Annotated in this window: 38 protein-coding genes and 2 pseudogenes (1 of these 40 only partly in view); 22 read left to right on the forward strand and 18 right to left on the reverse strand. The window is 42.5% G+C overall.

All coding sequences use genetic code 11. The annotated features are described in order from the left end of the window. Positions 1-1522: the 5' portion of a DUF4980 domain-containing protein gene (locus BSCG_RS24480; RefSeq protein WP_008774815.1), read on the reverse strand. It extends 359 nt beyond the left edge of the window; 1522 of the gene's 1881 nt are visible here — the first part of the coding sequence; its start codon is at positions 1520-1522; the stop codon falls past the left edge of the window. A 222-nt stretch (positions 1523-1744) separates the two neighbouring features. Between BSCG_RS24480 and BSCG_RS24475 the strand changes: the two are divergent. Next, positions 1745-2767 (forward strand): annotated as a pseudogene (locus BSCG_RS24475) (helix-turn-helix transcriptional regulator). Here BSCG_RS24475 and BSCG_RS24470 read toward each other — a convergent pair. Further along, positions 2759-3604: a patatin family protein gene (locus BSCG_RS24470; RefSeq protein WP_008774817.1), complete on the reverse strand. Its 846-nt coding sequence runs from the start codon at positions 3602-3604 to the stop codon at positions 2759-2761. The pseudogene BSCG_RS24475 and the gene BSCG_RS24470 sit on opposite strands and share 9 nt — an antisense overlap. Further along, positions 3585-5807, reverse strand: coding sequence for a cation:proton antiporter (locus tag BSCG_RS24465; RefSeq protein ID WP_004311747.1), 2223 nt, complete (start codon positions 5805-5807; stop codon positions 3585-3587). The genes BSCG_RS24470 and BSCG_RS24465 overlap by 20 nt, the downstream gene beginning before the upstream one ends. Before the next feature lie 184 nt (positions 5808-5991). Between BSCG_RS24465 and BSCG_RS24460 the strand changes: the two genes are divergently transcribed. Further along, a complete protein-coding gene (locus BSCG_RS24460) occupies positions 5992-6519 on the forward strand; it encodes a hypothetical protein (protein WP_004307123.1) in 528 nt (175 codons plus the stop codon). Between the two features lie 105 nt (positions 6520-6624). On the opposite strand, the gene BSCG_RS24455 is transcribed toward BSCG_RS24460, so the two are convergent. Beyond that, positions 6625-6954, reverse strand: coding sequence for a DUF4907 domain-containing protein (locus BSCG_RS24455; RefSeq protein ID WP_004321609.1), 330 nt, complete (start codon positions 6952-6954; stop codon positions 6625-6627). Then, a complete protein-coding gene (locus BSCG_RS24450; RefSeq protein WP_004301004.1) occupies positions 6935-7993 on the reverse strand; it encodes a Kelch repeat-containing protein in 1059 nt (352 codons plus the stop codon). The genes BSCG_RS24455 and BSCG_RS24450 overlap by 20 nt, the downstream gene beginning before the upstream one ends. 192 nt (positions 7994-8185) lie before the next feature. Here BSCG_RS24450 and BSCG_RS24445 point away from each other — a divergent pair, with 192 nt between their 5' ends. From BSCG_RS24445 to BSCG_RS24435, 3 genes are all read left to right on the forward strand, one after another. Beyond that, positions 8186-9511 (forward strand): DUF4270 family protein, encoded by a 1326-nt coding sequence (locus BSCG_RS24445; protein ID WP_004327062.1) that lies wholly within the window; start codon positions 8186-8188, stop codon positions 9509-9511. Continuing rightward, on the forward strand, positions 9508-10713 hold the full coding sequence (locus BSCG_RS24440) for a hypothetical protein (protein ID WP_004307127.1): 1206 nt from the start codon (positions 9508-9510) through the stop codon (positions 10711-10713). Before BSCG_RS24445 ends, BSCG_RS24440 begins: the two co-directional genes overlap by 4 nt. A 134-nt stretch (positions 10714-10847) precedes the next feature. Further along, entirely contained in the window at positions 10848-12032 is a 1185-nt protein-coding gene (locus BSCG_RS24435) for an aminopeptidase C (protein ID WP_004301007.1), read from the forward strand. 4 nt (positions 12033-12036) lie between these two features. Here BSCG_RS24435 and BSCG_RS24430 read toward each other — a convergent pair whose 3' ends face one another. The 4 genes and pseudogenes from BSCG_RS24430 to BSCG_RS24415 form a co-directional block, all read right to left on the reverse strand. Further along, positions 12037-12765 (reverse strand): LytR/AlgR family response regulator transcription factor, encoded by a 729-nt coding sequence (locus tag BSCG_RS24430; RefSeq protein WP_004311752.1) that lies wholly within the window; start codon positions 12763-12765, stop codon positions 12037-12039. Next, positions 12762-13976 carry a sensor histidine kinase gene (locus tag BSCG_RS24425; RefSeq protein ID WP_004311753.1) on the reverse strand — a complete coding sequence of 405 codons (1215 nt, stop codon included), beginning with the start codon at positions 13974-13976 and terminating at the stop codon, positions 12762-12764. The genes BSCG_RS24430 and BSCG_RS24425 overlap by 4 nt, the downstream gene beginning before the upstream one ends. A gap of 98 nt (positions 13977-14074) precedes the next feature. Further along, on the reverse strand, positions 14075-16069 hold the full coding sequence (locus BSCG_RS24420) for a carbohydrate-binding domain-containing protein (RefSeq protein ID WP_032849283.1): 1995 nt from the start codon (positions 16067-16069) through the stop codon (positions 14075-14077). 168 nt (positions 16070-16237) lie between these two features. Beyond that, a pseudogene (locus BSCG_RS24415) lies at positions 16238-16567 on the reverse strand (VTC domain-containing protein); the annotation flags it as partial. Between the two features lie 1054 nt (positions 16568-17621). Between BSCG_RS24415 and BSCG_RS24405 the strand changes: the two are divergent. From BSCG_RS24405 to BSCG_RS24345, 13 genes are all read left to right on the forward strand, one after another. Continuing rightward, a complete protein-coding gene (locus BSCG_RS24405) occupies positions 17622-18824 on the forward strand; it encodes a DUF4925 domain-containing protein (RefSeq protein ID WP_004311756.1) in 1203 nt (400 codons plus the stop codon). Between the two features lie 30 nt (positions 18825-18854). Further along, positions 18855-20168: a DUF4925 domain-containing protein gene (locus BSCG_RS24400; RefSeq protein WP_004311757.1), complete on the forward strand. Its 1314-nt coding sequence runs from the start codon at positions 18855-18857 to the stop codon at positions 20166-20168. Positions 20169-20179: 11 nt separating this feature from the next. Further along, positions 20180-23026: a TonB-dependent receptor gene (locus tag BSCG_RS24395; protein WP_004311758.1), complete on the forward strand. Its 2847-nt coding sequence runs from the start codon at positions 20180-20182 to the stop codon at positions 23024-23026. A gap of 136 nt (positions 23027-23162) precedes the next feature. Beyond that, a complete protein-coding gene (locus BSCG_RS24390) occupies positions 23163-23843 on the forward strand; it encodes a hypothetical protein (protein WP_004311759.1) in 681 nt (226 codons plus the stop codon). Between the two features lie 39 nt (positions 23844-23882). Then, positions 23883-25757, forward strand: coding sequence for an alpha-L-fucosidase (locus tag BSCG_RS24385; RefSeq protein ID WP_004311760.1), 1875 nt, complete (start codon positions 23883-23885; stop codon positions 25755-25757). Between the two features lie 8 nt (positions 25758-25765). After that, positions 25766-26296, forward strand: a complete 531-nt coding sequence (locus tag BSCG_RS24380; protein WP_004301027.1) for a GNAT family N-acetyltransferase — start codon at positions 25766-25768, stop codon at positions 26294-26296. 262 nt (positions 26297-26558) lie between these two features. Beyond that, a complete protein-coding gene (locus tag BSCG_RS24375; RefSeq protein WP_004301028.1) occupies positions 26559-27431 on the forward strand; it encodes an electron transfer flavoprotein subunit beta/FixA family protein in 873 nt (290 codons plus the stop codon). Between the two features lie 2 nt (positions 27432-27433). Then, the gene (locus BSCG_RS24370; protein WP_004301029.1) at positions 27434-28453 is read left to right on the forward strand and encodes an electron transfer flavoprotein subunit alpha/FixB family protein; all 1020 of its coding nucleotides are present in this window, start codon (positions 27434-27436) and stop codon (positions 28451-28453) included. Between the two features lie 6 nt (positions 28454-28459). Next, positions 28460-30166: an acyl-CoA dehydrogenase family protein gene (locus tag BSCG_RS24365; protein WP_004301030.1), complete on the forward strand. Its 1707-nt coding sequence runs from the start codon at positions 28460-28462 to the stop codon at positions 30164-30166. 153 nt (positions 30167-30319) lie between these two features. After that, the gene (locus BSCG_RS24360; protein ID WP_008774824.1) at positions 30320-32074 is read left to right on the forward strand and encodes a rhomboid family intramembrane serine protease; all 1755 of its coding nucleotides are present in this window, start codon (positions 30320-30322) and stop codon (positions 32072-32074) included. Between the two features lie 7 nt (positions 32075-32081). Then, positions 32082-32501: a hypothetical protein gene (locus tag BSCG_RS24355; RefSeq protein WP_004301032.1), complete on the forward strand. Its 420-nt coding sequence runs from the start codon at positions 32082-32084 to the stop codon at positions 32499-32501. 38 nt (positions 32502-32539) lie between these two features. Then, entirely contained in the window at positions 32540-37600 is a 5061-nt protein-coding gene (locus tag BSCG_RS24350; protein WP_008774825.1) for a DUF4132 domain-containing protein, read from the forward strand. 7 nt (positions 37601-37607) lie between these two features. Beyond that, positions 37608-38081, forward strand: a complete 474-nt coding sequence (locus tag BSCG_RS24345; protein ID WP_004307141.1) for a GAF domain-containing protein — start codon at positions 37608-37610, stop codon at positions 38079-38081. A 109-nt stretch (positions 38082-38190) separates the two neighbouring features. Here BSCG_RS24345 and BSCG_RS24340 read toward each other — a convergent pair whose 3' ends face one another. From BSCG_RS24340 to BSCG_RS24315, 6 genes are all read right to left on the reverse strand, one after another. Continuing rightward, complete coding sequence (locus tag BSCG_RS24340) at positions 38191-38505, reverse strand: chaperone modulator CbpM (protein WP_004307142.1); 315 nt, start codon at positions 38503-38505, stop codon at positions 38191-38193. Between the two features lie 14 nt (positions 38506-38519). Then, positions 38520-39485, reverse strand: coding sequence for a DnaJ C-terminal domain-containing protein (locus BSCG_RS24335; RefSeq protein ID WP_004301036.1), 966 nt, complete (start codon positions 39483-39485; stop codon positions 38520-38522). 94 nt (positions 39486-39579) lie between these two features. Beyond that, a complete protein-coding gene (locus tag BSCG_RS24330) occupies positions 39580-41283 on the reverse strand; it encodes a phosphoethanolamine transferase (RefSeq protein ID WP_008644785.1) in 1704 nt (567 codons plus the stop codon). Beyond that, complete coding sequence (locus BSCG_RS24325) at positions 41270-42469, reverse strand: BamA/TamA family outer membrane protein (protein ID WP_004301038.1); 1200 nt, start codon at positions 42467-42469, stop codon at positions 41270-41272. Before BSCG_RS24325 ends, BSCG_RS24330 begins: the two co-directional genes overlap by 14 nt. Before the next feature lie 89 nt (positions 42470-42558). Further along, complete coding sequence (locus BSCG_RS24320; RefSeq protein WP_004311766.1) at positions 42559-43572, reverse strand: threonine aldolase family protein; 1014 nt, start codon at positions 43570-43572, stop codon at positions 42559-42561. 172 nt (positions 43573-43744) lie between these two features. After that, the gene (locus tag BSCG_RS24315; RefSeq protein ID WP_004301053.1) at positions 43745-43963 is read right to left on the reverse strand and encodes a winged helix-turn-helix domain-containing protein; all 219 of its coding nucleotides are present in this window, start codon (positions 43961-43963) and stop codon (positions 43745-43747) included. A 236-nt stretch (positions 43964-44199) separates the two neighbouring features. Between BSCG_RS24315 and BSCG_RS24310 the strand changes: the two genes are divergently transcribed. The 4 genes from BSCG_RS24310 (at position 44200) to BSCG_RS24295 (ending at position 48454) form a co-directional block, all read left to right on the forward strand. Then, positions 44200-45939, forward strand: coding sequence for a thiamine pyrophosphate-dependent enzyme (locus BSCG_RS24310; RefSeq protein WP_032843878.1), 1740 nt, complete (start codon positions 44200-44202; stop codon positions 45937-45939). 155 nt (positions 45940-46094) lie between these two features. Then, a complete protein-coding gene (locus tag BSCG_RS24305; RefSeq protein WP_008774827.1) occupies positions 46095-47012 on the forward strand; it encodes a DUF2157 domain-containing protein in 918 nt (305 codons plus the stop codon). After that, positions 46996-47970, forward strand: a complete 975-nt coding sequence (locus BSCG_RS24300) for a DUF4401 domain-containing protein (protein ID WP_008774828.1) — start codon at positions 46996-46998, stop codon at positions 47968-47970. The genes BSCG_RS24305 and BSCG_RS24300 overlap by 17 nt, the downstream gene beginning before the upstream one ends. After that, a complete protein-coding gene (locus tag BSCG_RS24295; protein WP_004307158.1) occupies positions 47957-48454 on the forward strand; it encodes a GDYXXLXY domain-containing protein in 498 nt (165 codons plus the stop codon). Before BSCG_RS24300 ends, BSCG_RS24295 begins: the two co-directional genes overlap by 14 nt. 365 nt (positions 48455-48819) lie before the next feature. Here the strand turns inward: BSCG_RS24295 and BSCG_RS24290 are convergent, their stop codons facing one another. From BSCG_RS24290 to BSCG_RS24280, 3 genes are all read right to left on the reverse strand, one after another. Then, complete coding sequence (locus tag BSCG_RS24290; protein ID WP_008774829.1) at positions 48820-51714, reverse strand: hypothetical protein; 2895 nt, start codon at positions 51712-51714, stop codon at positions 48820-48822. A gap of 376 nt (positions 51715-52090) precedes the next feature. After that, positions 52091-53029, reverse strand: a complete 939-nt coding sequence (locus BSCG_RS24285) for a tyrosine-type recombinase/integrase (RefSeq protein ID WP_004311770.1) — start codon at positions 53027-53029, stop codon at positions 52091-52093. Between the two features lie 379 nt (positions 53030-53408). Beyond that, positions 53409-56048 (reverse strand): hypothetical protein, encoded by a 2640-nt coding sequence (locus tag BSCG_RS24280; RefSeq protein WP_032849284.1) that lies wholly within the window; start codon positions 56046-56048, stop codon positions 53409-53411. Between the last annotated feature and the right edge of the window lie 83 nt (positions 56049-56131).

A 56131-nucleotide genomic window follows, 5' to 3' on the forward strand; every position in this document is an offset into this window, starting at 1 on the left:
CTACCTTTTCACCTTTATCATTAAAAAGACTGAAGCCCATAATCTCCGCTTTGCCGGTAGTAATCTCCAATGCTAATTCATAAGCTCCGTTATTATCAGTCAGTAAAGAATCAATATGATAATCATTGGATACGGTGAAAGAAGGAATCTCCTTGTTTTCTTTCCGCAAAGTTTTCGTCTCTGCCACCGGAGCCGCCGAAAGATAAAGCTCACCGTCTTGTGTATAAAGTCCCAACTCACGCGGTAAAGCATTGGCACTACGGAATTGCTTTGTCGGAACAATATTGCAATATTGCCAGTTACTCATCCAAGGTATGGCAACCGTCCGATCACTTGTGTTCGAAAAACAGACCGTAGCATAATGATCCTTTCCCCAATCCAGCCATTTCGTGACATTTGGCTGATTGTCACAAATAAATTTCGTTCCGTCAAAGTTTCCTGTAAAGTACTGGGTTGCACTCCCTCCGAAATAGCATCCCGGATTCACGTTTACTATCAACGCCCATTTCTTACGATTTATGTCTCCATCTATCGGAAGTTCCACCATATCCGGACATTCAAACTGACAAGGTTGCACTCCGTACCCTTCTCCGAAACTGCTCATATAATTCCAGTCTTTCAGATTCTTAGAGTCATAAAAACGCATTTCCTTATCGGCAGAAACAATCATAACCCACTTATCTTCCGGTTCATACCGGAAAACTTTCGGATCGCGGAAATCTTTCAAACCGTCAGAAGGACAAAGGATGGGATTCTTCTCGTATTTAGTAAATGTCCGTCCGTTATCTTTGCTAAAAGCAAGACATTGGATCTGCCCGTTTTTGTCACTAGCAGAAGTATAAAAAGCCAGAATACTCCCCGCTCCATAGCCAGCCACATTCTCCTTATCAACAACAGAACTGCCGGAAAAGATATGTCCCAATGTATCACGGGCAATAGCCGGAGGCAAGTGTTCCCAATGCACAAGATCTCTGCTGACGGAATGTCCCCAATGCATATTTCCCCATTTGGAACCGTAAGGGTTGTATTGAAAGTACAAATGATATTCTCCATCTTTATAGACCAACCCGTTGGCATCATTCATCCAACCATACAGAGGAGTATGGTGATAAACTGGACGAAACTTATCTGTATTGGCTGTATCAAATGTATCAGATAGTTTGATTTCTTTCCAGCAAAGTGCATCCTTTGATTTATTACGCACACGTACGGTAGCAGTCTTTGCTCCGGCAGGTAAGGCAAGCGGAACAAAATAGTCCACTTTTGTCTGTGCCAGACGAATATCCATATCGGTATCTGTAGCCTCTCCTGTATCCAGAAGAACCTGACTTTCCATTGCTTCCTCTTCTATAGGAAGCAATATATAATTAGCCGGATAGGTGATGTGAATGACAGTCAGGCTATCACCTTTCTGTTCCAAAGTCAACTTGCTTTTAGTTGTATGGCAATAAGTCAGTCCGTAAGAAACTGCTAATGCAAGTGCCGCACCTTTACATAGTTTTATCCAAGGGGTTGTTTTCATGGCAACAAAGTATTCCTGATTTACACAAGCTTTTAATCAAAATAGATGAAGGCAAAGATAGGGGGTATATTCACCTTCGTCTATAAACTTTGTTTCAAAGGGTATCAATTTTGATACATCACTTCATATTCTTTCGTTCATTGCATGAATAAAGACGGATTGCCTTTTTGTTTTCCTGAATTTATTTTTCTACTTTTGAAGCAAATCTTTATTCTTCTACTTATGCCAGCAAATAGAAATGCTCTAATCCGTTATAAAACGATTGACAACTGTCTGCGTAATCCGTATCGACGCTGGACATTGGAAGACTTGGTAGACGCCTGTTCAGATGCTCTTTATGAATATGAAGGCATTGATAAAGGGATAAGCAAACGGACGGCACAAATGGACATACAGATGATGCGTAGCGAGAAGTTAGGCTATAATGCTCCGATTGTGGTGTACGAGAATAAATACTATAAATATGAAGATCCGGAATACAGTATCACACAAACCCCACTGAACGAACAAGACCTGAAAATGATGTCGGAAGCAGTGGAAGTGCTGCGACAATTTAAAGGTTTCTCCTATTTCACGGAAATGAGCGAGATTATCAATCGCCTGGAAGACCATGTTGCTTCTGCCCGGATGAAAACCACTCCTGTCATTGACTTTGAAAAGAATGAATCGTTGAAAGGACTGGATTATCTGGACACCATCTATCATGCGATTGTCAACGAGCACCCGATACAACTCAAATATCGTTCGTTCAAAGCACGTTCGGCAAACAGCTTTATTTTCTATCCTTATCTATTAAAAGAATATCGCAACCGATGATTCGTTTATGGGGTCAGAGGAAACGGACGAATATTGCAGAATTTAGCTTTGGACAGAATACAATCATTGGAAGTTCTGCCACAAGAACACTATATCAAAAATACATTCTTCGATCCGAATACGTTCTTCGACGACCTGGTAGGTGTCACCAAAAACTCCGGAAGCGTAGCAGAGAAAGTTGGCTTCAAAGTAGCGGCAGCCGAAGCACCTTACATCATAACCAAGCCTATACATCGCAGTCAACAACTGGTGGAAAGGCTACCTGACGGAAGCGTCATACTGGAAATTGAAGTCGTAATCAACCACGAGTTAGAACGGGTATTCTTCGGATATGTCGACGGAATAGAAATTCTTTATCCTAAAACATTGGTAGAATTAATGAGTCGGAAATTGGAAAAGGCTGCCAAGCAATATACTAAGTCAAAGTGAAAATAAAGCTTTCGCACATTCGTACCCTTCCTGATAAAACTCTGTCAGCTTTTGCACATCTTTTTCTATACGGTCTACAGCTACAGGTTTCAAAGGACGGATAACGACAATCTTCCCTTCATCTTCCATACGTTCCACCATTTCCAGCTGTTCATTATAAACAGCGCACCGGCAACTTAACGCTTCACGCAACTTCGGATATTTCCGGTATACAAACGAAGGGATACGAATGTCTTTCGAATCTTTCCGATATCCCCGGTTACGGGTAAGTACCACGACATTTCTCTTACAGCCATCCGCAATAGCTCTTTGCAGAGGGATGGAATCTACAATTCCTCCATCGAGCATAGGAACCTCGTCTACATAAGTGATAGGACACACAAAAGGGAGACTGCTGGATGCACGAACAATATCGATCACCCTGCTACTGTCTTTTTTCTCTTCGAAATAATTGGCTTCTCCCGTAATGCAATTAGTAGTCACCATCACGAAACGTTCCGGTGAAGCAAAATATGTTTCATAATCATAAGGAAGAATGTGTTCGGGAAATTCTTTGAACAATAGATCGAAATCCAAAATATTACGCTTTTTGAGCAAATGTTTCAGACCGATATAGTTGTACTTCTCCAACAGGTCAATATTGCTGTATTTGGCACGTCCCCGTTGCCGCGATGCATACGACAATCCGTTGCACGCACCGGCAGACACTCCTATCGTATAGGGAAACCGGATATCATGATCCATAAAGTAATCAAGTACACCGCAGGTAAATACTCCACGCATTCCCCCGCCTTCCAACACTAATCCCGTAGATTCGTCAATTTTCAAGTCCTTCATTTTTATCTCCCGCATTCTTATTCCGGCGGATCACCAGCAGAGATGACAATTCTCGTATCACAGCCTCATCCTCGGATAATTTCGTATAAGAAAGATGACTCATTATCAATAGTCCGTCTTTCTCTTTAGTCACTAAATCTTCAACTCCTTCAAACCATACTATAATCATTTGTCCCGGATAACGTGCCTGCAAATCATCAATACATCCGCGAAACTCCTCATCGTCCGTATCAAAGAGGAAAAGACGTATCGAATGCCCGTTCTGCAACATCTTCTCCAGATACGAAAAAAGAAATGCATCAATCATTCCACCAAGTACGAAACTAACCATTGCGCCTTCCCGATACTGACGATTGACAAATACAGCTACCGGACACTTCACCTGCTCCATAATATCATCAATCTTATCCCGGAAAAGCGTTAACCACAAAATAGCCCCCGGAGTCCCCGGCATATCCGTACGGTAATGGCTCCCGGCTCCCAAAAGCAGCATATCAGGATGTTCTTTACGGACAAAATGAATGATTTCCTGTACAAGTTTGTCCGTCACCCGATAATGGTTATCCACCTGAATATTCAATTTCACTGCCTGTTGATTGAGCAAAGCAAAACTCTCGCTGGCATAATGCTCGGCATTCAACGGATTCAAATCCGTGCCTACCGTATAGTGTGCCGCAATCAAATGATTTTTCCTCAACTGCTTCCCAAATAACAAACTATAAATGGAAAGCAATACACGCCCGGATTCCGGACGTCCGAAACAAAATATCAATTTATGCTTCAAAGATAACTTTTCTTCGCGACGTACGAAAATATGTTCCACCAAATGAAGCAAAGGAGTAGTCATAAAGGTCGTAACTAACGCCATAATGACCAAAATTACGAATATAGACGGGGGAAGAACTCCCATTTCATAACCGATATTCAAAGCGACAAGCTCCATCAATCCCCGTGTATTCATCAATGTCCCTATCGTCAAACTATCCTTCCACGATTCACCCACCAGACGGGCAGCGATGGCACACCCACCCAGTTTGCCGGCAACAGCAACCGTCACCAACAGCAGACATACCATCCACAACTCCGGACTGTTTATCAAACCGATTTCCGTACGTAACCCGGTGAAAGCAAAGAATAAAGGTAAAAAGAAGACTAAAGATATATCTTCCACTTTTTCCATCATCACCTTCCGGAAACCCAAATTGGACGGCATCACCACCCCTGCCATAAAAGCTCCGAACAGGGCATGAATACCGATAATCTCCGTCAGACAGGAGGAAATAATAAGAATGAGCAGAATAAATGCTACAAATGTTTTATTAATAACTTCCCGATTGGCATATACCTCTCCTACCTTCTTCAAAAACGGACGAACGACCAAAAACATGACTGCAATATACACAACTGCCAGTCCAACTGAATATAGTGCACTGGCAAAACTTCCCGCTTTGGAGATAGCGATAACTACTGCCAACAGACACCAGGCCGTCACATCGTCATTGGCCGCGGAAGCAATAGTCAGCGTGCCTAAAGGAGTCTTAGTCATATTCCGTTCCTGAATGATACGCGCCAATACCGGAAAGGCGGTGATACTCATAGAAATACCTATAAACAGAGCAAATGGAAGGAATGGAGTCTGGTCGGCGGCATATTCTTCATACACCCAGTAAGAAGACAAAATACCCAGAAAGAAAGGAACCAAAATTCCGGCATGACTAATCACCAGCGTTTCATTGATCTTATTTTTCAGCACACTGAAATCCAGCTCCATACCGATGACAAACATGAAAAGTATCAGTCCCACCTGACTCAATAATTCAAGATTGGTAAGCGAGTGAGCCGGAAAAAGAAAATGAAAAGCATCCGGAAAGAAAAAGCCGAGCACGGAAGGTCCCAACACGATACCGGCAACAATCTCACCAATCACTCCCGGTTGCCCGATCAGGCTAAATAAATAGCCAAAAAGACGCACCATCACCAATACAGCTATAATCTGAATCAATAAGGTAGAGAGCGGATGATGAATATTGTCCTGTATAAACTGAAGAAATAGGCTGAAAGGGTCTCCCTGTGCCACGTTATGCGCATTTATCGCATAGTGCGAAAACCGGTCACCCTCTTCAATAGCGACATAAATCAACCCTCCAAACAGGAGCAACATCAATACATAAATGACATAATTCTTCCGGGCCCTATTCCGCATAAACTCTATTTTTACGATTTGTGCATATTTATTATAAAAACAAACGAAAAAGGCAGATAGTTTGGCAAAAAGAATAAATTCTCAAACAAAATCTTGTTTTTTTGCTTTAATCTATGTAACTTTAGGCTAACTTAATTGTTTAAGGAGGAAAAAAATTAAAAAGTCCTGCCCGCAGGCAAGCACCATGAGAATACAGTTTGAGATTAAAGAAAATTTGCCGGAAATTATCGAAGAGATCTTACACTCTGATAAGTGGCAAACTTCCGTGAAGGAAGAACTTAGCGGTCGGACGACCGTTGTGATCCGTGACCAAGCGTATGGTTCAGAAGCTACCATTGAAATTTATGCTACATCTATTGAAATCAAAACTGCCTGGTCTAAGTACTCCTATCGTATATTTGTAGCCAACGATATCGTATGGTGCGAATATAACGGTGCCTATCGTGGTCTGTTGGAACAAGTGCTCCTACCTACTATCACTCCTAAAGAAAACCTGCTCAATTCTGACGTAACTGAAAGTTCGCTTTATGGAAATGAGCATAAGAAATTGAGGGAGTATGCAGAAGATAATTTGAAACTGAAACAATTCCGCCGGGAAAACTTCAATGAGCAGAAGAATGGAACCGCACCATTCGATCATCCCAAGCGGGTGTATGATGAGTTTATCAAAGAAGATTATGTAGTTGCACCCAAAGAAGAAGAGAAGAAATAATCTGTACTTAATGCTTTAGTTTGTGCCATCGTATTGGCACAACAGTGCCACCATGTTGACACTATCGTGCCAATGAGGTGGCATGACTGTGCCAACATGGTGGCATTAATACACTACTCCCAAGTTATCCAGGTCAGCCTTTGATATGGCAAATTCATTTCCGGCTTTAATTCGTTCCAGCACTAAATTTCCGATACATTGGGCATCTTGCACCGATTGAAAAGGCCTTTTCCCGGATACAACCGGGATAAAAGGCTGAACGATTATCAAACGCTCTCTCTCATAAATCTTATAACCGTATCCACTACCTTCAATCTGGGTTACTTCCAGCCGATATATGTTTATCGAATGCATATACCCATATATGATTCCCACTAAAAGCAGCAAGACAAAGCAACTAATACCTATTATTTTTTTATTTCTCTTCATATTCATAAGGCTTCAACTCCCAAGTATCATCGTAATAATAAGTAGAAGCTCCTCCCGTAGCTATAATTCCCCGTTTTCCAGTAGAAAAGCATACGGCTTTCGAGCGTGTACTTCCTTCGAAATCTGTCAAATCTTCCCCATCCCAGAGGTCTGTCAGAGGGTCGTAAATCCAATAATTGGAACGATAACTACCACCAGCAGTCTGCCCCGCAGCAATGTATCCTTTACCGTCGATCACGAAAGCACAAGCATAAGAACGGACGATAGAAGTGTAATCGTCGTCATAATCATCATCACTCTTATCGTAAAGTTCACGCAATTCTTTCCAAGTACCCGTTGCCGGATTAAAACACCAGAAATCCGTCACATCCGAACCGTTATTTTCACCGCCGCAGATATAAGCTATATCATCTATGACGAAGGCCATACCGCCCATTCTCTTCTGTCCGCCAAATCCACTCATGGCTGTCCATTCTCCTTTATCTCCCACCGACGGGTCGAACTTCCAGAAATCCTTTTGATAATTATCGTTGTAACCTGTACCCAGATACCCATACTGACCAATGCCGAAAGAAAGCGCATAATACCGTTTACCATAGATATTAGTCCCATCAGTTCCATCCGGAATAGAAGCCATCTCCTTCCAGGAATTCGTGGCAGGATCATACTGCCAGCAATCATTCAGATAATCCTTTTTTGTCGCATCGTAACCAGTAGCAATATATCCTTTGGTACCTACTGCAAAACCTGTAGCTGCATTCCGGGCTGGAGCTGCATCGGGCATTGATGTACACTGTGTCCACGAATTAGCCTCAATGTCATACGCCCAACAATCTTTCAAACGGTCTTTGGTACTCCCCCGGTATCCGGTGCAGAGGTACCCTACGTTACCAATCGTAAAACCAGCTGCGTCCGTACGCGCCACACCATCAAAATCAGAACGGCGATACCACACACCTGCCGTATATTCAGTATCATCCGTACATGCCGCCAATGAAAGCAGCACCACCATCATGCAAAGTAATTTATTCATTTTCGTATTCATAAATATGTCGTTGATTACAACCGCAAATGTAGGCGGCAACGGGCACGCATAAAAAAACTATCGACAAATACAGACATTCTATCTACCAACAAAATTCAGGTCGACAAATACAGAGATTTAGTCGATAGTTTTTTGGAGGACTATTTAAAACCTCTTCTTTTGCCGCTACAAAACCAATTTCATTTTTACTACATGAAGTCAATCATACTACTTTTTTCATTCTTTATATCTCTTTCTTTTTTCGCTTGTGTAGACGATTCATCGTCCATAGGAGCGAAATGGGTACAAAGTTCATTTCTCAACGAACAGATGGACACTTGTACGGTATTACTTAGTACAGTATTAAGCGACTCCATAGCCACTTCGGGAGATACGGTTTGCCAGATAGGATACCGTGACGACAACTTATGGGGGAAAATTACCGCCTCTTTTTACGCAGAGTATGAAGTACCTTCCTATTCTTTTGATGAAAACATCCAATATGAGTTCGACTCGATCACCATACGCCTGTATTCTTCGGGCAATTACCTGGGAGATACACTAAAAACCCAACGCATTCATCTGCATGAACTGACAAAGAATATAGAACTGGACGATAGAGGGTACCTATACAACACTACTACTGCCTATTACAACGAAACTCCACTGGCATCTTTCGACTTTCGTCCTACTCCGGGCTCACCGAGCGAAGAACTGGAAATACGATTGCCGGATGCATGGGGAGAAGAATGGTTCAACTTGATGCTGAATGATGGCCGATGGGTACAATCTCAGGATTTCTTCCATGATTATTTCAAGGGAATTGCTTTTATACCCGATGCAAATGACGCTTGTATCAGCGGATTTCAAGTCAACGACTCCAGTATGTGCATCACGGTCTACTATCACCAGATTACGGAAACACTGAACGAAAAAACACTGGTTTTCAATACAAGCAGCACACTGACTTACAACAAAATAGAACAAGACCGCTCAAACATCCCGATAGCCAACCTGCAAAGTGGGGACGGCAATGAATACTCTTCCGGAAAAAGCGAGCATCAGGTCTACCTGCAGGGAATGACAGGTATGTATGTCACCATCGACTTCCCACATTTAAATAATCTCTGCGAAAAAGGAGAGCTTGTGACTATCGAGAGCGCAACGTTACAGTTATATCCGGTAAAAGGAACTTATGACGGCATGTACCCGTTGCCCAAAAGCCTGGCTCTCTACACCGCCAACAATGAAAATGTGACGCAAAGTGTAATCACCGACCTCACCGGGAGTTCCGTACAAAGCGGAAATCTAGTAGTCGACGAGATGTCTTATGAGGAGACTTATTACTCTTTTGACATCACCTCTTTCCTGCAAACAAACCTGGGAACTACCGGATATGATCGTCAGAAACTACAATTATTTCTTCCGGACAACTTGTTCTATACCACACTTCAAGGCGTTATTTTCGGCGACGGAGAACATACCGCCAATAAAAAGAATACCAAACTTATCATACTTTACAAAACTTATCAACAATGAAAAAGATTTTGTTTTGCCTTCTGGCATTCTATACTCCTGTCTCTATAGTTATTGCACAAAATACAACGAACTCCCCTACTTCCATGTTCGGACTGGGAGAACTTTCTACCGGGGAAGGCGGGCAATATGCCGGACTGGGCGGCACAGGCATTGCATTGCGAGGAAATAATTTCCTTAACAATGCCAATCCGGCTTCACTCACAGAGTTGACCGAACAACGCTTCCAGATCGATGCCGGTATCATGGGAGCATACCAGATTTATTCACAACGAGGAGCAAGTAACCGTTCCGTCACCGGAAATCTGAATAACCTAAGTATCGGCTGCCGGATTATGCCACGCTGGTATGGAGCAATTTTCATGGCTCCCGTCAGCAGTGTGGGATATGCCATCACGCTGGATGAAGAAGTGGCAGGCACCAATGGAGGTACTATCTCTTCTCTCTTTCAGGGTGAAGGAGGACTTTCCAAGATGGGTATCAGCACGGCTTACCTTTTCGGAAAAAGATTTTCTGTCGGCACCAATCTTTCTTATGTGACGGGGACCATCACACAAACGGAGACGCAAGGTACTGCCACAGAAGAAACCAGCTCCTACAAACATACTTTTTATGCGGATTTCGGTGTACAGTATAAATGGGCTATAGACCGCGAACGTTCTTTCGTTGCCGGTGCCGTATATGGTTACTCGCAGGATTTTAAGCAGGATAATAACTTATACGTTAGTAGCAGTTCGGGAGGAGATGATATTGAAAAAAGCCTGAAACGCTATCGCCAATGTCTTCCTCAATTCTTTGGGCTCGGAGCTTCCTACAACACTCTACGTTGGATGGCAACCATCGACTACAAATATGTGGACTGGAGCCGGATGCAATCTTCCCAATCCAATGTCAGTTTTGAGAATCAACACCGGTTATCAGTCGGTGGAAGATATACATTGGGCAATGTCTATCGTAATCCGGTCAGCATCCTATTGGGAACAGGTATTAATAATTCCTATATCGTCATTCAAAAGAAAAAGGCAACCGAATATTACGTCAGTACCGGACTTAACTTCGGATTGCGCAATAACAACGTCCTTTCTATCGGATTGAAATATAAAGGCCAGATGAAAATTCCTAACGGCATGCAAAAAGAAAACAGCCTTTCCCTGTTCCTGAATATTACTTTCTCCGAGCGAACTTACCGCGCCAAGATACAATAAAATGTCATTAAACGGAAGTCATTAAGATAGCTGTCCATTTGAAAAAAGAGAAAACTTTGTGAAACTCTGTGTTACTCTGTGGTGAAACTTTCCTATATTTGTAGCCAAAACAATTTAATATTAATTTCATAGGAATGAAAAAGACAATCCTTATTGCTGCTTTAGGCCTGTTCAGCCTAAGTGTTATGGCACAAGATGCAAAACCTGAAGAAGGTTTTGTTTTCACGACAGTGAAAGAAAATCCGATAACTTCTATCAAGAACCAAAATCGTTCGAGTACTTGCTGGAGTTTCTCAACTCTCGGATTTGTTGAATCAGAACTACTTCGTTTAGGTAAAGGTGAATACGACCTGTCTGAAATGTTTGTTGTACACAAAACGATGCAGGATCGCGGAGTAAACTATGTACGTTATCACGGTGACAGTTCTTTCTCTCCGGGTGGAAGTTTTTATGATGTAATGTATTGCATCAAGAATTATGGTATCGTTCCGCAAGAAGTGATGCCGGGTATTATGTATGGTGATACGCTGCCGGTACATAATGAGCTGGATGCTGTTGCTTCCGGTTATATCAATGCGATTGCAAAAGGTAAATTAAGCAAACTGACTCCGGTATGGAAAAACGGACTAAGTGCCATTTATGACACTTACCTAGGAGCATGTCCGGAGAAGTTCACCTACAAAGGCAAAGAATATACTCCGAAGACTTTTGCCGAATCACTGGGATTGAACTATAACGACTATGTATCACTGACTTCTTATACACACCATCCGTTCTATTCTCAATTCGCCATCGAAATTCAGGATAACTGGCGTAATGGTCTGTCTTACAACCTGCCTATCGAAGAACTGATGGCTGTTATGGACAATGCTGTAAAGAAAGGCTATACCTTTGCATGGGGTAGCGATGTCAGCGAACAAGGATTCTCACGTGACGGTATCGCCGTAATGCCAGATGCAGCCAAAGAATCTGAACTGTCCGGTTCAGACATGGCCCGTTGGACAGGATTGACTGCCGCCGACAAACGCAGAGAACTATTCACCAAACCTTTCCCTGAAAAGGATATTACCCAGGAAATGCGTCAAGTTGCTTTTGACAACTGGGAAACAACAGACGACCACGGAATGGTAATCTACGGCATCGCTAAAGACCAGAACGGAAAAGAATACTTCATGGTGAAAAACTCTTGGGGTAAATCAGGCAAATATGATGGTATCTGGTATGCTTCCAAAGCATTCGTTGCCTACAAGACAATGAATATCCTGGTGCATAAAGATGCACTTCCTAAAGAAATTGCCAAAAAACTGGGAATTAAATAATTATTTAAGAAAGGCTTAATTTCCCAATGTATTCCGTAAATTTCTCCTTATAATTATCACCGACAGGAATATAAGTATTCTTATCAAAGATAATGCGAAGACGGGAAACTTCGGTAATCTTGCGAAGATTGACAATATAAGAACGGTGGACCCGCATGAAATGCGTGGGAAGCCGTTCTTCCATTTTCTGGAGGCTGGCAAGCGTTATTACAGGCTTGTCCTCTCCTTCCACAAAGATACGCACATACTCACTCATCCCCTCAATATAGCGGATATTCTTCACATCGATGCGAACCACTCTGTAATCGCTCTTCACGAATAATGAATCTCCTTTTATCTGCGAAGCATTTCCTATTTCACCCTGTTGTTCCAACAAACGATATTCAAATTGCCTGCGGGCTTTATCCGCCGCTTTCAATAAATCCTGGAACTCAAACGGTTTCAGCAGATAATCTACGGCATCCAGTTTGAAACCCTCTACCGCATATTCAGAATAAGCAGTAGTGAAAATCACCAACGGACGGTTCACCAAAGAACGTATGAAATCCAATCCGTTCAAATCGGGCATATTAATATCCACAAAGATCAAATCAACCTCCTCTTCGGACAATATCTTCATTGCCTCGAACGCATCCTGGCATGACTTTACCAAAGACAAAAAAGGTATCTGGGATATATAATCCGACAACTGCGTCAATGCTAACGGCTCATCATCTATTGCTATACATTTCATTCTAATAAAGGTATAATAAGTAAGACATCAAATTTATGTTCCTCTTCGGTAATGGAAAGCGTATAATCATTGCCAAATAAAAGCCTCAACCGCTTACGGATATTCTCGAGTCCGATGCCATGATGCTGTTCGTCAGCCGAACCATTATTGCTGTTGGAACAACGGAATGAAAGCCGGTTGCCCTCATCCAACTGTATCAAGACATGAATAAAAGACTCGCTCCGATAACTGACTCCATGCTTAAAAGCATTTTCCACAAAAGAGACAAAAAGCAAAGGAGGAATCTGCACTTCGGGCACTTCGGCCGGAAAATCCATCTGAATAGATACTTTGTTGGTATAGCGCAAACTCATCAGGGCAATGTAATTTTTAAGAAACTGAACCTCACGTGAAAGCAAAATCGTTTTATTACTCGCTTCATAAAGCACATAACGCATCAGTTTAGAGAGTTCCACAATCGTACTTTTCGCTTTCCCCGTATCAATATCCACCAACGCATGAATATTATTGAGCGTATTCATGAAGAAATGAGGATTAATCTGATATTTCAAATACTGCAGTTCCGACTGCAAACGTTGATGTTCCAGTTCCTTCAGCATTTCTTCATCACGGAAAGATTTAAAGAAAAGTTTGATGGCGATATTGAACCCTACCATCAAAAAGGCAATGATGAAATGAATAAGATAGCGGAGCACAAAAGGAGGATAAGGAAAAGGAGTCGGTTTTGGAAATCTTCCGGGACCATTTGGATCTCCCATTCCCCTAGGACGTTGTTCGGGATTGGATTCATGCCAATGCACATCCCCTTCCTCCCTCGCCTTTTCTCTCGTCTTAATAATCTGGTCCCTCCGGTTCTCCTTCATACGGAGAGGCAACTCTCCTCGCTTGAAATCTTTGGGGAAATGATTGGCAGAAGGAAACGGAGAAAGCCAACAAATCATTCCTATTACAAAAATCAACGAAACAGTATATTGCCAGTACCTTTTCTTAAAAAGAAAATAGGGAACCAGCCCATAATTATTCAACAGGAAAAGCACGAAAAAAGGAAGGATACTCAACCATGATTCGCGGATCACCATACGGGTTTCCTCCCGTTCAAGTCCTCCACTCATGGCAAAGTATCCGCCTATCAGCGGAAGAAGAAATATTACGATCCAGATAGCTCCGTAAATACTCTGCTCCAGCACGTGTTGTTTACGCAGTCTTTTCATGCCTCATTGCTTCTGATTATCGAAACAAAGATAAAACCGAACCTGTTTTATCACAAATAGAATCGACCAAAGAACGGATTTCGACGGTAAACTGCTGTTTACCATCCCCATCCACCAGGTCCATGTCCACCGCCTCCACCACCGGGCTGGCCACCGCCGGAAGTGCTGCCGACTTGTGTCACCATCGAACTGGCAGTAAATGTTGCCGTCTGTGTGCCACCGGAATAAGTGGCTCCCGAATATAACCCGAAGAACTCGGAATCACCGGAAACCGTTCCTCCTTTTGAGATAGTATAACTACCGCCCGAGGTCAGATTCGGACTACTGAATAATACCGTCATTTGAGAATAAGCACGGGGAATCTGATAGGTCAGTACGCTGGTTCCGTCGGCCGACTGGATATTCAGTATTTCTCCGTTACTTCCCGAACCGCCATAGATCACAGTGCGTTGCGTACATACACTTGATGTAGGTGTACTTGTTCCTCCTCCAATACCCAGAACAATCCCCCCGGTAATCTTAAAGGTATTCTGATCGCAATCGAATCCGTCTTCGGGAGAAGTAGTACCCGACGATACGATCACTCCCCCCGTAATGGTCAACGTACCATTAGAGTCAATGCCGTCATTTCCGGAACTATAACAATAAATATTGCCACCATTAAGAACAATGCTGTTACTTGCATTCATACAGTCATCGTAACAAAGCGCGGCAACTGTACCCTCATTGACAGTCAACACACTTTTACTCTCGATACCCTCACTACCTTCCCCACCGGTAGCCTTCACAAGCACCGTTCCTCCATTGATTGTCAACGCACCGTTCGCTTTGATTCCTTTTGCCGACGAGTCGAGCTTGCCATACACACACTGCGTACCGGTAGTTATCACTTTCACCGTGCCGTCATTGATGGTAATCGAACCGTCACAGTTGATACCTTTACCGGCTCCACCTGTACTCTGTATGGCGATCTCCCCTCCTGTAATCAGGATATTTCCGTCACATTTAATTCCTGCACACGAACTCAAATCATTGTCTTCATAAAGTGCGGTTTGAGAAGTGAATGCAGTCAGCTTTCCTCCGGAGATGGTCAGGTTACCATCACAGGATATTCCTTTGGAGGCTGCTCCCGCCACTTGTGCCTGAATAGCACCGCCACTGATTACCACATCCAGACAAGATTTCAACCCATGCGCTTTATTGTCCGTTGTAGAGAGTTTGGCAAATCCTCCGGTCATCGTAATTCCTCCCTCTTCACACTGAATAGCATCGCCGTCAGAAGATATATTCAGTATTCCGCCGCCGATAATCACAGATTCATTAGTATGGATTCCGTCTTTTTTGGCCGAAGCTACCGTAATATTACACCCGCTACGGAAACGCACATAATCATCGCTTGTGATGGCATGTTTATAATTTCCGGTAACTGTGAGTGAACCGCCTCCACTGAAAATGAGTTGCCCCTCACTGAACAGACAGGCTTTCATATCCTCTCCATCAGTAGTTGCCGTATAAGAAGACCCATCTGTCAACACATTCGTTGTTTCATCCGCGCATACCACAAACACACGTTTGGAAGACTGGATATTAATGGCAGCACCTACCGGATTGAGTATAGACACCCCTGCCAGTGATAATTTGAATTTCTTTTCGCTATATACCTTGAACGAGCCATTCGTAGTAGTCCCGCTCAACACATATTCTACTCCGCTGACTGTAGAATTAACCACGACATGCGCCCCATTGGAAGACACTTCCACTCCTGAAACACCATTGCTTACCGCAGCAGTCGTTCCATTATAGATAATCGTCACCACAGAGGCGAATTGGGAGTTCTCTATAAAATCATCATCGGAAGTAACCGTTTCCGACATGCTTCCATACGCCGTTTTATCACTTTCATCAAAAGCGATTGTAAATCCCAATAAATCTTCCGATCCCTCGGGAATCGTCGGGTTGGGCTGACTGCTTCCTCCACCTCCCGAACCTCCGACCAATATTCCTTCCTGATCGCCGAAATCGAATGATTCCGTCGTACAGTTCACCAACAACAGCAATAAAAGCGGTATCCAAAACAACACAATCCTTTTCATAATTTCTTGTTTTATCTATTAAAACTTAAATGAATATCCTGCAGACGCTTTCAGCCAACGAAACATCTTATAGGAAACACCTGCCGAACCCGACCAGCATTCCACCGTCTGCAATCCGTCCCTTGTACGAAATTCACCTTCCAGAGAAGCATCGAAACCGGAGAATATCTTTTTCTTCACTTCCAAAAAAGTCAGACCGGAAGAGACATATGTCCTTACACGGATCTTCTCACGGATCACTCTTCCGTTTTGATGAGCCAGATACATGGCGTAATCGGGAGTGTCGAGATAGGTAGTGTGATAAGCTATATTTCGCTCCCCCTGCACCTCTTGCACACGATAACAATTACTCGCCCGTTGTAATACGTCCATCAGGGCAGAGAGCGAAACGATATACTTCGTGTCCGTACGGTTCATCAAACGGATGGTACTCATCTCTTCCAAAGAAATGGAGGAGAAAGCGGAAAGTGCGGTGGTTACATTACATGCCTCGTTCATATTCATAAGGGATTAGAGTAGCAAGTGTTACAATACTGTAACAAATGTATGACAGAGAAGCAGAAAAAGGAAAAAAAATCAATGAACGGGGGATTCTTATCGGTGAATCGACTGTATTACAGCAATAAACTGTTCTGTTCTATTCTTAAGATTCTATTATTCAACAGTGGCTATGAATCGAATCAAATAGAAAATAAAATGCATAATCTAGTGCAAGAATATGCATATCACGCCCCTTATTATGCATAAATAAAGGGTAAACAGACCGTTTTTCATTGTATGAAAACGTCCGTTCTTTAAATGCAAGGTATCCTTGGTCGGTGAGGAACGCCTCCTTGCTCACCGACCAAGCTACCGTTCATCGGTGAGGAAGGAGGCGTTGATTGAAATAAGAGTCGTTTCCAAGCTATGTCACTTCTAACTTCGTTAATTTTCAATATAACAAATAGCTATAACATCAGAAAAAAAATATTGATTTATTTCGAATCTGGTAGCAAACAAATACAAACAGCAAGGATTTACTATCAAATCACTGTCTTTTGGGAGAATCCAAAAAGACATTTAAGCTCCTATTTATTTGCTATCCTCATATAGGTTCTAATTAAAGCAAAGAAAATGTATAAAACATCCTATTTTTATGTATAACCCTATTTTAAGCAAACATAGATTTATTTCTTGTAATATTCCAGCGGATTCCTCTTCACTTTTTTACGGAAGTATTTATTGAAAGTTGTAAAGATGAATATTACATTCTAAACTTTCCGCAAGAGTCAGAAATAGAGAAGAAAAAAAATGAACGGTTTCTCACCTGTGAAAAATAGGAGGAAAACCATTTGCTTTTTTAGAGACCTCTTCATTCTCTTTTTACAGCCATTCTTAAAAGAAGAACAATCGATATTAAAAATAGAACACATTTATTTTTTCATTTTAGGTACTTTTACCGCATACGATTAAAAATAGAACATTAAAATAAAAAAACAGACCTTGACAATAAAGAATTGTTAGTCGAACTTTGCAAAGTTTTATTAAATACGCAATAAAAACAAAAAGCAAAATGAGAAACTTACGAAAACTATCTTATGTCGCTTGCGCAGTATTTTTCTTTACATCATGCGAAGAAACTTACAATGACAAGCTATTTTGGCCAGGAGAAATTAGTCAGGAATATGGCTCGTATATTAAACCATATACGCTAGACCTAACCTACAGCGGAGAGAAATTAATTGGAAAAACTGTCAGCTTCAAGACAGAAGATAGCGAAACGGGAACACTGACGCTGAATAATATAATCCCGGGAGAAAAGGAAACTCCTATCAGTCGCATCCAACTTTATGAGAATGAAAAGAAAGGATATTATACTTTCAGCGGGACCAATATCACAATGGGAGGAGCTACGGTGAAATATGAAGGAATAATAACTCCGAAAAACATGCAACTATCACTGAACGTAACAATGGCTTATGCCAACTCCATTGCAAACACATATACATTTCCTGCATACTCCCACACAACAGATGGAGAAAGTATCATCCGTAATAGCGGAGCCAGCTACGTGAATATTACTACAAAAGCAGGAGGAGAATCTCTCCAGCCGGTGATTTTACAAATACAGCAAATGGCAACTAATATATTAGATGTGATTTTTCCTTATGTATTGAAGGATATTACATTTGAGAAAAATGGAATTGTCACTGCCAGCTATACTACGAGCCCTGTAGACATGAATGAAATTATGGAAGTTGCCAATTCGGGCAAAACTGACGCTGAATTCAAAAGTCTGATCAACAAACGCACTTATGAGTCATCTCCCAAAGGATTGGCCTACTGGAATCAAACAGGCAACAAAGCATTTGTCGTACAACTAAATATCCCTGCCATTGTGTCTCTCATAGCACAAAACAACGGAAAGCAAATTGACTATCAGCTTATCGCAGGAATCAGTGAAGCACTTCTAAAATCTGACCCGGCACGTTTAAAATTAACGTTAAGTGCCATCAATATGATTTTAAACAATGAAATAATCACCTATATTCTTCAATTGGATGATGATACTTTTGCAACTCTGCTCACATGGATGAAAGACGGAATACCAATGGGCATCAACTCAACAAAAGAACATACTTATATCTATTTCAACAAAGAAACTCTCATGCCGTTCATCAGCATCATCGGTAGTTTGCTGGAAACAAATTTAATTGAAGTTGCAGCCCTTTTCGATAAAATGGAAATCGGTATTGACCTCACAGCTAAGAAATAATTCATTTTAATTATCTAATATAAAAAAACAATGAAAAAAATATCTATCCTATTAATAAGCTGCCTTGCCGTAGCGTCTGCATTTTTAACTTCTTGTGATAATGATCACTACGGACCAGAGCCTATAGATGTAACAGCCAATTATTCAAATAAACTATCAAACCCCAATCCGAATCTAATTCTTACCTATAATGGTGAAACAATGATCGGAAAATCAGTAGACTTTAGCACTGTAACAGGAGAAACCGCTATTATTAACTTATATGATATTTTACCAGGAGAAAAAGAAGTAAAAATTATGTCTATCCCCCTTTCTGGAGATGGGCAAGGATATTCTTTTTCAGGAAATAGTATGGGAAATGAGACTTTAAGCTCTTTTAGATACGAAGGACGCGTAATAAAAGGACAGTTAACATTAAATATATCCAATATCAAAATGGGCAATGCAGAATTATGGGCAAATACTTATAAACTACCCACAGTTATTAATGGCATCAAAACGATTGTAGTTGGAGACATGTGGGGAGAAGAATATACATGGCAAGATGTTGACGGACAAGTACTAAATGCATCATGCTATTTTTATGCAGACATAGAAGCTTCAGAAAGTGGAGCCACAACTCAAACATGGGGTAGTGCCATTCAAAACATATTAAGTTATATTTTGCCACAAGTTCTACAAGAAATTACTTTAGGAGCGGACGGGAATGTAACGGCTTCTTATTCAAATGAACCATTGACAGGAGTAGACATGGATATCATTTTTGGATTTCTAGAAAATCCATTAACACAGGATATGATTACTCCTAACATTGTTAACCGTAATTATATTCCATCTCCAAAAGGATTTGCTAATTGGTTCCAAAAAGACGGTAAGTTAATATTAAAATTAAACTTAGCTAATATTATTGCCTCAATATCCAGCGGCAATCAATATATGGATGTCAATATAACCAATGCTATCATTGAAGCTATATCCCAAATGGATGCTATGAAAGTGAAAGAATTGCTAACCACGCTCAATCAAAGTCTAAAAAATGAAACACTTGGATTCCTGCTCAATGTCAATGACACTTCTTTCAAAGCTATTTTCAATTGGTTAACTACCGGAATCCCGATGCAAGTTATTTCAAAAGATGGACATACTTTTATTTACTTAGACAAAGAAGGTTTTACTCCCATAGCCAAATTACTACCAGATCTTAGTCCGCTAATAGTCAGTCTGCTTCCAGAAGATATGCAATCACTGGGAGGAATCATCTCTATATTTTTGAACGGTATATCAGACGCTTTTCTATCACCTGAAAAAATAGAATTTGGTTTGGAAATTGTTCCAAATAAATAAAACAAAAAACAATGAAGAAATTATATATCCTAACAATCCTGTTATGCCTTACCGGTTTCGGAAGCATCTTTGCCCAAACCCTGAAAGGACATATATATGATGCCAAGACCAATGAGCCATTGGTCGGAGCCACCGTCACCTACAAACTTCATGGTAATCAGGGAGTAGTATCTAACATTAACGGAGAATATGAAATCAAACTTCCCGAAGGTGGAGTTGACCTTGTATTCAGCTATGTTGGCTATGATGATGTCTTGATGCCCATCGTTATCAACAAGCGTGAAGTAGTCACCAAAGACGTTTACATGAAAGAAAGCACCAAGCTGCTGGAAGAAGTCGTAGTCAGTGCCGGACGCTTTGAACAGAAGTTGAGTGATGTCACTGTCTCCATGGACGTTGTTAAATCCGGAGATATTGCCCGTCAGGCACCCACGGATATTTCTTCCACTCTCCGCACACTTCCCGGTGTAGACATTGTAGACAAACAACCTTCTATGCGCGGAGGTAGCGGATGGACTTACGGAGTAGGTGCACGCAGCCAAATTCTTGTGGACGGAATGAGCACACTGAATCCGAAAACAGGAGAAATCAACTGGAACACTGTTCCTTTAGAGAACGTAGAACAGGTGGAAGTGATTAAAGGAGCATCTTCCGTACTATATGGCTCATCAGCTTTGAATGGTATTATCAATATCCGTACCGCACGTCCGGGACTGACACCGAAAACACGATTCAGCGCCTATATCGGTGTATATGGTGATGCGGAAAACGACGAATACCAATGGAGCGACAAGAGTTTCTGGAAAGATGATAAATATTCTGTTAAACCGATCCTGCGCGGAAGTCTTCTTAGCGGTATACGGAATCCTATTTACGAAGGATTCGACCTCTCCCATTCCCGCCGTATCGGTAATTTCGATGTCAGCGGAGGAATCAATCTTTTCACTGATGAAGGATACCGCCAACAGGGATACAACAAACGTTTCCGTATGGGAGGGAGCCTCACTTATCATCAGCCCGATATGGGAATGAAACTGTTGAACTATGGTTTCAATGTCGATTTCCTTTCCAATCAATACGGCGACTTCTTCATCTGGCGTTCACCAACGGAAGTGTACAAACCGTCTCCTTTCACCAACATGGGACGTGAAGAGAATAATTTCCATATCGATCCGTTCATCAACTATGTGAATCCGGAAAACGGTACGTCACATAAGATTAAAGGACGTTTCTATTACAGCGCCGACAATATCGTACGCCCTACCCAAGGAACTTCCATCACTGATATTCTGGGAAATATGGGAACTGATGCCAAAACGATACAGAATATAGCCGGTGGCGATTACAGTTCACTCTATCCTGCATTGGTAGGTATCGGTTCCGGACTTGTCAACGGTAATCTGGAAGATGCCATGAACGGAGTGTTCACCTCATTAGGCAATATTTTCCCGAATGCGACGACTGCCGATTATTGCGATCTGATCTCCTGGGTAATGGACAACGGAGTGCCGAGTGACTTGGGAGGACTTGCGAACGGACAGTTACCGAGTGATCTGATTCCGTGGTTATCAAATGTTATCAATCCGTCACGAAACACTCCCAAAACACAGACTGATAAGAACTTCGATTACTATCTCGACTACCAGTTCAATAAGAAATGGGAAGGTGGTGCACAAATCACTACCGGAGTAACCCTGGAACATATCCGCTATGACTCCGCTGTAATGGATGAGGTATACAAAAGTGATAATGTAGCTGCTTTCCTTCAGTACGATCAGCGCTTTTGGGATCGTTTGAGTGTGTCTGCCGGTGTACGTGCCGAATATTATCGGGTGAATAATCATCACCGTGAAGCCGAAACCAAAATTTTCGGAACCAAGGTTCCGTTCCGTCCGGTCTTCCGTGCAGGGTTAAATTATCAGCTGGCTGATTACAGTTTTATCCGTGCCAGCTTCGGACAGGGTTACCGTAATCCGTCTATCAATGAAAAATACCTGCGCAAGGATATTGGTGGGGTTGGCGTCTATCCTAATCTGGACATCAAACCGGAGAAAGGATTTAATGCGGAATTAGGAATTAAGCAAGGATATAAGGTCGGCAATTTCCAGGGTTTTGTGGATGTTGCAGGATTCTATACACAGTATAAAGACATGGTTGAATTCCAGTTCGGACTGTTCAACAATGCCAATTACACAATGATTAATAGCATAGGCGATGCATTTCAGATGCTGACAGATGGCAAAGGTTTCGGCATCGGAGCCCAGTTCCACAATGTATCGAAAGCCCAGATTTACGGAGTAGAAATTTCAACGAACGGCGTGTATAATTTCAATAAGAATACGAAGTTGTTCTATAACTTGGGATATGTATACACGGAGCCACGCGATGCTGACTATCAGGAACGTAATGCAGTAGAGGGGCTTTATACCGATCCTCTTCAGATGAAAGAGAAATCGAACACAGGTAAGTACCTTAAATATCGCCCGAAGCACAGTTTTAAAGCTACGGTAGATTTCCAGTGGAAACGTATCAATGTCGGTGCCAATGTAGCATGGAAGAGCAAAATTCTGGCAGTTGACTATCTGATGTTGGACGAACGCGAGAAACAGCAGAAAGACCTGATGGATTATGTACGTGGCATCCTTTTCGGTTATTCAAAAGGAGAGACACTGGCTACTTACTGGAAAAAACATAATACGGACTATGCCACTGTTGACGTGCGCTTCGGAGTAAAAGCCACAAAAGAAGTAGCTTTCCAGTTTATGGTGAATAACCTGTTGAATAAAGAATACAGCAACCGCCCAATGGCAGTTGCCGCTCCACGTACTTTCGTACTGAAAATGGACGTCACTTTCTAACTAACTTTCAAGATTCACAATTACTTAAGAAACGGCTGCTCAATGCAGCCGTTTTCTTTTTTCTCCTCATCTGTCATCATTTATCTATATATTGCGTATCTTTACCCCCCGAAAACGAGAAGAAATAACCGATAAAATGAAAAAACAAATCCTACTTATTGCCATCCTGTTTTGTACGGCCTTTGCACAGGCACAAGAAGTTTTTGTAACTGCTGATTTTGTAAGCAGTTATATTTGGCGCGGTATGGATAGCGGCAATGCAAGTGTGCAGCCTTCACTCGGCCTCAACTGGAAAGGACTGACCGTTTACGCATGGGGTTCTACCGAATTTCGCGAAAAGAACAATGAAATAGATTTATCACTAGAGTACGAATACAAAAACCTGACTCTTTACGCCAATAACTATTTTACCCAGACAGAAGAGGAACCTTTTAAATACTTCAATTACAGTTCGCACTCTACCGGGCACACTTTCGAGGTAGGAGCCGGCTATATGCATAGCGAAAAGTTCCCATTGTCAGTAAGCTGGTACACGACCTTTGCCGGAAACGATTACCGGGAAAACGGGAAACGTGCCTGGTCCAGTTACTGCGAGTTGAGTTACCCGTTCAGCGTGAAGGATGTAAATATGAATATCGAAGCAGGTTTCACTCCTTGGGAAAGTATGTACTCCGACAAATTCAATGTAGTCAATATCGGATTATCTGCAACAAAAGATATTAAAATAACGTCCAATTTCTCTTTACCCATCTTCGGAAAGCTAATAGCCAACCCTTATGAAGAGCAACTTTATTTTGTAGTTGGAATTACATTGTAGATGATTCTTACATTCAATTATTAACTAATAAACACCCCCATGAAAAAACACTTTCTTATCTTCGCAACAGGTCTTTTTCTACTAAGTGCCTGTAATTCGGTAAAAGCACCGGAAGCTATCTTACCCATTCCCGAAGCCAAACAGGTGGAATGGCAAAAAATGGAAACGTATGCGTTTGTACACTTCGGACTTAACACATTCAACGACCGTGAATGGGGATATGGAGACTCCGATCCTAAAACATTCAACCCTACCCGTCTGGACTGTGAGCAATGGGTACAGACATTTGTCAAATCCGGCATGAAAGGAGTGATCCTGACAGCGAAACATCACGATGGATTCTGTCTGTGGCCTACGCAACTGACAGAGTACTGTATCCGCAACACTCCGTACAAAGACGGAAAAGGAGACATTGTCCGCGAACTGTCGGATGCCTGCAAAAAGTATGGCATTAAATTCGCAGTCTATCTCTCGCCCTGGGACAGGCATCAGGCCAATTATGGTTCTCCCGAATATGTAGAATACTTCTATAAACAACTCAACGAACTGCTGAGCAACTACGGTGACGTATTTGAAATCTGGTTTGATGGTGCCAACGGTGGAGACGGCTGGTATGGCGGAGCAAAAGACAGCCGTACAATCGACCGCAAGACTTATTATAACTATCCGCGAGCTTACAAGATGATTGATGAGTTACAGCCACAAGCTGTTATCTTCTCGGATGGAGGTCCGGGCTGTCGTTGGGTAGGCAACGAACACGGATTTGCCGGAGCTACTAACTGGTCTTTTCTTCGTGCAGGAGAAGTTTATCCGGGCTATCCCAAGTATCGTGAACTGCAATATGGTCATGCCGATGGTAACCAATGGGTAGCTGCCGAGTGTGATGTTTCCATCCGTCCGGGATGGTTTTATCATCCGGAAGAAGACGACCGTGTGAAAACAGTAGACGAACTGACTGATTTATATTACCGCAGCGTAGGACATAACGCAACGCTATTATTAAACTTCCCGGTAGACCGTGACGGATTGATTCACCCTACTGACTCTGCCAATGCCGTAAACTTCCACCAGAATGTACAAAAACAACTGGCACACAATCTGCTGGCGGGACTCTCTCCCAAAGCATCGGACGAACGTGGAAGAACATTCTCCGCCAAAGCTGTGACCGACGGTGATTATGATACTTATTGGGCTACCAATGATGATGTCACTTCAGCCACTATCGAATTCGATTTACCTCAGGCAGAGAAGATCAACCGTATGATGTTGCAGGAATATATTCCTCTCGGACAACGTGTCAAATCATTCGTTGTAGAATATAACCAGGCAGGCGAATGGCTCCCAGTAAAGCTCAATGAGGAGACTACCACTATCGGATATAAACGGCTCCTTCGTTTCGAAACAATCACTACGGATAAGATTCGTGTCCGCTTCACGGATTCACGGGCTTGTCTCTGTATTAATAACATTGAAGCATATTATGCAGGAGAGACTTCGGATACATACACAGCGAAAGCTGCAGAACTGAAAAGTTACCCGTTCACTCTTGTTGGAGTAGATGTAGAGGAAGCACAGAAAGGCATGGATAAAAACGACCAGACCACCTGTTTCATCAATGGAAATACACTATTGATTGACTTGGGAGAAGAACGAACGATTACCTCATTCCACTATCTCCCCGACCAAAGTGAATATAATAAAGGGGTGATCGCGGCCTACGAAATATCTGTAGGTACGGACAGTAATGCGGTCAACCAGGTAGTAGCCAAAGATGAATTTTCCAATATAAAGAGCAATCCGATTTTGCAATCGGTTTACTTTACTCCGGTCAAGGCTCGCTACATTCAGTTGAAAGCAACACGGATGATACATGACGGTGAACCGATGGGGTTAGCTGAAATTGGGATACAATAATAGATGATATGGTACAAAAAACAGGAATTATTGTGCAGAAGAAAAACTATACTCTCCGTACCTGGCAAACCGAAGATGTAGCATCATTAGCCCAATATCTCAATAACAAGAATATTTGGGATAACTGTCGTGACGGTCTCCCCTATCCTTATAGTCAGGAAGATGCTAACGTTTTTCTCTCTATGGTACAAGCGAAAGAAAACATTCAAGATTTCTGCATTGAGGTAAACGGAGAAGCAGTTGGAAGTATCGGTTTTGTACCCGCTACGGATGTAGAACGTTTTAGTACAGAAGTAGGCTACTGGATTGGAGAACCTTTCTGGAACCAGGGAATCGTTACTGACGCCCTGAAAGAAGCCATCAACTATTATTTCGAACACACTGATAAGGTACGTGTATTCGCAGTCGTATTTGAGCATAACTCCCCATCCATGCGGGTATTAGAGAAAGTGGGATTCACGAAAGTAGGAATTATGCAAAAGGCTATTTTCAAGAATGATAATTTCACGAATGCACATTATTACGAACTTATCAAATAATCCGGAATTCATCAACAGTCTGCTGGACAATCCGGCAGACTGCCCATAAACGCTTTGTCAACCCTGAATTAAATCTATAAAAACCCTCCTCTTTTGCTCAAAAATCTTAAACCTGTGCATTTTTTACTCGGATTTCTTGTCAGAACCAAGCGTTTGAGTAAATTTGCACGCTGATAGTTAACCGGATAGTTTGGATAGCAAGATATTACTACTTGACTACTGGCTGCTAACTTGTAGAAATACTAATACTAAAATTTATAGCATGAGTTTGAAAATTGTTGTATTGGCAAAACAAGTTCCTGACACACGTAATGTTGGGAAAGATGCCATGAAAGCCGACGGGACGATTAACCGCGCGGCACTTCCCGCTATCTTCAACCCCGAAGACCTGAATGCTCTCGAGCAAGCTCTTCGACTGAAAGATGCTCATCCAGGCTCTACCGTAACCATCCTGACCATGGGACCGGGACGGGCAGCCGACATTATTCGTGAAGGACTTTTCCGTGGCGCAGATAACGGTTACTTGCTGACCGACCGTGCTTTCGCTGGTGCAGATACACTGGCTACGTCTTACGCACTGGCTACTGCCATCCGCAAAATCGGTGATTGCGACATTATCATTGGTGGTCGTCAGGCTATCGACGGTGACACGGCGCAAGTAGGTCCGCAGGTAGCAGAGAAGCTAGGATTGACGCAAATCACATACGCAGAAGAAATTCTGGAAGTGGGCGATGGTAAAATCAAGGTGAAACGTCATATCGACGGTGGTGTAGAAACTGTAGAGGGTCCGCTGCCTATCGTGATTACCGTAAACGGTTCTGCCGCTCCTTGCCGTCCGCGCAATGCGAAACTGGTTCAGAAATACAAACACGCCAAAACAGTTACCGAAAAACAACAAGGTAACCTTGATTATACCGATTTGTATGACAAGCGTGATTATTTGAATCTGGTAGAATGGAGTGTAGCCGACGTAAACGGTGACCTTGCACAATGCGGTCTGTCCGGTTCGCCGACAAAAGTGAAAGCCATCCAGAACATCGTGTTCCAGGCTAAAGAGAGCAAAACCATCAGCGGCAGCGACCGTGACGTGGAAGACCTGATTGTTGAACTATTAGCTAACCACACCATCGGATAATCATGAATAACTTATTTGTATATTGCGAAATAGAAGAAGGTAACGTTGCAGACGTTAGCCTCGAACTTCTGACCAAAGGTCGTTCGTTAGCCAACCAGTTGAACTGTCAGCTCGAAGCTGTAGTTGCCGGAAGCGGCCTCAAAGATATTGAAAAACAAATCCTTCCTTACGGAGTAGATAAACTTCACGTTTTCGACGGTGAAGGCCTTTACCCTTATACATCACTTCCTCACACAGCTATCCTGGTGAACCTCTTCAAAGAAGAGCAACCGCAAATCTGTTTGATGGGTGCTACCGTTATCGGTCGTGACCTCGGTCCGCGCGTTTCTTCTGCTCTGACCAGCGGATTGACTGCCGACTGTACTTCACTTGAAATCGGTGACCACGAAGACAAAAAAGAAGGTAAGACTTATAAGAACCTGTTATATCAAATCCGTCCGGCATTCGGTGGTAACATCGTTGCTACGATTGTGAACCCGGAACACCGCCCGCAGATGGCAACCGTTCGCGAAGGTGTGATGAAGAAAGAAATCCTCTCTCCGACTTATCAGGGAGAAGTAATCCGTCACGACGTGAAAAAGTATGTAGCCGACACGGACTATGTAGTGAAAGTCATCGAACGCCATGTAGAAAAGGCAAAGAACAACCTGAAAGGTTCTCCGATCATCATAGCCGGTGGTTACGGTGTAGGTTCGAAAGAAAACTTCAACCTATTGTTCGACCTCGCTAAAGAACTTCACGCAGAAGTAGGTGCCAGCCGTGCTGCTGTTGACGCTGGTTTCGCAGACCATGATCGTCAGATCGGTCAGACTGGTGTTACGGTTCGTCCAAAACTCTACATCGCTTGCGGTATCTCCGGACAGATTCAGCATATCGCCGGTATGCAGGAAAGTGGTATCATCATCTCCATTAACAACGATCCGGATGCTCCGATCAATACGATTGCCGATTACGTAATCAACGGAAGTATCGAAGAAGTTGTGCCGAAGATGATTAAGTATTATAAACAAAATAGCAAGTAAGGAAAGATGGCTAATTATTATACAGACATACCGGAACTCAAGTTTCACTTGAACAATCCGATGATGAAACGTATTTGCGAACTCAAAGAACGCAATTACAGAGATAAAGATGAATTCGACTACGCTCCGCTGGACTTCGAAGATGCTGTAGACTCTTACGACAAAGTATTGGAGATTACAGGAGAAATCACAGGAGAAATCATTGCTGCTAACGCAGAAGGTGTAGACGAAGAAGGTCCTCACTGTGCTAACGGTCGCGTAGAATATGCTTCCGGAACCAAACAGAACCTAGACGCTATGGTGAAAGCCGGCCTGAACGGTATGACCATGCCACGCAGATTCGGCGGTTTGAACTTCCCGATCACTCCGTACACCATGTGTGCAGAAATCGTGGCTGCTGCCGACGCCGGTTTCGGAAATATCTGGTCTTTGCAGGACTGTATTGAAACACTGTATGAATTCGGTAACGCTGACCAACACAGCCGTTTCATTCCTCGCGTATGCCAAGGTGAAACGATGTCTATGGACTTGACCGAACCGGATGCAGGTTCCGACTTACAGGCAGTTATGCTGAAAGCAACTTATAGCGAAAAAGACGGTTGCTGGTTGCTGAACGGTGTAAAACGTTTTATTACAAACGGTGATGCTAATCTTCACTTGGTATTGGCTCGTTCGGAAGAAGGTACAAGAGACGGTCGTGGTCTTTCTATGTTCATCTATGACAAGAATGAGGGTGGTGTGAACGTACGTCGTATCGAAAACAAACTCGGTATCCACGGTTCTCCTACTTGCGAACTGGTGTACAAGAATGCAAAAGCTGAACTTTGCGGTGACCGCAAACTCGGTTTGATTAAATACGTTATGGCTTTAATGAACGGTGCCCGTCTGGGTATTGCTGCGCAGTCTGTAGGATTGAGCCAAGCTGCTTACAATGAGGGATTGGCTTATGCTAAAGACCGTAAGCAATTCGGTAAAGCAATCATCGAATTCCCGGCAGTATACGATATGCTGGCTATCATGAAAGGTAAGTTGGATGCCGGACGTGCTTTGCTGTATCAAACAGCTCGCTACGTAGACATTTACAAAGCATTGGATGATATTTCCCGCGAACGTAAACTGACTCCGGAAGAACGTCAGGAACAGAAAAAATACGCCAAACTAGCAGACAGCTTTACTCCGCTGGCTAAGGGTATGAACTCTGAATATGCTAACCAGAACGCTTATGACTGTATCCAGATTCACGGTGGTTCAGGATTCATGATGGAATATGCTTGCCAACGCATCTATCGCGACGCACGTATCACCAGCATCTACGAAGGAACTACCCAGTTGCAGACTGTAGCCGCTATCCGTTACGTGACTAATGGTTCTTACATCGCTACTATCCGCGAGTTTGAGGCCATTCCTTGTTCACCGGAAATGGAACCGCTGATGTCTCGCCTGAAGAAGATGGCTGACAAATTTGAAGCAAGTACCAACGCTGTGAAAGAAGTACAGGATCAGGAATTGCTTGACTTCACCGCTCGCAAACTGGTGGAAATGGCTGCTGATATTATCATGTGTCACTTACTAATTCAAGATGCCAGCAAGTCTTCTGAACTGTTCTCCAAATCTGCACACGTATATTTGAACTATGCAGAAGCGGAAGTAGAAAAGCATACAAATTTCATCGAAAACTTCGACAAAGAAGATTTGGCGTTCTACAAAAAGTAACAAATAATCGACTAAATCTGATAAAAGCATCCTTTCTTACGAAATGGATGCTTTTTTTATTTGTCATATTCTATTATTTTCCATTATTATTCTATACATTTGTCAGTGAGATAAGTAATTTTTTAATTGATGAATGTAGATAGAGATAGAAATATGGCACTCAAACCTTCATATAATGACAAACTGTATTTGCCAGGTTTATCAAACACGGAAATCCTTATATTGGCTCTCGAAGCCTCTCAAAAACTTGAGTGGAATATCGAGGAAGTAACTCCGGAAGGAATCCGGTTTGAAGTCCCGTTCAGTATACGCTCCCATGGAGAGGCAATAACCTTTACCATAGAAAAGGGAAGTGACGGGGAAGTATCCGTTCGCAGTCAGTCTTCTTCCGTACAATTTGTTGATTATGGAAAGAACAGAAAAAATATCCAGAAGTTACGGGAAACAATGGAAGAAATAAAAGCCTCACTCACTCCGGAAGAACTAGCCCAAAGGGCCAAAGATTTCGAAGAAGAGTTCAACCGCCCGCTCACAGAAGAAGAAAAAGCCTACATAGAGGAAGAAAAGAAGAGGAACTCTTTCCTGTCTTTCTTCATTCCCCGCAAAGGATTTATAGCAACTCCCATCCTGATAGACATCAATATTCTTGTATTCATTGTAATGATTGCTTCCGGAGTGGGTATTATGTCTCCTTCCACTCTGTCACTACTGAAATGGGGAGCCGACTTCGGACCGCTGACTCTGACCGGTGACTGGTGGCGCACAGTGACTTGCAACTTCATACATATCGGAGCTTTCCATCTCCTGATGAACATGTATGCTTTCATGTATGTAGGACTTCTGTTGGAAGAACTGATAGGAGGACGCCGTATGTTCGTTTCATACCTGCTAACCGGATTATGTTCGGCTGCATTCAGCCTGTATATGCACGGTGAGACAATCAGCACCGGAGCTTCCGGATCTATCTTCGGACTTTACGGTATATTCCTTGCATTCCTCCTCTTTCATCGCATCGCCAAAGAACAACGAAAGGCATTGTTAACCAGCATCCTCATTTTTGTGGGGTATAATCTGGTTTACGGGATGAAAGCCGGCATTGATAATGCCGCCCATATTGGCGGGTTGTTAAGCGGGTTTGTTCTGGGAATTATATACGTGGTCGGCTACAAGTTCGAGAAACCCGATGCACAGCGGACTGTCTCCATCATCGGGGAGCTTGGTATATTCTGTATATTCCTGTTCAGCTTCATGATCCTGTGCAAAAACGTTCCTCCTCTTTACCCGGAGATACGCAATGAATGGGAAAGCGGCATTGTGGAAGCCTATCTGAATGGTGAACTGGAAGAGGAAAACGAGAACAGTAATCATTCCGCTGTGAATGCTACGGACAATCTTTCCAGCAGGAAAGTTCCGGCATATACGCCTGTCGGCAATGACGATACGTGGCTATCTTATTATGATGCAGCCACCAAATTCAGTTGCCAGTATCCTACCAACTGGATAAAAATAGCAGGAGCAAAAGGAATTATTGACGGTGCGGAACCTCCATTACTCATGCTGGTCAACGGAGGGAATCAATTAACGATTACCGCCCTCACCTACGACACGCAGAAGGAGTTTGAACACATGAAAGAGTTATCACTCACTCTCCCAAGAAATGCACAAGGGGAACCGTCAGAAGATTACCAACTAAGCAATGTCAACATCAACGGACTCCCCATGACAAAGATCACGAATCCCCTGCACATCGGGGCTCCTGATGAACCGGGAGAGGATGTAAAACAAATAGCGTTGCATTACTTTCAAGAGAGCAAGAAACGATCTTTTGCTATTGTCATGCTTGTCTATGACGAAGAAGCTGAAACCGATCTGAATGCCATTACATCAAGTATCCAGATCACCCAATAAAGAGAATATGAGAGTATATATCCAAATCAAACAGTTAGGAAAGCGAAAGTGCAGTATCGAAAAGATTCCTATCGATTTTCCTGTTCCGCCTGTCAATGTACAGGGGTTGATCGAAGCCATCGTCAGTTGGCAAGTCTGCGAATACAATGAACGCTTGCAACAGAGCGAAGTGCTGAAATACCTCACACAGGAAGAAGTGGAAAATAAAACAGCTTCCGGCAAAGTAGGGTTTGCAGTAAACTATAATGGCAAACCTGCCGCAGAAGTCGAAGCCATCACCAATGCTTTGCAATCCTATGAGGACGGAATTTTCCGTATCTTCATGGATGATACGGAAACCGGAGACCTATCCTCTCCCATCCAACTTAAAGAAGAATCTACCTTAACCTTCATCCGGCTCGCTATGCTGTCGGGAAGATTATGGTAATCATTATCCTATAAAACACATTTAAAACGAAAAGAATCATGAGACTGATTTACAATGACGCATTAAATAAACGGATTGCTCCGTACCTGGAAAGGTTAACGAAAAAGAGAACCAGTTTAGACAAAGAGACAATGGCACTGTTGGATGTATTTATGCAATACTTCAACATGGATACCCGGTATGGTGCATACAGCGATAAATTAGAGCCTTGCATCATCTATATTATCCAAGAAGAGAAGATTAAAAGCGTTGCCAATCTTTTCGATGGTAAATTGAACAAGCTACTCCACTATCTATTGGGAGACGAGTACGCCCACCTGTTCCACACCTATCTGAAGCTCAAAGCACGGTGCCCGTACACTCACGGATACTCGCGCCGGTCACAACGGTCGGCAAATCCTCTTCTGCATATCGGGCACGTTATAGATGCACTGACCCAGTTTCTGAAACTGCGCGCCACCGGATTTACGGATCAAGCCATACTGAACGGAGGAAACACTCCGGAAGAAATAGAAGCATACAAGGATTCGATGAACTGCCAAAACTGGATGGCCGCCCAAATAGCAGAAGGCAACCAGACTGTCATTGAATACCTCAACAATGTGCTGACCAGTGAGAATAACGCCAACCGCCTCAACCAGGGACATCTCCAGGCTATCGCAGTAAGTGGATACCGCCCCTTGCTGGAACTGGAAGGGAAGTTACTTCTGGCAGCCAAGTTACAGGAGGGTCTCCGCCAAGCTATCGTGGAAACGATGGACGAAGGTTGTCCCGAAAGTTATCTCCATCTTTTCTCGGTCATCTGCGACAACGGCCTGCAACGATTTGCTTCCGTGAAACGCGGTATTGCAGTCAGTACGGGTATCGGAGAACAAGACAGCAGCGAACGTATCACCAATAAATATGTAGAACTGATCCATCGTTTTCTGAACGACCGGAAACAAGCACACAGTGCTCTTCAAAGCAAAGATACAGTCGAACTCTATCTGGCTTTATGGAGCATCGGATTCTATAATACGGAAGAGATTCAGACGCTCGTACCGGAAATTATCAAGAAAGGTGCTAAATACCAGGTACAGACATTACTTTATTTCTTACGCTGTACGCAATACTCCGGCATGAACCACCGCATCAGTAAAAATGCCTTTGAAAGATGGTATAAGGAACCGTCGGTGGTGGCGGCTATCTTACCGTTGTATCTGTCCGGTCTCTATCTTAGCCGGTATGGAGGGCACAAAGACGCCCCGTCACTCCACGACTATTTTGATAGCAAAGAAGAGGCGGTCCGCCATTATGAATATCTGAAGCAAATCTATCAGTCCATCTCTGCCAAAGAGATTTATTCTCCTTATGTATTCCCTTGGGAAAGCACAGAACTCACCCGTTCGGAAATCGTTCTCAAAATGGCATATATCACCTGGATGACTAATAATTCTGCATTGAAAGACGATCTTTGCAGCTATCTGCCCTCTCTGGATACTTATATGCGGGCAGGCTATATCGGTGTTGTATTAGCTCCACCGACCAGTCCGCTACAGGAAGAATATGTACTGCAATCACTGGGAGACCGTTCGCAAGATGTGCGTGAAGAAGCATATAAAGCATTGTCCGAGATGACCTTATCGCCCGAACAAAACCAGAAAGTAGAAGAGTTACTGCGCTTCAAATACAGCGAAATGCGTATCCATGCTATCAATCTGCTGATGAAACAGCCCAAAGAACAGCTAGCCGACAGCATCCGCCGCTTGCTAACAGACAAGGTTGCCGAACGCCGCCTGGCAGGATTGGACATGATGAAGACCATACACAATGTAGAATTCCTGCAAGATATCTATCAGGAATTGATCCCGACAGTTAAAGAGATTCAGAAGCCGAACCCGAAAGAAAAAGTATTGATAGAATCTCTGATTGGCGATGGAACAGAAGAGAGCGTCACACAACATTATACCAAAGATAACGGTTTCGGTCTGTACGATCCGTCTCTTGAAGTCAGTCTGCCGGAAATTACCCAGGACAAAGGATTCAACGTTAAAAAAGCATTCGAATTCATCTGCTTTGGAAGGGCCAAACTCGTTTTCAAAAAACTAAGCAAATACATCGAAACCTACAAGAATGAAGAATTCAAAAATGGTTACGGAGAAGCACGTCTGGTAGGTAACAGTGTCCTGATAAACTGGAGCAACTACGGAGGATTGAGCGGACTCGGATTCCCGGAATTGTGGAAAGCCTTCTACGAAGAAGAAATAGGAAGCTACGACAAATTGCTGATGATGAGTTTCATGCTTGCATCGACAGGTACCGCTAAAGACGAAGACGACTCCGACGAGGAAGATGAAGAAGACATCAAGGCAGACCAGAAATCAAGTAATACTTTTGAGCCGCTTGTCAACCGGATGTATGCCGGCATCACTTACCGCGGATTGCAGAAAGACCTCCGCAAGATGCCGTACTATGAACAGATGAGTGACATCATCGAAGCACTGGCATACGAATACAAAGATGAAGCCGTCTATCAACGACTGGCCGTCAATATGCTGCTCCAACTATTGCCTTTGCTAAATACCAAAAACATCTTCCGCCAGTACACCAGTAAGCATGCATGGCTTCGGGACAAACTGGAATACGGAGAAAAACAGGTCGTTTATCCGATACATAACAACAAATTCGTGAACTTCTGGCTCGAAATGCCTCAAAAGCCCATGAATGATGATCTATTTATCCGTTACTTCACAGTGCGCTATCAGCTTTATAAGCTCACCAACTACATGGAGCACACCCCCGAACTAGAAGAAACAGACTCTTATCTTCATGCCACAGACTTCGCCCGTGCCTGGATGCTGGGAATCATCCCGACAGAGGAAGTATACCGTGAAATGATGGGACGCATCAGCTCTCCCAGCCAGATCAAAGCAATCACCATGGTATTGAACGACAACGTTCGTTTCAACAAGGAAAAAGAAAGATACGCCGATATCAAAAACATCGACTTCTCCCTCTTCCGTTCCCTCGCCCAAAAGGTGGTAGACCGGATTCTTGAAATTGAATTAAAACGTGGAGACTCCGAGACACAAGTCACCTCCCTTGCAGAAGAACTAAGCTACGTCTATGGAGCTGAAACATTTATCCGTATTCTGCAAGCATTCGGCAAAGATACTTTCATACGTGACAGTTACAACTGGGGCAGCACCAAACGGGGTGTATTGAGCAGTCTGCTCCATGCTTGTCATCCCCTGCCTACGGACACCAGCGAGAATCTGAAGAAACTGGCGAAACAAGCCGAAATCAGCGACGAGCGACTGGTAGAAGCCGCCATGTTCGCCCCACAATGGATTGAACTGACTGAAAAGGCAATAGGCTGGAAAGGACTGACAAGTGCAGCCTATTATTTCCACGCCCACACCAATGAAACGTGTGACGACAAGAAGAAAGCGATTATCGCCCGCTACACCCCCATCGACGTAGATGACCTGCGGGAAGGTGCTTTTGACATCGACTGGTTCAAAGATGCATTTAAGACAATTGGCAAGCAACGCTTCGAAGTGGTCTACAATGCCGCCAAATATATTTCATGCAGCAACAGCCATACCCGTGCCCGTAAGTTTGCCGATGCTACCAACGGTGCAGTGAAGGCGGCAGATATAAAGAAAGAAATAATAGCCAAGCGCAACAAAGACTTATTGATGAGCTACGGCCTCATCCCATTGGGACGGAAGCCGGATAAAGAACTGCTGGATCGTTATCAATACCTGCAAAAGTTCCTGAAAGAGAGCAAGGAATTCGGTGCTCAAAGACAGGAAAGCGAAAAGAAAGCGGTAAACATCGCTCTGCAAAACCTGGCACGCAACTCCGGTTACGGAGACGTTACCCGCCTGACCTGGAGCATGGAAACCGAACTGATTAAAGAACTTCTTCCCTACCTGTCCCCCAAAGAGATAGACGGCGTAGAAGTGTATGTACAAATCAACGAGGAAGGTAAATCGGAGATTAAGCAAATCAAAGACGGCAAAGAGCTCAACAGCATGCCTGCCAAGCTGAAAAAGCATCCGTATATAGAAGAACTGAAAGCAGTACACAAAAAGCTGAAAGACCAGTACACCCGTTCGCGCATCATGCTGGAACAGGCGATGGAAGACTGCACCCATTTTGAAGAAAACGAATTGCGCAAGCTGATGCAGAATCCTGTTATCTGGCCATTACTGAAACATCTCGTCTTCATCTGCAACGGACAGACGGGCTTCTACACCGATGGATTGCTGATTACAGTGAATGCCGTTTGCCTCCCGTTAAAACCGAAAGACGAGTTACGCATCGCGCACCCCACAGACCTGTATACAAGCGGAGACTGGCATGCTTATCAAAAATTCCTGTTCGATAAATCAATCCGCCAACCTTTCAAACAGGTATTCCGCGAACTTTACGTTCCGACTCCGGAAGAAATAGAAGCCACTCAATCCCGCCGCTATGCCGGCAACCAGATCCAACCGCAGAAAACGGTTGCCGTACTGAAAGGCCGTCGCTGGGTAGCCGACTATGAAGACGGTCTCCAAAAGATCTATTACAAAGAGAACATCATCGCCACCATCTATGCGATGGCAGACTGGTTCTCTCCTGCCGACATCGAAGCTCCGACATTAGAATATGTCTGCTTCCACAACCGCAAGGACTACAAGCTGATGAAAATCTCGGAGATTCCTCCTGTCATCTTCTCGGAAGTGATGAGGGACGTAGACTTGGCAGTAAGTGTAGCTCATGCCGGAAGCGTCGATCCGGAAACCAGCCACTCTACCATCGAGATACGCAGCGTGCTGGTGGAACTGACAATGCCGTTGTTCCATTTCAAGAACGTGACGATAAAAGGAAGTTTCGCTCACATCGAAGGTAAACTGGGTAAGTACAATATTCATCTGGGCAGCGGTGTGATCCATCAGGAAGGTGGTGCACAGATAGCCGTTCTTCCGGTACATTCGCAAAATCGCGGACGCCTGTTCCTGCCTTTTGTAGATGAAGATCCGAAGACTGCCGAGATACTGACTAAGATTATCTTCTTTGCAGAAGACGATAAGATAAAAGATCCGAGCATTCTGAACCAAATCAAATAGTAAAGAGATGGCAGAAAATTTAATCATCCACACAGGAAGCAAGGAAGAAAAGTATCGGGAGTTACTTCCGCAACTGCATGCTTTGGTAAGTACGGAAGCAGATCTCATTGCCAATCTTGCCAACATGGCAGCAGCCTTAAAGCAGACTTTCGGTTTCTTCTGGGTAGGCTTTTACCTTGTGAAAGAGGAAGAACTCGTACTGGGTCCGTTTCAAGGCCCCATTGCCTGCACTCGCATCCGCTTTGGCAGAGGAGTTTGCGGAACCGCTTGGAAAGAAGCCCGTACACTGATTGTTCCTGATGTAGAGCAGTTTCCCGGACACATAGCCTGTAGTTCGGACTCGAAATCGGAAATAGTAGTACCGATCCTCAAGCAGGGGAAAGTTGCCGGGGTGCTGGATATCGACAGTGATACATTGGATAGCTTCGACACTATCGACGCACGCTATCTGGAAGAGATTTGCACGTATATTGTATTATAAAATAACGGCATAAACATCCTGAAAAAACGGAGGCTCTGATTGAATGAATCAGAGCCTCCGTTTACTATAAATAGAGCCTCTGTTCGAATCAAACAGAGGCTCTATTTTTTTACCAGTCCATATCTTCTATTTCCCGTTCCCGGTACAGCAAAAGTTGTTTGCGAAGCGAACGCATTTCGTGCCTCATATCTTCCATCCTTTCCAGCAAATGATGAATGGCATCGATACCTTCCATGTTGATGGATAAGTCATAGTACATTCTGCTATAACGTTCCACGTTCGGGAGTTCCGACAAAAGCAGATAATGTTCACCGCCTTCGGTATGCACGTTAATCAAACCGCCCTCTTCCAACATTTCGATGAATGAAGGCTCAATATGACATTTGTGACAGTATTCACTGACAATTATTAATTCGGTCTGCATAGTACTCATTCATTTTAGTTCATACTCTGTAATTGACGGAACAACTCTTTCTGTTTGTCGGTCAAGTTCGTAGGAATCTTGACAGAATAGGTCACAATCAAGTCACCGAATTGTCCTTCCTTCTTATAAACCGGGAATCCTTTACCTTTCAGACGGACTTTCGTACCGTTCTGCGTTTCCGGTTTTATCTTCAGTTTCACTTTACCGTCCAGCGTGTCGACTACTTTCTCGCCTCCCAATACGGCAGAGTAAAGATCTACCTCCACATCTATGTACAGATCGTCGCCCAGGCGTTTGAACACCGGGTCTTCGGCTATAACGAACGTAATGTACAAGTCGCCCGCAGGTCCTCCGTTGACACCTTCGGCTCCGTAGCCTTTCAGTTTAATAACCTGTCCGTCGGCTACACCGGCAGGGATAGTGATACGTACCTGTTTACCATTTACAGTCAATATCTGCTTATGCGTTTGAGCAGCATCACGAAGGGAAAGATGAAGTTCGGCATTAAAGTCCTGTCCGCGGAATCCCGCAGAACCTTGTCCTCTTCCTCCCCGATGTCCGAACATTGATTCGAAGAAATCGGAAAATCCACTAGCGTTGCCACCGGAAAATCCTTCTCCATCGGAACTATACCAATAGGTTCCGTTACCGTCGGAGAAACCCTGACCCGCACCGCCGAATCCGCCGAAACCTCCTGCACCGCCAAAGCCTCCGGCTTGTTGCTGTGCACGTTTCTGCGCTTCGAATTCATCGGCATGCTTCCAATGTTCTCCGTACTCATCATACTTTTTACGTTTCTCGGGGTCACTCAGTACTTCATTGGCTTCGTTGATTTCCTGAAATTTATCCTTTGCACTAGGGTCATTAGGATTCAAATCAGGGTGATATTTCCGGGCCAACTTACGAAAAGCCTTTTTGATATCATCCTGAGAAGCACTTTTGTCTACTCCAAGAATCTTGTAATAATCTATATAGGCCATGTTTTATGAATTTAATCGTTCATACATCATACGGCAAATAACACGCCAATCCCATTTTTGGATGCAAAAATTAACAAGGATTAATACCTAATACTTAATACTTGATATTCCTCTTTTCCAGCATCTGGAAGTCTTGCTTCTTCATGCCCAAATCATCCAACGGACGGGGATCATTGTGATCGTTCAGATAAACCCTCGGTTTCAGGACGTAGTACGAAGCCGTCACAGCCTGAGAATCATCCCGGTAAGGAGTTTCTATTCCGCCTAAAGACAGCATGGTCGGGAAGAAAGAGCTGCTGGAAGAAACATTCTTATCCTTATTTTCAATAGCGGTATTCCAACGTTCGGGATACGTTTCGCGGTAGTCATCGGACATCCAAATCAGGAATGGCACATGAAGCTGATAATAAGAAGGTACGGGAGAAGCGTGGAGGAACAGATGACGGGAATCGTCGAAAATGTCCTCTCCATGATCGGAAGTGTAGAGCATGGCGGCATCTACCTGCTGTTTTTCCAACATACGGATAAGTCGTGACAGAAAATCATCCGTGTAACGAATAGAGTTGTCATAGGCATTCACCAGGTTATCCCGGTATTTTCTCTCTGCTTCCATCGGATAATCGGGCGTAAAGAAAGCATCTTCCGACGGGTAACGTTCGCGATAGTTAAAGTGGGAACCGTAGGTGTGAAGTACGATGAATTGTTTCGTTGCACCTTTCGCCAGTTCCTCCTCCACCAATTTCAGAAGTTCGTCGTCAGAAGGATTATAGGTAGAACTGACCGAATCTTCTTTTATAAAATCATACGTATCGGCTTCCATTCCGAAGAAGTCGATAAATGAATGGTTGTAACGTTGGTTGGAGAAAAAAGCCGTCCGGAATCCTGCCTCTTTGAAAGCGGTGATGATTCCTTTTTGATGGTAGATAGAGTCGTAGTTGCAGGCAGTAGCACCCGACATCAGCATGGGGACACTTTTATGTGTCGTATTCGACTCTGTCAACACTTTTGGGAAAGCAATCAGACCCGTTTGCCGGGATAAGAGCGGGTTCGTTTCACGTTCGTAACCATACAATTGCCAGTTTAGGGCACGAGAGGTTTCTCCTATGACCATTACATATACTTCCCGTTTTCCCTCCGGATGAGTAGGCCGGGCATGGAAAGTAAAGTCTTTGGATGTACGGTGGTAATCCTGTGTCAGAGCTGTTCTTTGAAAGGCAAGACCTACGTTGTAGCATACGTTTAGCGGGTATAAATCAGATTTCAACTCATATCCCGAATCCTGCACATAGGCTCCGACAAGACTAAGGAGGGAGATTCCAAAGACCAGGAAGGCTCTCTTCCGTTCCCTGCGAATGAACTCTACCGTAAGTTTCCGTTTACGTATAATTGAAATCGTCCCTAATATCAGGGCAGGTACATAGAGTATGATTACAGCAATAATGGCAGGTGTGAGATTATCGAGCAGTTCCAATGCCTCACTCGAATTGGTGGTGACCAGATTCAGAAACATATCGACAGCGATAATGGACTGGCCGAATAAATAAAGCAACACGATCTGAAAGGCTCCGAAGAACAGGAACAGGAATAAAATCCACAGCATCTTGCCGCAATTCCTCGACAAAGTCATCAACAGGTAATAGCAACCGAAAGGTAACAACACATTGGCGACTTTTGCCATAAATGGTAAAGGTTCTGTAAAACAGAGTACCATATTAGGTACTATCAAGATAAACAGGAACAGATAAAACAGATGTTCCTGATTTTCCAACCAATTCTTTATATTTTTAAAAAGCTTCATTGATGTTAAAAATAAATCCGGTCTGGTGTTTGCCAAACCCTAAATCCAAACGTACATTTACTCTCTTCTTAAATTCCCAACGATACCCGAAGCCATAATTAGGCAGAATGTGTTTCGGGGTGAACTCGGAAAGTCGTGGAAAAATCGTTCCCGCTCCTACCCATACAGCTACTCCATTCCGTTTCCAGACGTGTTGCCGGAGTTCTATTTGCGCGTCCATTGCTCCCTTGTCCCGATAGCGTCCTTCGTAATATCCGCGCATGGAGTAAGAACTTCCCAATGTTGCCATCAATCCCCAAGGGGTATCGCCATAGGTAAGCAATGTGTGGAATTGCCCTGCCAGCACTCCACCTTTCCATACCGGCTGATAATAACTGGTAGTCAGTTCTGTACTGCTAAACGCATATTTATTGCCGAGAAAAGCCGGACTGAACCGCTGGTCTATCCGCAAATAATAGCCATGATATGCATTTGTCAGGAAATCACGTGAATCGTAAAGGAGGGAAAGTCCCAGGCTGGTATTAGTGGTTCGCGCGGCCATTCCTTCCCATAGTTCCGGTTTCTCAAAGTTCCGTCCGTCGATATAATCGAATACGGCCATCGGGCCGATGTAGAAGTTCTTTGCCAGCCGAAACATAAAATCGACTTTCACCTGTGCCTGAAAACGTTTATAATCGCTTTCGTTATCAGAGTTCGCTCCATTGTCATATCCCCGTCCCCAATACAGACTGGGAAAAGAATAGAAATAGAGATTGTAATTCAAGCGGTATTTATCTTTTGGAAACAGATGATTTCCGCGGACTCCCAACAGATAGAAGCCGACAGTCGACACATCTCCGTAAAGAGAGACATTGGAGGGAGGAAGAAGCGTATCAATCCGATCGGTTCGATATAGTCCGGCTGCCACCAGTCCGAGTCCGAACTTGGTGTCACTGGAATAATGTGGGCCGCCTATCACACTGAAATCAAACTTTTTATTCTTTTTTTCCTTATTGGCGTCATTGAAGTAATCAAGAAACTTTTTAAAGAAACTGCGCTTTGCCGGAATGGAATCTTCCATGGTTGCAGATATAGAATCCTCCGGCAGTTCAATTTTAGTAGAATGCAGCTGTGCGCCCAACGGGGTTTGTGTCAACAACAAAAGCGCGAATATGATTAGCCTGTTCTGTCTAGTATTCATAATCATAAGAAGTAGAAAACTTTGCGGACAAAGTTAGTTTCAAACTTCCTATAAAAACAGATATTCAGGCGCTTTTGTTGTTCCGGATTTCCTTTTTAACGTTTTAAAAGTCTTATAAACTCGTCTACATCTTCTTCTGTCGTATCAAAAGAAGTTACCAGACGGATTTCATTCCTCTCTTCGTTCCAGAAATAAAAGAAATAAGACTCCAGCATGCGGTCGATAACCGGGCGGGGCATGGTGAGGAATAACTGGTTACTTTCGGCTTTTTGAGTGAAAGTTACTTCGGGCAGTTTCTTCAATTCAGTGTAAAGTTTGGCAGCCATTGCATTGGCATGGTTGGCATTCTTCAGCCAGAGGTTATCTGTGAGGTATGCCGTAAACTGGCAAGAGAGGTAACGCATCTTCGAAGCGAGCTGGGCGGATTGCTTACGGATGAAGCGGGCTTCCGGTTGCAGGTCTTTATTAAATACAATCACGCACTCTCCCATCATCAGTCCGTTCTTCGTTCCGCCAAAACTAAGAATATCGACTCCGCAGTCTACTGTCAGTTCCTTTAAGGAAAGATTCAAAGCGGCACAGGCATTGGCTATTCTGGCTCCGTCCATGTGTACATACATACCATTCAGATGGGCAAAGTCAGTCAGACGTTTTAACTCTTCGAGAGTATAGATGGTGCCAAGTTCGGTACATTGGGAGATGTAGAGGGCTCTGGGTTGTGAATGGTGCTGATCGCCGAAACCATGCAGATAAGGTTGCATCAATTCCGGGGTAAGTTTACCGTCAGGAGTGGCAATCGGGTGAATCTGACAACCTGTCATTTTCACAGGAGAGCCGCATTCATCTACATAGATATGAGCCGTTTCCGCACAAAAGATGGAATGATACGGACGGGTCATCAGCTGCAATGCTACCACGTTGCTACCTGTTCCGTTAAATACAAACAAGGGGACACAGTTGGGCGTAAAGGTTTCCTTTATTTTCGCTACGGCTTCTTCTGTCCATTTATCATCGCCATATCCTAAAGAATGGTCTATATTAGCCCGGTTCAATGCTTCCATTACCAACGGATGCACACCGGAATTATTGTCGGAGGCAAAACTTCTCATTGTTTCTTACATTTTAATTCGTGATGCAAAGTAACAGAATTATTTCCGGAAATCCATTGAAAGGAAGAAACATAAAGCAGAAAAAGGATAAAAAAACAAGAATCTCCGAAGTGCTGACTATGCTGTCATTCCTCTGGAGATTCTTCTGTTCTCGTTAAAGCGTCAAACTCTTTCAGCCAATATAAACATTCACACAGAGATATACATAAAGCTCTTCATCGCACTGATCGAACTCTATTTTGCTCTCTCTTGACAACCACCCCAAAGCGGCACCCAGCTCTTTATCTTTCAGCCCGGATTTTCTCTTCAAAAGTCCATAGCTCCACTTCTCATTATTACTAAGCAGTTGCCAAACCTTACCGGCATTCACACCGATTTCATTTCTGTTCATTTTTCTAGAGTAATTAAGAGGTTTAATACATTAGGTTAAGATTTCGCCTATAAAGATAACAAAAGGATATTGCAATTGTTTATACATCTTTACTAAAAAGTTGTTACAGAATTAATTTTAACATAAAAGTGGTGATGTGTCCCGACACAAAGGCGTTATTAGCATATGTTAAATCAGAACTTTTCTTTGCAGCCATCTGTTATTACATAAAAATCAATCCTAAACCAATTACAGCTATGGCAAAAAAAATAGCAGAACAGTTGATAGATACTCTGGTAAAATCCGGAGTTGAACGCATCTACGCCGTAACAGGCGACAGTCTGAATGAAGTAAACGAAGCAGTCAGAAAAAACGATCAAATAAAATGGATACATGTGCGCCACGAAGAAACAGGGGCGTATGCCGCTGCGGCAGAAGCACAACTGACCGGTCGCCCGGGATGCTGCGCGGGAAGTAGCGGGCCGGGACATGTTCATCTGATTAACGGCTTGTATGACGCACACCGGTCCGGCGCACCGGTAATCGCCATCGCCTCTACAATTCCCACCGGAGAGTTCGGTACGGAATATTTTCAGGAGACGAATACCATCAAACTTTTTAACGATTGCAGTTATTATAATGAAGTAGCCACTACTCCCACACAATTTCCACGTATGCTCCAGTCGGCCATACAAACGGCTGTCACCCGCAAAGGGGTGTCCGTTATCGGGCTTCCGGGTGACTTGGCAAAGGCTTCTGCCGTTGCTGTCGACTCGTCGGTTATCAACTATCCTGCCCCACCGGAAGTTTGTCCGTCGGAAGAAGATCTGGCTCAATTAGCTGACATGTTAAACAAACATACGCGTATCACTCTTTTCTGCGGCATCGGTTGCCGGGGAGCTCACGAGGAAGTGATTGCTCTTTCCGAGAAGCTGAATGCTCCGGTGGTATATACTTTCAAAGGAAAGATGGAGGTGCAATATGAAAATCCGTATGAAGTGGGTATGACCGGATTGTTGGGAATGCCGTCGGGCTATTACAGTATGCATGAAGCCGAAGTGCTTCTCATGCTCGGCACCGACTTTCCTTATTCCGCTTTCCTGCCGGATGACATCAAGATAGCACAGATTGATATAAAGCCCGAACGTCTGGGACGTCGTGCAAAGGTGGATATCGGACTTTGCGGTGATGTTAAACTGAGCATCCAAAGTCTATTGCGTATGCTGAATCCGAAGACAGATGATTCGTTCCTGTTGAAACAACTCAAAAGATATGAAGGCGTAAAGAAGGATCTGGCTGCTTACACGGAAGATAAAGGCGACGTAAATAAGATTCATCCCGAATATGTGATGTCCGAAATAGACAAACTAAGTTCGGACGATGCTGTGTTCACAGTAGATACGGGAATGACTTGTGTGTGGGGAGCACGTTATCTGCAAGCGACAGGCAAACGCCACATGCTGGGTTCTTTCAATCATGGTTCTATGGCAAATGCTTTGCCGCAAGCCATCGGTGCCGCACTAGCTTATCCGGATCGCCAGGTAGTGGCGCTTTGCGGAGATGGTGGCTTGTCTATGACTTTAGGAGACTTGGAAACCGTTGTACAATATAAGTTACCAATTAAAATTATCGTATTCAACAACCGTTCATTGGGAATGGTGAAGTTGGAAATGGAAGTGGACGGATTGCCGGACTGGCAGACAAATATGTTGAATCCAGACTTTGCTCAAGTGGCCGAAGCAATGGGAATGACCGGATTTAATGTCAGTGATCCGGAAGAAGTGTTGACTACCTTACTGAATGCATTTGAGTTGGACGGTCCGGTACTTGTTAATATCATGACTGATCCGAACGCACTGGCCATGCCTCCCAAAATTGAATTCGGTCAAATGGTGGGCTTTGCACAATCAATGTATAAGTTGTTAATCAACGGTCGTTCACAAGAAGTAATTGATACGATCAATTCTAACTTTAAGCATATACGGGAGGTATTTTAAGTTATTCTATTTTGAATATTTTCATAACCTCTCTCAAGGTATGACCTACTATTATTGTCAATTTCAATAAGGTAAGTCATACCTTTTTATAGTCTATCTTGAGGTGATAATCATTTTATTTTCTTATGTTTGTAATCATCAAAAAGCAAAAACACATGGAAAAGACCGACTCTTCGCCTTTATCCCGACAAGCGCTGTACGCAGATAAAAAACAATGGAATCAATTCCTTTCTATTTTTTTATTGGCAGTGGGCGTTGGTTTTACAGTGGCAGGAATTATCTTCTTCTTTGCCTACAACTGGGAGGAATTACCCAAATTTGCAAAGTTAGGAATAGTAGAAGTGTTATTAGTAGCTTCTGTCCTGCTCGCTACATTCACGCATTGGAATAAGCTCGTCAAACAAATTCTCCTGACCGGAGCTACATTCCTGATAGGCACGCTTTTAGCTATCTTCGGACAAATCTACCAAACGGGAGCCGATGCTTACGATCTTTTCCTGGGATGGACTCTCTTCACTATTCTCTGGGCGGTTGCTATCCGTTTCGCTCCGTTATGGCTGACGTTCATCGGATTACTTTGTACTACGATATGGTTGTACAATATACAGATTGCCAGTGCCAACTCCTGGGAAATGACTTTGCTGGCCAATGCAGTAACCTGGATATGTGCCTTAACAACGATCATCACGGAATGGATGAGTGTAAAAGGTCATTTGGACAGAAACAATCGCTGGTTTGTCAGCCTTCTTTCACTGGCTACTATTATACATACCAGTTTTCTGTTAATGATGGCAATCTGCGAAGAGAATGCCATATTGTCTGTTCCTCTCATAAGCACCCTCCTTTTATTCTCTGCGGGACTTTGGTATGGATGGAAAATAAAAAGCCTGTTCTATCTGGCTATCATTCCGTTTGCTGCGTTAATGATTCTATTGACTACATTCATATCACAAAGCGGTCTTAGGGATGTTCAGATATTCTTCTACGGAGGGGTTATTGTCATCACCGGAACAACTTTACTCATTTACATCATTCTTCATCTAAAAAAGCAATGGTATGACACAGAAGCATAGCCTCACCATTCAAGCCGTATCTATTATCGGAGGAATCCTGACGGCTATTTTCTTTCTGGGATTTCTGGCACTTGCCAGAATCCTCCGCTCCGATATTTCTTACCTGATTGTAGGAAGTATATTAATTCTCACTACCCTAACAATCAGCCGCATGGTGATCCGGTCTTTTCTGGATGCAATGAACATCACTTTATACATAGCCGGGTGTGTATTGATTGGTTTTGGTATAAATGCCAGCATTAATATCCTCTTCATTACACTTATGGGAATCAGTATTCTCACATTCTTGCTATCAAGAGGGTTTATCCTCCCCTTTCTTTCAGTCATTCTGTTTAATATATCTTTCTTCGGAGAAGCCGCCCATGTCTTTTCTTCGTTTTATCCCTTGCAAATAGCTGTAGTTCCTATCCTTGCACTATTTCTATTTGCCAACATCTTTGAAACTAAGTTGTTTGAATGTATAGGAACAGAGAATTACTTTTCCAAATACAAACCATTTCATTTCGGATTATTCATATCCGGTATCGTCTCACTGGGAGGATTATCAATCAATTATCTGATATCAGAAACAAATAGCTGGCTTGTATCCTGCATACTGTCTGTTTGTATATGGATCGGTATTCTTATAATGGTTCAACGAATCATGCAGGTCATGAAAGTGGATCATCCGGTGAACCAGATTGGTATCTATATTCTTTGTATTGTTATCTGTCTGCCTACCGTGTTTGCTCCTTATTTATCCGGCAGTTTGTTGCTGATTCTAATATGTTTCCATTATGGCTACAAAGCGGAGTGTGCTGCCTCGCTTCTTCTTTTTATCTATGCCGTTTCCAAATACTATTATGATCTGAATTTAAGCCTGCTCACCAAATCCATGACACTTTTCTTCATCGGAATTGCATGTATTACAGCCTGGTATTTCTTCACTCAAAAAAGAACAAGACATGAAAAAGTATAGCCGAATATTGATTATTGCAAACCTGATACTGCTACTGGGATATTTCAACTGGTCGGTTTATAAAAAAGAGCAAACTTTGAAAGACGGACAGTTGATTTTGTTACAGCTAGCTCCCGTCGATCCCCGCTCTCTTATGCAAGGAGACTATATGAGGCTTAGCTACAAAGAAGCTTCATCAGATCTGCTAGACCAACAAACTGCCATACGCGGTTATGCCATACTTCAAATTGACAGTAATCAAGTAGGAAAAATAGTGCGGCTGCAAAACGCTTTAGAACCTGTAAACGACAATGAGCTAGTCATCAAATATAAAATAGTGCGTCACCGGATCTTCCTCGGTGCCGAGTCTTTCTTCTTTGAAGAGGGACAAGATACTCTTTATCAAAAAGCCGTATATGGCGGGCTGAAAGTGGATGGTAAAGGACAAAGCCTGCTCGTAGGACTGTATGACGAGAACTTCCATTATATTCAATCCGATAAATAAATAATAATGAAAAAGCCCAGACTTTCGCAAGCCCGGACTTTCTATATTCTCAAAACATCTCCTTAATCTATAGGGAAATAAGGGACTAGCAAATTGGTTTCTAGTGCAAATAAGGAGATGTTATGAAATAAAGAAAAGGGATACCTGTGGGAAATAAGGGAGGTATCCCTTTCTATAAGAAGAACAGAATTGGAAGGATTGACTTTCACAAGCCAAATCCTTCACTCTGTTTCTTCTCGGCGTATTCTTCACACAAGGTGAAGAAGGGTTTTATTATTCTGAATTTGGAGTAGTTTCAACTGTAATACAATCCTTTGCTTATATAAAGCATTAAGAGGTTTGAAGCAACTCTCCAATTTTTCTTCTTATTCTGCCGGAATAGTTACTGTAATTGTATTCTTTCCTTCATAATTCTTAATTGTACCCCACTTAGATGTAGCTTTTACTTCTACAGTATAAGTTACAGCTTCGTAGAAATGGTGAGATTTACCTTCTGCTGTAAAGGTCACCTTTCCTGTAGCATCATCAAGAGACAGATAAGTTGACGCAGCTGCTTCTTTGAATTCAAAAACAGGAGCTGCCAGACCATAGATATCAAGAGGATTAGTAACTGAATTTGCAAATCCATTGCTTCCTGTTCCTGCTACCACAGCACCATCCTTCCACATAGTCTTACCTGCCAAATCATTCCAAGCAAAACCTGTTGAAACATTATATTCTACAGACTTATCAGATAAAGAAAGAGTCGTTGCAGTCGGAGCAACCCAAGTTCCACTAATATCTTTCACTTCAACAATACCTTCAATCGTATCCTCAACTTTACCATTATAGCTAGCTTTAATAGTAAACTTAACTACAGCAGGTACAGTCTTACCACCAACAGTCATCTTACCAGTATAGAGATCTTTATCAAACGTAAACTTAGCCTCGTTTTCATCATAGCTAACGCCAGCAATGCTATTTTCCGTAATGTTAGTAGTAATTACGAAAGTACCACCTTTAGCCAAAACAGCAGCTTTAACAGCATCAAAGTTGGAGAATATAGTAGCAAGCTTAAATTCGGAAGTAATAGCAGTAGCCGCTGTCTCAGAATCTTTTGTCGGAGTAAAGCCTGTACGAGTTTGATCTGAAGACCACATTTCCGACACTCTAGCCAATTTAGCCAAAGTGATAGGCTTAATCTTAACTGGAACATTTACAACAAGCGTATAGCCATCTCCTTCGAACTTAGCTGTTGCGGTATAATCACCAGCAGCTGTATTTTTAGGAATGATTAAAGTCAAGGCATTATTTGCACCATTTTCTAAGCGTATACCTGTTGTAGGAAGAAGTTCAACCAAACTCAAACTTTCATAAGCTGATGGGCGGATATTCACAGCCGGATCGTTATAAATGTCAGCAACATTTAGAACTACTCTCTCCTCTGCAGCAACTGCTGTTTCATTAGTCCAGTCACGTTCTACCAAAGCATACGCATGTGTAAGTTCATCAATAGTACGTGTTACTTTTACAGTTCCTAACTTTTTAGGATTATCAGAACTAGTTTCCAAATAGAAACCTGGAGCCGTTACTTTAGCCATAACATTAGCAGTTTTATCCAAAGAAGCAATCAGACCGGATGTTTTTAGACTAACGCTACCTGCAGTAGAAACTTCAAATAGATTTGCATCTGTTCCAGTCAAGCTATAAGTCGTCGCAAAGATATTCTCTACATTCAGTTCTTCTAATGTTTTTGTAAATGCTGTGCTTCCACTTGCAGTTGTTGTATATGAAACCGTCAAAGTTCCAACTCCTGAATAATCAACCGGTTGGGGAGCATCATAGATAATCTCGCCTGCTTTCTCTGTTGCTACCTCATAATAAGCAGTCTTCAGATAATAACTAGACTGTATCACTGCGATATAATCAGAATTAACATTTGTCGGAGTCAATCCTTCTTTACCTTCCGCATCTTTTGTACTTACAATATTCAAAGATATCGCATGGCTCTTTTCGCTTGAAGTTGTTAATGATACTGTAAGAACACCAGCTTCACAGTTCTTCACTTCTACGGCAAACGGTTCAGCAGCACGAGTCCAGTTACGTTCTTCAGCATTTAACTTGATTTCGTAGTTTTTATTGAAATCCTCCAATGTCATAGCAGCAGAAGCCGGAGAAATACGGAATTGCAATTCTTTTGCATCTGCACTCTTCGCTGCAACAACATAAGAAGATGAGGTTGAAGTTTTCTTAGCATACAAAGTATAGAAATCTACGCTACGATCTATGCTTGTAGGAATATATACTACACTCTGAATCATACCTTTAATAGCAACACCCAGTTTTGCAAGGTCATCTTCTAACGTATCTATACGGCTATTTACAGTCGTCAGTTCTGCTGAAACAATCGCCTTGACTTTTTCACTGAATTCTGCGCTTGCATAAAGACCGGAAAGAGTCGTTTTAAGAGATTTCACCTCTGCAATAACGGCTTCTACACTCTCGAAACCATTTTCTACCGCTTTATCTTCCAATGCTGTTTGATAGTCTTCCAGCGCAGTCAGTTTAGCAAGGATACCAGTTTTATCAGCATTAATAGCAGCATACAATTCTTTAATAACATCTGCTACAGTTGCATCCTCTCCGGCAAGAGCAGCAACTTCCTTCATACTGCCAAAGTCTGCAAGAACCTTTGTTTGAATAGCATCATTTATTGCAGCGGCAATCTCCCCATCTTCTCCCAAAGCTGTGGCAATTTCATCACTGATAAGTCCTGACAGTTTTGCAGATTCAACGTAGTTCTTCAGCTCTTCTTTTGTAGCGAAATTGACTTTTAAACCATCCAATTCCTCTTTAAGGGCTTCCAGCTTTACAATTCTTGCTATCAAACCATCAATATCAGACTTTTGAAGTTTCTTCAGTGCTTCTAAATCATTCTTAGCTGTTGCCAAGTCTTTTGTCAGCTGGTCGACCGTTGCCTTATCAGCAGTCTTTGACAATTTGTCCTCCAAATCAGTAATTTTCAGACCCAAATCTTTAATTTGAGAATCCTTATTCTCCAATTTTGTCTTTAAATCAGCCAACTGACTTTCCAAAGCACTTTTAGCCACATTAATGGCAGTTTGCATGTCTCCCACGCTTACAGGATTGTTTGACTTGATCTGGTCAATTTGTTCCTGTACACTTTTTATGTCATCATCATAGTCCTTACAACCTACATAGGTGACAGTAGAAAGCGCCAACGCCCCGAAGAACATCACTTTTACAAATTTTCTTTTCATAACTACTTAAAAATTACATTAATAATATATTATTAAACACTAAGTTTCAATAATAGCACAACCCGTTACTCTGTAGGTAACAGAGAAACCTTTGTGCCTGCTCTTCTGGAGTAGTCGATACTGAAAAATGATACCAAATGTGATGAAATTTTTTTACCCCTGCTTCTGAAAGGCAGTAGAGGGGAAGGAAATCTTTTGCAAAATTTAGAAGTTAACAAAGCCCTAATACAAAGAATCCGCGTGTTTTATTTGTCCTAGTTCTACTTTTGAATGCTTTATTAGAAAAAATGTGTGATTTCGTTTGGTTGTTTTAAGAAATATGCTCATATTTGCACCGATATTCATTCCCGTTACCTACAGAGTAACAGAATAATTTTCAAGCACTTACACCTGTCACTGAACGCTTTACAAAATCGAGAACTTGCTTATTTGCTTCATCAATTTTCTTATTCCTGAAAGGCTTCAGATAAGTTTCAGTGACGGTGATAGACGAATGTCCCATCGCTTCGGAAATAATACCCGGATGGATTTCACAATAATAAGCCGTCGTAGCCCAGGTATGACGGGCAGTGTATGAACTAAGTTTATCTCCCAATCCGAGCAATTCACCCAATAACATCAGCTGTTGGTTAAAACTACGTAATGCAAGCTGATATTCGCGATAGGCTTCTTTAGTTCCTTCCCGACTTCTCAACAATGGAAATAAATAAGGAGAAGAAGAATCACGATTCATGTATTTCTTTACCAAAGCCATTGCTTCCGGAGTCAATGTCACCGACAATGGTCGCCCGGTTTTACGTCTGCGATACGTTATTACATTACCGCGCAAATCACTCTTACGCAAATAAGCAAGATCGACAAACGGCATACCACGAAGCGAAAACATCAGGATGAATAGCTCCTGCGCCTGATATACCGCTAATGGTACACCCGATGCACGAGATAATTTAGTAAACACCTTCTTCATATCGTCATCACCCAACGCACGTTTATGGTCAGCCCGCGTTCCGGTATAAACAGAACGAAATAAATGAGGAACATAAGGAGCCTTCTGAAGATCGACCGCACGATTGTAAACCGCACGAAAGGTCCGTAAATAGGTGGAAACGGTGTTCCAACTACATCCACGACTGCGAAGATATACTTCGAACCCTTTCAACCACTCCGAAGTCACTTCACTAAAAACAAAATCATTTTTCCCACGATAAGCAATGATGGCATTCAGACTACTACGATAGACATGTGCAGTCCCAAAGTTTCCCTCCATCTGTAACCCAGTGGCTACCTGCTTCATAAATGCTAGTACTTTCAACATCTCATAATTTATTAATAATTTAGACGATAAATATACGAGTATTATCCCATCAATGGAAATACCCCGCATGAACAAACAAAGGAAATAGCTAAGATGTTCCAAAGACAAAAGAGCACGAAAAGCCCGGACTTTCACAAGCCCGGGCTTTCTATACTCTCAAAACATCTCCTTAATCTATAGGGAAATAAGGGACTAGCAAATTGGTTCTAGTGCAAATAAGAAGATGTAATGAGACAAAAAAAGGGATACCTGTGGGAAATAAGGGAGGTATCCCTTATAGAAGAGGAAGACAAATAATAAAAAACACTTTCGCAAGCATCATTTATTTATCTGTCATCCCCTATATGGTTTTCACAATTAAGTGAAAAGGGTTCAAAGCTTATTTTTTAGCATTATCTGCATCTTCGTCAGCCTTGTTCTTGATAGGAACAGCAATCTTGGCAGTAGTAGTCTTTCCCCAAATATCTTTCACTGTGATAAGGATATAACTTTCCGTGCCTGAAATAGTTGTTTTTATATTAGTAGTACTAGTAACAATCAACGATACATTAACTATACCTTTTTTAACTACTGGAGTTGCACCATCACTAGAATCTGCAGAAGGGAATGTCGTATCACTCAGTTTAATATAGTTTTTGGCCTCATCACTCAAAGACAATGTTACACTAGCTATTCTCTCGTCATCCACTTGAATATCTTTAGTAAGATAATCTTTCCATAAGAAATTCTTGATATTAATATCAAATTTCTGTTTTGCCATAGAAAGATAATTTCCTTTATCAGTAAATATATCAGTCTTAGGTCCTACAATTTGCGAAGCAAAAGTAAGATTAAACTTCTTCTCTATCTTAGTAAGATTTTTATTACCAAACGGAGTATAGGTGGCAATTACAGGTCTTGATTTATCTACTTCGGATTTAACAACAGAAATATCACCCTTATTTGCACCAGCAGTCCATTCCTTACCATCCTTGTCATTCTTACCAGGTTTGTATAAAGTAAACTCTATATGATCTTTAACACCAGCATCAATTGTTTCAAAGAGAGTGTACAAATTATAAGAGATAGTTGTTTCACTCGAAGATGTCGTACCATAAGCAGTAGCATTCTCGAAACTAGCATCGAAGAACGATTTAAGCGGTTTGAATACATTAATAGTATTATCATCTTGAGTGATGTTCAGATTTACTGTGATTATCTTAGCAATATCAGTGCCAGTAGCTTCATCTCCACCCTGATGATAAACTACCAAATCAATCTTATGAGAAGTAGCGGTAACCAAATTTTTAGCAAATTCAGGAGTTAGATAATAGACTTTCTCATCACCACTCTTACCATTGTCTGTCAATGCAAGTTTAACACTACCGTTTTGATAAGATACAGCTTCACCATTGACTTTCACTTCATCGGCAGTAAAGCTAATATTACCATCTGCTGCCGCAGCAGTACCAGTAAGTTTCGTCGTTTTAGAAGAAGCATAAGCTATAGAATACTTCGTATCTTTCAATAATTTCTGAATATCATTAGGCAAAGCAACCTTAGAATCCGCATCCTTCGCACCGACAACCCAGTTCATTGTCAAAGATACGCTTTGTGCAAGAGTTTTAAAGTTTAAATTAAACTCTTTCTTATCAGCAGTACCATCAACTTTCAGGTAATGAAGAGTAACGGTCACAGTTTGTGGCTCGGAAGAGGTGATAACAGTCTTACCATCTACCTCTTTCATTGTTACATTTTTTGTATTCTTAGGTATCGCATAGTAGTGAGCAAAGACTTTTCCTAAATTTTCTTCCCCATAACCACTTCTCTTACCATCAGCAGCAAATACATTTTCACTCTGAACAAGATCATCTAATATACATTCTTCATTAATATCGATATCCTTAGCAGTAGCATATGTAGTAGCAGTCAAAGCAGGAGCATTTCCTTTCTCAGCTTTAATCTTCACATCATAATCAGACAGAATTGTTTTCCCCCATGCATTCTTTGTAGACAATGCATAGGCAACATCCTTACCATTTTCAATGGTTTTAGCATCAACATTTGCAAAACCAATAGTAAAATCATAAATGCCTTTATTCCATTGTTCGGCACGAGTAGCAGTTTGATTCTTCAATGGATCAGATGACATATTCTTAGCAGGTGATGCCAGTACAAAGCAAGTATTTCCATGCGAATCTTCCAAAGTTACTGTGTACTGTGCAATATCAATATCTGCAGGATTTACCATTGCATTGATTACAGCATCGCTACTGGTAAATAAATAACCTTTTGGATACTCAATTTCCGGATTACCGAATTTAACCTTGTTATTTGCAGTACCATAATACAGACTAACTTCTTTGGTTCCGTCAGTAGAAATTACGCCGTTTTCAATTGCCACACCTTTGATACTTGTTATATTATCAGCAGTGGGCAATACAACGTCTTGCCATTCATCTTTATCATTACGCACATGTAAAGTCCAGCATGGTTTCTCTTGACTCTTTACTATATAAATACTAGTTTCTGAAGTAGGACCTTGTACCCATCCAGCTTTATCTCCTTCTTTAATAGCATTCTCGTGCTCAGGTTGATAGAAATACCAAAAGCCATCAGTTCCAACATAGGGTGATTTGCCATCAACACCCTCAGGGCCTTTTGGACCATCAGGACCGGCAGGACCAACAGGACCAACAGGACCTTGTGGACCAGTAGCAGCAATTTGCTTTACATTGTCAATATACCAATATCCCTCCTTAATTTCAACTTTATGAGTAACACCATTTTTCCCATTTACGATGTCATAAGCGTCTCCATTATTAAAGGTTATCTTGAAGCCACCTTCAATCTTTACAACATCCTTCACCCATTTGCCATCATTCACTTTGGCTTGTAAATCGGCGATACTAGCTTTGTTCGCGTCAATCTGCGTTTGCAGATTGTCGATGTCATCATCATAGTCTTTACAGCCTACATAGGTGACAGTAGAAAGTGCCAGCGCTCCGAAGAACATCACTTTTACAAATTTTCTTTTCATAACTACTTAAAAATTACATTAATAATATATTATTAAACACTAAGTTTCAATAATAGACTGCCCGTTACTTTGTAGGTAACGGG

The organism is Bacteroides sp. 2_2_4 (assembly GCF_000157055.1).
Taxonomy (GTDB): Bacteria; Bacteroidota; Bacteroidia; order Bacteroidales; family Bacteroidaceae; genus Bacteroides; species Bacteroides ovatus.

Coding starts and splice junctions, on each gene's coding strand:
- BSCG_RS24470 (WP_008774817.1), bottom strand. CDS start 3,604: ATGAAGGACTTGAAAATTGACGAATCTACGGGATTAGTGTTGGAAGGC.
- BSCG_RS24465 (WP_004311747.1), bottom strand. CDS start 5,807: ATGCGGAATAGGGCCCGGAAGAATTATGTCATTTATGTATTGATGTTG.
- BSCG_RS24460 (WP_004307123.1), top strand. CDS start 5,992: ATGAGAATACAGTTTGAGATTAAAGAAAATTTGCCGGAAATTATCGAA.
- BSCG_RS24455 (WP_004321609.1), bottom strand. CDS start 6,954: ATGAATATGAAGAGAAATAAAAAAATAATAGGTATTAGTTGCTTTGTC.
- BSCG_RS24450 (WP_004301004.1), bottom strand. CDS start 7,993: ATGAATACGAAAATGAATAAATTACTTTGCATGATGGTGGTGCTGCTT.
- BSCG_RS24445 (WP_004327062.1), top strand. CDS start 8,186: ATGAAGTCAATCATACTACTTTTTTCATTCTTTATATCTCTTTCTTTT.
- BSCG_RS24440 (WP_004307127.1), top strand. CDS start 9,508: ATGAAAAAGATTTTGTTTTGCCTTCTGGCATTCTATACTCCTGTCTCT.
- BSCG_RS24435 (WP_004301007.1), top strand. CDS start 10,848: ATGAAAAAGACAATCCTTATTGCTGCTTTAGGCCTGTTCAGCCTAAGT.
- BSCG_RS24430 (WP_004311752.1), bottom strand. CDS start 12,765: ATGAAATGTATAGCAATAGATGATGAGCCGTTAGCATTGACGCAGTTG.
- BSCG_RS24425 (WP_004311753.1), bottom strand. CDS start 13,976: ATGAAAAGACTGCGTAAACAACACGTGCTGGAGCAGAGTATTTACGGA.
- BSCG_RS24420 (WP_032849283.1), bottom strand. CDS start 16,069: ATGAAAAGGATTGTGTTGTTTTGGATACCGCTTTTATTGCTGTTGTTG.
- BSCG_RS24405 (WP_004311756.1), top strand. CDS start 17,622: ATGAGAAACTTACGAAAACTATCTTATGTCGCTTGCGCAGTATTTTTC.
- BSCG_RS24400 (WP_004311757.1), top strand. CDS start 18,855: ATGAAAAAAATATCTATCCTATTAATAAGCTGCCTTGCCGTAGCGTCT.
- BSCG_RS24395 (WP_004311758.1), top strand. CDS start 20,180: ATGAAGAAATTATATATCCTAACAATCCTGTTATGCCTTACCGGTTTC.
- BSCG_RS24390 (WP_004311759.1), top strand. CDS start 23,163: ATGAAAAAACAAATCCTACTTATTGCCATCCTGTTTTGTACGGCCTTT.
- BSCG_RS24385 (WP_004311760.1), top strand. CDS start 23,883: ATGAAAAAACACTTTCTTATCTTCGCAACAGGTCTTTTTCTACTAAGT.
- BSCG_RS24380 (WP_004301027.1), top strand. CDS start 25,766: ATGGTACAAAAAACAGGAATTATTGTGCAGAAGAAAAACTATACTCTC.
- BSCG_RS24375 (WP_004301028.1), top strand. CDS start 26,559: ATGAGTTTGAAAATTGTTGTATTGGCAAAACAAGTTCCTGACACACGT.
- BSCG_RS24370 (WP_004301029.1), top strand. CDS start 27,434: ATGAATAACTTATTTGTATATTGCGAAATAGAAGAAGGTAACGTTGCA.
- BSCG_RS24365 (WP_004301030.1), top strand. CDS start 28,460: ATGGCTAATTATTATACAGACATACCGGAACTCAAGTTTCACTTGAAC.
- BSCG_RS24360 (WP_008774824.1), top strand. CDS start 30,320: ATGGCACTCAAACCTTCATATAATGACAAACTGTATTTGCCAGGTTTA.
- BSCG_RS24355 (WP_004301032.1), top strand. CDS start 32,082: ATGAGAGTATATATCCAAATCAAACAGTTAGGAAAGCGAAAGTGCAGT.
- BSCG_RS24350 (WP_008774825.1), top strand. CDS start 32,540: ATGAGACTGATTTACAATGACGCATTAAATAAACGGATTGCTCCGTAC.
- BSCG_RS24345 (WP_004307141.1), top strand. CDS start 37,608: ATGGCAGAAAATTTAATCATCCACACAGGAAGCAAGGAAGAAAAGTAT.
- BSCG_RS24340 (WP_004307142.1), bottom strand. CDS start 38,505: ATGCAGACCGAATTAATAATTGTCAGTGAATACTGTCACAAATGTCAT.
- BSCG_RS24335 (WP_004301036.1), bottom strand. CDS start 39,485: ATGGCCTATATAGATTATTACAAGATTCTTGGAGTAGACAAAAGTGCT.
- BSCG_RS24330 (WP_008644785.1), bottom strand. CDS start 41,283: ATGAAGCTTTTTAAAAATATAAAGAATTGGTTGGAAAATCAGGAACAT.
- BSCG_RS24325 (WP_004301038.1), bottom strand. CDS start 42,469: ATGATTATGAATACTAGACAGAACAGGCTAATCATATTCGCGCTTTTG.
- BSCG_RS24320 (WP_004311766.1), bottom strand. CDS start 43,572: ATGAGAAGTTTTGCCTCCGACAATAATTCCGGTGTGCATCCGTTGGTA.
- BSCG_RS24315 (WP_004301053.1), bottom strand. CDS start 43,963: ATGAACAGAAATGAAATCGGTGTGAATGCCGGTAAGGTTTGGCAACTG.
- BSCG_RS24310 (WP_032843878.1), top strand. CDS start 44,200: ATGGCAAAAAAAATAGCAGAACAGTTGATAGATACTCTGGTAAAATCC.
- BSCG_RS24305 (WP_008774827.1), top strand. CDS start 46,095: ATGGAAAAGACCGACTCTTCGCCTTTATCCCGACAAGCGCTGTACGCA.
- BSCG_RS24300 (WP_008774828.1), top strand. CDS start 46,996: ATGACACAGAAGCATAGCCTCACCATTCAAGCCGTATCTATTATCGGA.
- BSCG_RS24295 (WP_004307158.1), top strand. CDS start 47,957: ATGAAAAAGTATAGCCGAATATTGATTATTGCAAACCTGATACTGCTA.
- BSCG_RS24290 (WP_008774829.1), bottom strand. CDS start 51,714: ATGAAAAGAAAATTTGTAAAAGTGATGTTCTTCGGGGCGTTGGCGCTT.
- BSCG_RS24285 (WP_004311770.1), bottom strand. CDS start 53,029: ATGTTGAAAGTACTAGCATTTATGAAGCAGGTAGCCACTGGGTTACAG.
- BSCG_RS24280 (WP_032849284.1), bottom strand. CDS start 56,048: ATGAAAAGAAAATTTGTAAAAGTGATGTTCTTCGGAGCGCTGGCACTT.